Source organism: Streptomyces arenae, from assembly GCF_022343545.1.
GTDB classification, from domain to species: Bacteria; Actinomycetota; Actinomycetes; order Streptomycetales; family Streptomycetaceae; genus Streptomyces; species Streptomyces humi.
Genome location: NZ_JAKQYH010000073.1, coordinates 1 through 57,671 on the forward strand (window position 1 = coordinate 1; position 57,671 = coordinate 57,671).

The 57,671-nt window shown below is 73.0% G+C and carries 44 protein-coding genes; 24 read left to right on the forward strand and 20 right to left on the reverse strand.

The window, feature by feature from the left end; translation table 11 throughout:
- The first annotated feature begins 176 nt into the window (after positions 1-176).
- The 7 genes from MB828_RS35610 to MB828_RS35640 all read left to right on the forward strand — a co-directional run bounded on the left by MB828_RS35610 (position 177) and on the right by MB828_RS35640 (position 8,215).
- A complete protein-coding gene (locus tag MB828_RS35610) occupies positions 177-614 on the forward strand; it encodes a MarR family winged helix-turn-helix transcriptional regulator (RefSeq protein ID WP_133022804.1) in 438 nt (145 codons plus the stop codon).
- Positions 611-2,023, forward strand: coding sequence for an MFS transporter (locus MB828_RS35615; protein ID WP_301651792.1), 1,413 nt, complete (start codon positions 611-613; stop codon positions 2,021-2,023). The genes MB828_RS35610 and MB828_RS35615 overlap by 4 nt, the downstream gene beginning before the upstream one ends.
- 8 nt (positions 2,024-2,031) lie before the next feature.
- Positions 2,032-2,616 (forward strand): hydrolase, encoded by a 585-nt coding sequence (locus MB828_RS35620; RefSeq protein WP_301651793.1) that lies wholly within the window; start codon positions 2,032-2,034, stop codon positions 2,614-2,616.
- A gap of 150 nt (positions 2,617-2,766) precedes the next feature.
- Positions 2,767-4,800, forward strand: a complete 2,034-nt coding sequence (locus MB828_RS35625; RefSeq protein WP_301651794.1) for a glycosyltransferase family 2 protein — start codon at positions 2,767-2,769, stop codon at positions 4,798-4,800.
- Positions 4,801-4,805: 5 nt separating this feature from the next.
- Positions 4,806-5,405, forward strand: a complete 600-nt coding sequence (gene rfbC / locus MB828_RS35630) for a dTDP-4-dehydrorhamnose 3,5-epimerase (protein ID WP_133022800.1) — start codon at positions 4,806-4,808, stop codon at positions 5,403-5,405.
- A gap of 216 nt (positions 5,406-5,621) precedes the next feature.
- Positions 5,622-7,487: a serine/threonine-protein kinase gene (locus tag MB828_RS35635; RefSeq protein WP_301651795.1), complete on the forward strand. Its 1,866-nt coding sequence runs from the start codon at positions 5,622-5,624 to the stop codon at positions 7,485-7,487.
- A gap of 38 nt (positions 7,488-7,525) precedes the next feature.
- The gene (locus MB828_RS35640; protein WP_301651796.1) at positions 7,526-8,215 is read left to right on the forward strand and encodes a hypothetical protein; all 690 of its coding nucleotides are present in this window, start codon (positions 7,526-7,528) and stop codon (positions 8,213-8,215) included.
- Between the two features lie 112 nt (positions 8,216-8,327).
- Here the strand turns inward: MB828_RS35640 and MB828_RS35645 are convergent, their stop codons facing one another.
- The 6 genes from MB828_RS35645 to MB828_RS35670 form a co-directional block, all read right to left on the reverse strand.
- Positions 8,328-9,128, reverse strand: a complete 801-nt coding sequence (locus tag MB828_RS35645; protein WP_133022798.1) for a class I SAM-dependent methyltransferase — start codon at positions 9,126-9,128, stop codon at positions 8,328-8,330.
- Positions 9,125-10,006 (reverse strand): dTDP-4-dehydrorhamnose reductase, encoded by an 882-nt coding sequence (rfbD, locus tag MB828_RS35650; RefSeq protein ID WP_133022797.1) that lies wholly within the window; start codon positions 10,004-10,006, stop codon positions 9,125-9,127. Before rfbD ends, MB828_RS35645 begins: the two co-directional genes overlap by 4 nt.
- Positions 10,006-11,004: a dTDP-glucose 4,6-dehydratase gene (gene rfbB, locus MB828_RS35655; RefSeq protein WP_133022796.1), complete on the reverse strand. Its 999-nt coding sequence runs from the start codon at positions 11,002-11,004 to the stop codon at positions 10,006-10,008. Before rfbB ends, rfbD begins: the two co-directional genes overlap by 1 nt.
- Positions 11,001-12,068 carry a glucose-1-phosphate thymidylyltransferase gene (locus MB828_RS35660; protein ID WP_133022795.1) on the reverse strand — a complete coding sequence of 356 codons (1,068 nt, stop codon included), beginning with the start codon at positions 12,066-12,068 and terminating at the stop codon, positions 11,001-11,003. Before MB828_RS35660 ends, rfbB begins: the two co-directional genes overlap by 4 nt.
- Positions 12,069-12,208: 140 nt before the next feature.
- Positions 12,209-12,481, reverse strand: coding sequence for a hypothetical protein (locus tag MB828_RS35665; protein ID WP_301651797.1), 273 nt, complete (start codon positions 12,479-12,481; stop codon positions 12,209-12,211).
- Positions 12,482-12,544: 63 nt separating this feature from the next.
- Positions 12,545-15,007, reverse strand: a complete 2,463-nt coding sequence (locus tag MB828_RS35670; RefSeq protein WP_301651798.1) for a SpoIIE family protein phosphatase — start codon at positions 15,005-15,007, stop codon at positions 12,545-12,547.
- A gap of 196 nt (positions 15,008-15,203) precedes the next feature.
- On the opposite strand from MB828_RS35670, the gene lanKC reads away from it, so the two are divergent.
- The 4 genes from lanKC to MB828_RS35690 all read left to right on the forward strand — a co-directional run bounded on the left by lanKC (position 15,204) and on the right by MB828_RS35690 (position 21,931).
- Complete coding sequence (lanKC, locus tag MB828_RS35675) at positions 15,204-17,783, forward strand: class III lanthionine synthetase LanKC (RefSeq protein ID WP_301651799.1); 2,580 nt, start codon at positions 15,204-15,206, stop codon at positions 17,781-17,783.
- A gap of 68 nt (positions 17,784-17,851) precedes the next feature.
- Positions 17,852-17,968, forward strand: coding sequence for a SapB/AmfS family lanthipeptide (locus MB828_RS35680; RefSeq protein WP_046732101.1), 117 nt, complete (start codon positions 17,852-17,854; stop codon positions 17,966-17,968).
- A 169-nt stretch (positions 17,969-18,137) separates the two neighbouring features.
- On the forward strand, positions 18,138-19,937 hold the full coding sequence (locus tag MB828_RS35685) for an ATP-binding cassette domain-containing protein (protein WP_301651800.1): 1,800 nt from the start codon (positions 18,138-18,140) through the stop codon (positions 19,935-19,937).
- Positions 19,934-21,931: an ATP-binding cassette domain-containing protein gene (locus MB828_RS35690; RefSeq protein WP_301651801.1), complete on the forward strand. Its 1,998-nt coding sequence runs from the start codon at positions 19,934-19,936 to the stop codon at positions 21,929-21,931. Before MB828_RS35685 ends, MB828_RS35690 begins: the two co-directional genes overlap by 4 nt.
- On the opposite strand, the gene MB828_RS35695 is transcribed toward MB828_RS35690, so the two are convergent.
- A complete protein-coding gene (locus MB828_RS35695; RefSeq protein ID WP_133022789.1) occupies positions 21,908-22,516 on the reverse strand; it encodes a response regulator transcription factor in 609 nt (202 codons plus the stop codon). The two genes, MB828_RS35690 and MB828_RS35695, sit on opposite strands and share 24 nt — an antisense overlap.
- A 320-nt stretch (positions 22,517-22,836) precedes the next feature.
- On the opposite strand from MB828_RS35695, the gene MB828_RS35700 reads away from it, so the two are divergent.
- Positions 22,837-24,993 carry a SpoIIE family protein phosphatase gene (locus tag MB828_RS35700; RefSeq protein WP_301651945.1) on the forward strand — a complete coding sequence of 719 codons (2,157 nt, stop codon included), beginning with the start codon at positions 22,837-22,839 and terminating at the stop codon, positions 24,991-24,993.
- A 117-nt stretch (positions 24,994-25,110) separates the two neighbouring features.
- On the opposite strand, the gene MB828_RS35705 is transcribed toward MB828_RS35700, so the two are convergent.
- Positions 25,111-26,553 (reverse strand): S1 family peptidase, encoded by a 1,443-nt coding sequence (locus tag MB828_RS35705; protein WP_301651802.1) that lies wholly within the window; start codon positions 26,551-26,553, stop codon positions 25,111-25,113.
- A gap of 207 nt (positions 26,554-26,760) precedes the next feature.
- Between MB828_RS35705 and MB828_RS35710 the strand changes: the two genes are divergently transcribed.
- The 5 genes from MB828_RS35710 to MB828_RS35730 all read left to right on the forward strand — a co-directional run bounded on the left by MB828_RS35710 (position 26,761) and on the right by MB828_RS35730 (position 33,838).
- Positions 26,761-27,174: a PaaI family thioesterase gene (locus MB828_RS35710; protein ID WP_133022788.1), complete on the forward strand. Its 414-nt coding sequence runs from the start codon at positions 26,761-26,763 to the stop codon at positions 27,172-27,174.
- A gap of 485 nt (positions 27,175-27,659) precedes the next feature.
- The gene (locus MB828_RS35715; protein WP_046732105.1) at positions 27,660-27,875 is read left to right on the forward strand and encodes a hypothetical protein; all 216 of its coding nucleotides are present in this window, start codon (positions 27,660-27,662) and stop codon (positions 27,873-27,875) included.
- A gap of 110 nt (positions 27,876-27,985) precedes the next feature.
- A complete protein-coding gene (locus tag MB828_RS35720) occupies positions 27,986-28,792 on the forward strand; it encodes an HlyD family efflux transporter periplasmic adaptor subunit (RefSeq protein WP_133022787.1) in 807 nt (268 codons plus the stop codon).
- Positions 28,789-31,011, forward strand: a complete 2,223-nt coding sequence (locus MB828_RS35725) for an NHLP family bacteriocin export ABC transporter peptidase/permease/ATPase subunit (protein WP_301651803.1) — start codon at positions 28,789-28,791, stop codon at positions 31,009-31,011. The genes MB828_RS35720 and MB828_RS35725 overlap by 4 nt, the downstream gene beginning before the upstream one ends.
- Before the next feature lies 1 nt (position 31,012).
- Positions 31,013-33,838, forward strand: a complete 2,826-nt coding sequence (locus MB828_RS35730; RefSeq protein WP_301651804.1) for an NHLP bacteriocin export ABC transporter permease/ATPase subunit — start codon at positions 31,013-31,015, stop codon at positions 33,836-33,838.
- Positions 33,839-33,889: 51 nt separating this feature from the next.
- On the opposite strand, the gene MB828_RS35735 is transcribed toward MB828_RS35730, so the two are convergent.
- Both MB828_RS35735 and MB828_RS35740 read right to left on the reverse strand, forming a co-directional pair.
- Positions 33,890-34,420 carry an SRPBCC family protein gene (locus tag MB828_RS35735; protein WP_301651805.1) on the reverse strand — a complete coding sequence of 177 codons (531 nt, stop codon included), beginning with the start codon at positions 34,418-34,420 and terminating at the stop codon, positions 33,890-33,892.
- 5 nt (positions 34,421-34,425) lie between these two features.
- Positions 34,426-34,767 carry an ArsR/SmtB family transcription factor gene (locus MB828_RS35740; protein WP_133022783.1) on the reverse strand — a complete coding sequence of 114 codons (342 nt, stop codon included), beginning with the start codon at positions 34,765-34,767 and terminating at the stop codon, positions 34,426-34,428.
- Between the two features lie 247 nt (positions 34,768-35,014).
- On the opposite strand from MB828_RS35740, the gene MB828_RS35745 reads away from it, so the two are divergent.
- Entirely contained in the window at positions 35,015-36,517 is a 1,503-nt protein-coding gene (locus MB828_RS35745; RefSeq protein WP_133022782.1) for an MFS transporter, read from the forward strand.
- 256 nt (positions 36,518-36,773) lie between these two features.
- Here the strand turns inward: MB828_RS35745 and MB828_RS35750 are convergent, their stop codons facing one another.
- Positions 36,774-37,196 (reverse strand): subtilase-type protease inhibitor, encoded by a 423-nt coding sequence (locus MB828_RS35750; RefSeq protein WP_301651806.1) that lies wholly within the window; start codon positions 37,194-37,196, stop codon positions 36,774-36,776.
- 325 nt (positions 37,197-37,521) lie between these two features.
- On the opposite strand from MB828_RS35750, the gene MB828_RS35755 reads away from it, so the two are divergent.
- Both MB828_RS35755 and MB828_RS35760 read left to right on the forward strand, forming a co-directional pair.
- Entirely contained in the window at positions 37,522-38,052 is a 531-nt protein-coding gene (locus tag MB828_RS35755; RefSeq protein ID WP_301651807.1) for a hypothetical protein, read from the forward strand.
- Positions 38,053-38,174: 122 nt separating this feature from the next.
- A complete protein-coding gene (locus MB828_RS35760) occupies positions 38,175-39,344 on the forward strand; it encodes a lactate 2-monooxygenase (protein ID WP_301651808.1) in 1,170 nt (389 codons plus the stop codon).
- Positions 39,345-39,427: 83 nt separating this feature from the next.
- Here the strand turns inward: MB828_RS35760 and MB828_RS35765 are convergent, their stop codons facing one another.
- The 4 genes from MB828_RS35765 to MB828_RS35780 all read right to left on the reverse strand — a co-directional run bounded on the left by MB828_RS35765 (position 39,428) and on the right by MB828_RS35780 (position 45,328).
- A complete protein-coding gene (locus MB828_RS35765) occupies positions 39,428-41,065 on the reverse strand; it encodes an RICIN domain-containing protein (RefSeq protein WP_301651809.1) in 1,638 nt (545 codons plus the stop codon).
- 467 nt (positions 41,066-41,532) lie between these two features.
- A complete protein-coding gene (locus MB828_RS35770) occupies positions 41,533-41,910 on the reverse strand; it encodes a toxin Doc (RefSeq protein ID WP_301651810.1) in 378 nt (125 codons plus the stop codon).
- A gap of 4 nt (positions 41,911-41,914) precedes the next feature.
- A complete protein-coding gene (locus tag MB828_RS35775) occupies positions 41,915-42,154 on the reverse strand; it encodes a hypothetical protein (RefSeq protein WP_301651811.1) in 240 nt (79 codons plus the stop codon).
- A gap of 72 nt (positions 42,155-42,226) precedes the next feature.
- The gene (locus MB828_RS35780; protein ID WP_301651812.1) at positions 42,227-45,328 is read right to left on the reverse strand and encodes a glycoside hydrolase family 2 TIM barrel-domain containing protein; all 3,102 of its coding nucleotides are present in this window, start codon (positions 45,326-45,328) and stop codon (positions 42,227-42,229) included.
- Between the two features lie 271 nt (positions 45,329-45,599).
- On the opposite strand from MB828_RS35780, the gene MB828_RS35785 reads away from it, so the two are divergent.
- Complete coding sequence (locus tag MB828_RS35785) at positions 45,600-47,981, forward strand: SpoIIE family protein phosphatase (protein ID WP_301651813.1); 2,382 nt, start codon at positions 45,600-45,602, stop codon at positions 47,979-47,981.
- 125 nt (positions 47,982-48,106) lie between these two features.
- On the opposite strand, the gene helR is transcribed toward MB828_RS35785, so the two are convergent.
- The 3 genes from helR to MB828_RS35800 form a co-directional block, all read right to left on the reverse strand.
- Entirely contained in the window at positions 48,107-50,314 is a 2,208-nt protein-coding gene (helR, locus tag MB828_RS35790; protein ID WP_301651814.1) for an RNA polymerase recycling motor ATPase HelR, read from the reverse strand.
- A 351-nt stretch (positions 50,315-50,665) separates the two neighbouring features.
- Entirely contained in the window at positions 50,666-51,868 is a 1,203-nt protein-coding gene (locus MB828_RS35795; RefSeq protein ID WP_301651815.1) for a glycosyltransferase, read from the reverse strand.
- 138 nt (positions 51,869-52,006) lie between these two features.
- Positions 52,007-52,555 carry an RNA polymerase sigma factor gene (locus tag MB828_RS35800; RefSeq protein ID WP_301651816.1) on the reverse strand — a complete coding sequence of 183 codons (549 nt, stop codon included), beginning with the start codon at positions 52,553-52,555 and terminating at the stop codon, positions 52,007-52,009.
- 46 nt (positions 52,556-52,601) lie between these two features.
- Here MB828_RS35800 and MB828_RS35805 point away from each other — a divergent pair, with 46 nt between their 5' ends.
- Positions 52,602-53,999, forward strand: coding sequence for a serine/threonine-protein kinase (locus MB828_RS35805; RefSeq protein WP_301651817.1), 1,398 nt, complete (start codon positions 52,602-52,604; stop codon positions 53,997-53,999).
- A 126-nt stretch (positions 54,000-54,125) separates the two neighbouring features.
- Positions 54,126-54,851 (forward strand): DUF4232 domain-containing protein, encoded by a 726-nt coding sequence (locus MB828_RS35810; RefSeq protein ID WP_301651818.1) that lies wholly within the window; start codon positions 54,126-54,128, stop codon positions 54,849-54,851.
- An 18-nt stretch (positions 54,852-54,869) separates the two neighbouring features.
- Here the strand turns inward: MB828_RS35810 and MB828_RS35815 are convergent, their stop codons facing one another.
- Together MB828_RS35815 and MB828_RS35820 are read right to left on the reverse strand one after the other, a co-directional pair.
- Positions 54,870-55,904: an SDR family oxidoreductase gene (locus MB828_RS35815; RefSeq protein ID WP_301651819.1), complete on the reverse strand. Its 1,035-nt coding sequence runs from the start codon at positions 55,902-55,904 to the stop codon at positions 54,870-54,872.
- A complete protein-coding gene (locus tag MB828_RS35820; protein WP_301651820.1) occupies positions 55,901-56,950 on the reverse strand; it encodes an aldo/keto reductase in 1,050 nt (349 codons plus the stop codon). The genes MB828_RS35815 and MB828_RS35820 overlap by 4 nt, the downstream gene beginning before the upstream one ends.
- Before the next feature lie 76 nt (positions 56,951-57,026).
- Here MB828_RS35820 and MB828_RS35825 point away from each other — a divergent pair, with 76 nt between their 5' ends.
- Entirely contained in the window at positions 57,027-57,563 is a 537-nt protein-coding gene (locus MB828_RS35825; protein ID WP_133022766.1) for a TetR/AcrR family transcriptional regulator, read from the forward strand.
- Positions 57,564-57,671 lie beyond the last annotated feature (108 nt).

The following is a 57,671-nucleotide window of genomic DNA, read 5'->3' on the forward strand; positions in this document are numbered from 1 at the left end:
CCGCAGCCCCCAGTCCTCGCAGCCCCCACTCCTCGCCGCCCCCACTCCTCGCCGCCCCCACTCCTCGCAGCCCCCACTCCTCGCCGCCCCCACTCCTCGCCGCCCCCGACGAATCTTCAGGCCGGACTGAACAGTTTCGGCTGGACAGTTTGGGCTGTCGGTTTTAGGGTGGGCGTATGGCAGAGATCTCCGATTCCGCGAGCCGGGCCGCGCGCGATCTGCGCGTGATGTTCAGCCGGTTGCGCCGTCGCATCCGCGAGGTCGCGCAGGACGCGGACCTCACCCCCTCACAGGAGTCGGCGCTCACCCTCGTGTCGAAGCACGGCGCGGCCACCGCCAGCGCGCTGGCCTCCGCCGAGGGCGTGCGGCCGCAGTCGATGGCCGCCACGCTGGCCGCGCTCGACCAGCAGGGGCTGATCCGGCGCAGCCCCGACCCGACCGACGGCCGCCGCCAGCTCGTCACCCTCACCGAGGCCGGACTGGCCCGGGTCGAGGGCAACCGGCAGGCGCGCGACGAGTGGCTGGCCCGCGCCTTCCAGGACCGGTACACCGACGACGAGCGCCGGACCCTGCTCACCGCCATCGAGCTGCTGGAACGGCTGTCGCGCCCGTGATACCGAGGCTCACCGCGCGCAACGGCACGGACGCCCGGCCGGCACCCGCCGGCTTCGACCGGCGGCTGATCGCTCCGATGGTCCTGGGTTCCGTGCTGAACCCGATCAACTCCTCGATGATCGCCGTGGCGCTGGTGCCGATCGGCATCGCCTTCGGGGCCCCGCCCGCCGAGACGGTGTGGCTGGTCACCGCGCTGTATCTGGCGACCGCCGTGGGTCAGCCGGTGATCGGGCGGCTCGTGGACATGTACGGGCCGCGCCGGCTCTACCTCGCCGGGACCGGCCTGGTGGGCGTCGCCGGACTGCTGGGCGCGCTGGCCCCCTCGCTTGGCGTGCTGATCGCGGCCCGGGTGCTGCTCGGGTTCGGCACGTCGGCGGCGTATCCGGCGGCGATGCGGCTGACCCGCAGCGAGGCCGAGCGCACCGGCCAGGACAGCCCGGCCGGGGTGCTGACCGCGCTCGCCGTGTCCGCCCAGACCGTCGCCGTGATCGGCCCGACGCTGGGCGGGGTGCTCATCGGCGCCGCCGGCTGGCACATGGTGTTCACCGTCAACGTGCCGCTGTCCGCGGCCTGTCTGGTGCTCGGCGTGAAGTGGCTGCCGAAGACCGGACCGGCCGCGCGCCGCCAGGCCATGGACCTGCCCGGCATGGCGCTGTTCGCGGTCCTGCTGGTCTCGCTGATGCTGTTCCTGATGGGTCCGCGGCCCGACCGCTGGTACCTGCCGGTGCTGACCCTCCTGGCGGCCGCCGCCTTCGCGGTCCGGGAGCTGCGGGTGCCGGACCCCTTCGTCGACCTGCGCGTCCTCGGCGGCAACGGGCCGCTCGTCGTCACCTATCTGCGCCAGCTCCTCGCGTACACCACCTCGTACGCCTTCCTGTACGGCTACACGCAGTGGCTGGAGCAGGGCCGCGGCCTCGACGCCTCCGCCGCCGGGCTCGTACTGCTGCCGCTGTCCGCCTCCGCGCTGGTCACGGCCACCGTCACCGGCCGCCGGGAGGCCGTCCGCGGCAAGCTGGTCGTCGGGTCCGTGCTGCAGATCGCGGGCTGCGCGGCCCTGCTGGCGGTCGGCGCCGGCAGCCCGGTGTGGCTGCTGCTCGCGGTCGGCGCGCTGCTCGGCGTCCCGCAGGGGCTGCTCGGGCTCGCCGCGCAGACCGCCCTGTACCGGCAGGCCGACCCGGAACGGATCGGCTCCGCCGCCGGACTGCTGCGCACCTTCATGTACCTCGGCGCACTGGGTGCCTCCGCGGCCACCGCGGCGTTCTACCCGGACCACGCCGACACGACCGGGCTGCACGGCCTGGCCCTGTTCATGCTCGCCGGCTCCGTACTGCTGCTGGCGATCACACTGCCGGACCGCTCGCTGGCCCGGCTCACCCCGCAAGCCCCTCAAGCCACCCGAAAGGCCTGATCCACCCCATGTCTCTGAGCACCCTCGACCCGCGCACCGCCCTCGTCGTCATCGACCTCCAGCAGGGCATCGTGGGCATGCCCACCCAGCCGCACACCGGCGCCGAGGTGGTGGCCCGCACCGCCCAGCTCGCCGACGCCTTCCGCGCCAAGGGCCTCCCCGTGGTCCTGGTCCGGGTCTCCTTCGCGGCCGACTTCGCGGACGCCGTCCCGGGCCGCACCGAGCGCCAGGCGCGCGGCCTCGCCTTCCCGGAGGGCTGGGACACCGTCGTCGACGAGCTGTCCGGCCACGCCGGCGACATCCACGTCACCAAGCACAACTGGAGCGCCTTCCACGGCACCGACCTGGACGTCCAGCTGCGCCGCCGGGGCGTCACCCAGATCGTGCTGACCGGCATCGCCACCAGCATCGGCGTGGAGTCCACCGCGCGTGACGGCTACGCGCACGGCTACCACGTGACGCTCGCCACCGACGCGATGGCCGACGCCGACCCCGAGGCGCACCGCGGCAGCGTGGAGCGGATCTTCCCCCGGCTCGGTGAGTCCGGCAGCACGGCGGAAATCCTGGAACTGCTGGCCAAGACCCACGACTGAGCAGGACATTTGACGCACAGCTGACACTTCACGACCCGGTCTTGACCAAGGGGTGAGACACACCCGAGGTCAGGGCCGGGTTAGCATTCGCCCACGTGTACGTGCCGTCCAGGGAAACGGACGGCTTTATCCAGGGGGCTAGGAAGCCGGATGCCGGTCAAGGTCAGTGTTGTCGTCCCTGTTTACAATCCGGGACCCTATATCGAGGACTGCGTGGCCTCGATGCTCCGGCAGTCGCTGCCGCGCGACGAGTACGAAGTGATCTTCGTGGACGACGGCTCCAGCGACGAGACCCCGGCCCGGCTCGACGCGCTCGCCGCCGAGCACCCGCACATCCACGTCATCCACCAGGAGCCCTCCGGCTGGTCCGGCAAGCCCCGCAACGTCGGCATCGCCGCCTCCAAGGGCGAGTTCGTGATGTTCGTCGACAACGACGACTTCCTCGGCGACGAGGCCCTGGAGCGGATGTACGACTACGGCGTCGAGAACGAGGCCGACCTGATCATCGGCAAGATGGCCGGCAAGGGCCGCCCGGTGCCGGTGGAGCTGTTCCGCCGCAACCACCCGCGGGCCACCGTCGAGAACGCCCCCCTGATGAGCAGCCTGACCCCGCACAAGATGCTGCGCCGGTCCTTCCTGGACCGCATCGGACTGCGCTTCCCCGAGGGCCGCCGGCGCCTCGAGGACCATGTCTTCGTCGCCGAGGCGTACCTGCGCGCGTCGAACATCTCGGTGCTCAGCGACTACGTCTGCTACTACCACCTCAAGCGCGAGGACGCCTCCAACGCCGGTTTCCAGCGCTTCGACCCGGTCGGCTACTTCGGCAACCTCCGCGAGGCCCTCGACGTCGTCGAGCGCTACACCGAGCCCGGTGCCAAGCGCGACAAGATGTTCCAGCGCTGGCTGAACAACGAGATGACCGAGCGGCTGCGCGGCAAGCGGTTCCTCAAGCTGCCGGACGACTACCGCAAGGAGCTCTTCGACGAGATCCACAAGGTGATCGCCGAGCGCATGGGCCCCTCCGTGTTCGCGCTCCTCGCCCCGGCCCAGCGGGTGGTCGCCGAACTGGCCGCCGCCGGCCGCTACGAGGACGTGCTCGCCGTCGCCGAGTGGGAGGCGGCCGTCAACCCCTCGACGGCCCTGGAGAGCGTCCGCTGGGACGGCGGCGCCCTGAAGATCGACTTCGCCGCCGAGTACACCGCCGGCGGCGCGCCGAAGACCTACCCGGCCGACACCGCCGCCGCCCCGGCCGACGGGCCGGCGGCGACCGCCGCCGAGGCCATCGCCCGGCTGGAGCTCGGCACCGCGGCCCGTTTCGGCAAGGCCAACGTCGACCTGGTCGTGCGCGAACGCGAGACCCACGCGCAGTTCTTCCAGCCGGTCGAGCTCACCCGCGAGACCGTGCCCGTGGAGGGCGAGCCGGACCGCGTCCGCCTGATCGTGAAGGCCACCGCCACCGTGGACCCGGGCACCGCCGCCAGCGGCACCCCGCTGGCCGCCGGGCTGTGGGACGCCTTCGTCCGGCTGACGATCGGCGGCTGGACCCGGGAGCACCGGCTGTTCCCGGCCTCCCCGACGTCCGGGGCCCCCTTCCCCGCGATGCCGGTACCGGGCGTCGTCGGCGGCCGGCGCGTGCTGCCGTACTGGACGGTCAAGGACAACTTCGCGCTCGACGTCGACATGGCGAGCAAGCGGCTCGGCTTCGGCGAGTTCAAGCCGGAGGACTTCACGGTCGCCGGGGACCGGCTGCGCGCGGAGCTGCCCTTCCACGTCGACGGTGACGTCAAGGCCTCGGTCCGGCTGACCGGCCCCAAGCCCGCCGCCGAGGTGCTGGAGGTGCCCGCCACGCTGTCGCCCGCCGAGGGCGGCGGCGCCGTGCTGGACGCTCCGCTGCCGGTCCGCTCGCTCCAGGAGGGCAGCTGGCGGCTCGCCCTGTGCCTGCTCGCGGACGTCGCCGAACCGCGCTTCTTCACGCTGCCGCTCGTCGTCCGCGACTCCCCCGCGGGCCTGAAGGTCGCCAAGCCGGCCCAGAAGAAGCCCGCCGCACAGAAGCCCGCCCCGGCGCCCAAGCCGAGGCCGGGCGCCGCCCGCCGGCTGGCCCGCAAGCTCCCGCTGCCGGTGCGCCGCGCGCTGGTCAGGGCACTCGGCAGGGGCAGGAAGCCCGCACGACAGGAAGGCAAGTAAGAACCGTGCGACCGCTGAGCATCGAAGGCGCCTGGGTCCAGGAGCCCAAGGCCTTCCCCGACGACCGGGGCAGCTTCCACGAGTGGTTCAAGGCGGAGGAGTTCCGCGAGGCCCTCGGCTACGACCTCGACCTCGTCCAGGCCAACTGCTCGGTCTCCCGGCGGGGCGTCCTGCGGGGCGTCCACTTCGCCGACGTGCCGCCGAGCCAGTCCAAGTACGTCAAGTGCGTACGCGGCGCGGTGCTGGACGTGATCGTGGACATCCGGGTCGGCTCCCCCACGTTCGGGCGCTGGGAGGCGGTCCGGCTCGACGAGGAGAACCGCCACGCCGTGTTCCTCTCGGAGGGCCTGGGTCACGCGTTCATGGCGCTGACCGACGACGCCACGGTGGTGTACCTGTGCTCGGCCGGGTACGCCCCCGGCCGTGAGCACGGCATCAACCCGCTCGACCCCGAGCTGGGCATCGAGTGGCCCGAGGGCTTCGAGCCGGTGCTCTCGGAGAAGGACGCGCAGGCACCGTCGCTGGCCGAGGCCGGGAAGGCGGGGCTGCTGCCGTCGTACGAGGACTGCGTGGCGTTCTACGAGAGCCTGCGGTCCGGCGGCTGAGCAGGGCACCGAAATGCCGTGGCCGGTCCGCGACCGGCCACGGCATTCGCTTTCCTGCGGTCCGGCAACTCGCACCTCTGCTCTTTGAATTCCCGTCAGAACAGCGGTTGCAGAACTGTGAAATACCCAGCCGTTCTGGATCTTTTCACACTGGAAGAATTCCCCCGGGCACGGTTTTCGGCGGCCCAAGGAAAACCTGGATCTCAGGGGGGAAATGTGACGGGAGTTTCTCATCACGCCTGGCGGGAAAACGAACCGGACGCGGATGTCTGGAGCGTTCCCGGTTGTACCGACATCGCGGAACTGGGCAAGGGGGGCACCGGTCGGGTGGTGATCGCCCACCACACCGCGACCGGCCGGTACGTCGCGATCAAGTATCTCGACGGAGAACTGCGCTGGGAATCGGAATTCCGCACTTCCATGCGTGCCGAGGCCGTACTTCTCAACGACCTGGCATCTCCGCACGTGACCCGGCTGTACGAGTACGTCGAAGCCCGTAAGGGCGCGGCCATCGTCATGGAATTGGTGTTCGGCGCCGCACTCCGCGCACTGCTCAGGTCCGGCCCCACCAGCCCCGAGGCCGCGCTCGTCGTCCTCAAGGGCTCCCTCCTCGGTCTGGCCGCCGCGCACGGCGCGGGCGTGGTGCACCGTGACTACAAACCCGAGAACGTGCTGGTGAGCTGGGACGGCCGGTCCAAGCTCGTGGACTTCGGCATTTCCGCGCGCACCGGCGACCGCCACGGCCGCAGCGGCACCTGGGCGTACAAGCCGCCCGAGCACTGGAGGCTGGAGGACGCCACACCGGCCGGTGACGTCTACGCGGCCACGGCCACCTTCTACGAGTGCGTGACCGGCGTACGTCCCTTCCAGGGATGGACCGAGTGGGATTTCCAGTACCGGCACGTGTACGAGCCGGTACCGGTGGCCCAGGTGCCGTCAGGGGTGCGCGAACTGGTCCTGCACGGGATGGCCAAGGACCCGGCCCTGCGCCCGCAGAGCGCCCTCGGTTTCCTGGCGGAGCTGGAACGGGTCGCCGGGAGCTCGTTCGGCCCCGACTGGGAGGAGCGCGGGCAGAGCCGGCTGGCCGCGCTGGCGGCGGCCCTCGTCCCGCCGGCGATGACACGCCTCGGCATCCGTCCCGTGGGCTCGGCCACCGCACTGGCCCGCACCGAACTGACGTCCAGGCGGCACGCCCGGCCGCGCCTCCGGGGCGAGCTGCTGGCAGGCGCGGCCGCCGCGGTGGCGGTGGCGGGTCTGCTCGGCGTGCTGCCGGGCGGCTGGGCCGGGGCGGACGAATCCTCCGCCGGTGCGCATGCCCGAGCCGTCACCAGCCTCGCGCCGGAACCGGCCCGCCGGACTCCCGCACCGAAGGTCACGAAGGGCGACGCCACAGCAGGGGACGACAGCACGGCGTCCGGACCGGCCGACCGTCACCGCGCCGCGAGCCCGGCGCCGCACGACGGCGCCACGACCGGCCGCACTGCCCCCGGCACGGACCCGAGCCGGGACACCGGCACCAGGAAGAACGACCGGGACACGGGGACCCGCGACGACGACCCCGGGACCACGACGGACCGCACTCCGGACAAGGCCCCCGACACGAACACCGGATCAGCGACCCCGACCGACCCGGACACGGCTCCCGGCACGCACGGGACCACCTCGGCCGGCCCGACCTCGGACTCCACCGCCGACACGGACCCCACCCCGACCTCCGGCACGCCGTCCGGCCCGAGCGAGACCCCGACGACCGGCTCCACGACCGGCACAGACGCTACCCCCACGACCGGCACGACGTCGGGCTCCCCAGCCGGCTCAGGCACGACCCCTGGCTCCGGACACCCCTCCCACTCGCACACCGGACACAGCTCACACCCCGACTCCGGCACCACCGCCGGCTCCGGCTCCACATCTGGCACCGGCACCGGCACCGGCACCGGCACCGGCTCAGCATCCGGCTCCAGCTCCGGCACCGGTACGGCCTCCGGTGGTTCCACGGCCGGTGGTGATCCCGCCGGGTCGTCGGTGACGTCGTCGCAGGGAGCCGAGACCGAGCCCGCCGTGCCGGGTGAGCCCGGCTGATCGCGGTGGATCGAGCTCTACGGCAGAGGGGGCCGAAGATGACGAACCACGAGGACCGCTCCGAACCGCAGTGGCGATGCCCGGATCCCGGCGTGCGGCCGACCCTCCCGGACCCGGACCTGCAACCGACCATCAGGCAGCTCGACGACGCGACCACCTACGTGCCCACCGTCCTGGACGCCCGGTGGACGAGCACGGCGCCCGGACCCGAGCCGGACGTCCTCCGCTTCGGCCCGGGTGTCCCGCCCCTGGGGGCCCCGGACACCGCGGCCGACGCGTGGCGTGACCCACCGCGGCAGCCCCCGGAGCAGCCCCGCGGGCGCCTGCGCCGGCTCGGCAGGTACCGGCTGGCGGCGGTGGTCCTGGCCGTCGTGCTGGTCTGGTGGCTGTGGCCACGGCAGCCGGCCGAGCTGCGGGTCACCGGTGTGACGGCGCGAACGGACGCGGTTCCCGGATGCGACGCGGCCGCCGAGGTGGTCGCGGTGGTGCGCACGAACGGTGCGGCCGGCACGCTCACCTACGAGTGGGACCGCTACGAGCGGGACCGCAGTGACCGCACCTCTTCTGGCCCGCTGACGGAACGGCTCGGCAAGGGGCAGCACGAGACGCGTCTGCGGCTGTCCTGGACGTTCCACGGCAGGGGCAGCCGACACGCGACGGCACGACTGGTCGTCCGCTCCCCCGGGTCGCACACGGTGTCCGCGTCCTTCACGTACACCTGCCGCTGAGCGCGCAGCTGGGCGGGAATCCGCAGGCAGGAAGCGGGAAAAGGGGAACGGCGAGGCGTCACGACCCCGCGGTCGTGACGCCTCGCCGTCCTGTGGAACGCCTGCGGAACGCTCAGCCTGCCGTGAGCTGGCGCAGGGCGCGGCTCAGGGGCTCCCAGCCCCGCGCCCGCTTGGTGCCCCGGTTGCGGGAGGCCACCAGGGGCTTCCAGAAGGACGCGCCGACCAGCTGTTCCGGGGTCACCGCCGTAGTCCTGCCGAGGATCGACTCGGGGACCTTCTGCGGGTCCGGGACCTCGAACTCCGCGATGATCTCGTCGTACTTGTCCTTGAGGACCGTGTTCGACGGGTCGGCGCCGAAGACGACGAGCTGGCCGGTGGGGGCCGTGTCGACCAGGACGGTCACCAGCTCGGGGCGGTACCGGTTGAGGATCTCGACCAGCTTGTAGACGTCACCCGTCCACGCGTCGGTGTGGCGGTCACGGGCCGCCTCGTCGACGTTGCGTGGCAGCATGTCGTCGAAGACGATCACACTCGCCCAGTCGGAGTGCTGCTCGATGTTGATGAAGTCCCGCAGCGCGTACTCGAACAGGTGCATGCCGTCGATGAACGCCAGGTCGAGCGTGGTCCGCTGCCAGTAGCCGAACGGGCTGCGGTTGCGTGCGATGTTGCGCAGCGGGTGACGGCCTCCCCTGAGGTGCGCCAGGGGGTTCTCCCTGGCGAAGAAGTCGTCACTGGTCGCCTTGGCGAGGTGCACGTCGCAGCGGATCTCCGAGACCACCTTGAAGGCGGGGTCGATCGCGATGCTGGGAACTCTGGACAGCGTCAGACTACGGCCGTCGTTGACGCCGATCTCCAGGTAGTTGCGGTTCGCGCTGACCTGGTGGAGTTCCCGGAGGAACTCGTGCCTTTTCACTGGGACATCTCCTTGCGGATCTGGGGCAGTGCATCCTGCAGTGCTGACCTCCAGTCCCGGGACGGCTCCAGACCGATCTCCTGCCATCGGGCATGCCCCAGCGCGCTGTACGCCGGTCGGGGCGCGGGCCGGACGAAGGCCCGGCTGTCGGTGGGGCGCACCCGCTCGGGATCCGCCCCGGCAAGCCGGAACACCTCCCGGGCCAGGTCGTACCAGCTGGCCTCACCGGAACTGGTTCCGTGGAACATACCGTGAACACCGGTGTCTGGGGAGATCCTTGGTCCAAGCTGTGCAATACGTATGGCAAGGTCCGCGGTCCAGGTGGGCTGCCCACGCTGGTCGTCGACGACGTCCACGGTGTCCAGCTTCTGCTCCAGTTCGAGCATGGTGCGGACGAAACTGCGGCCGTGCACGCCGTACAGCCAGGCCGTGCGGACCACCGCGGAGGCGCCCGGGAGCTCCTCCAGGACGGCGCGCTCACCGGCCAGCTTGGTGCGGCCGTAGGCGGTCCTGGGGGCCGTGGGGTGGTCCTCCGGGTACGGCGTGCTGCGGGCCTCGCCGTCGAAGACGTAGTCGGTGGAGACGTGCACGAGGCGGGCGCCGTGCCGGGCGGCGGCGCGCGCCAGCAGGCGCGGGCCCGTGCCGTTGATCAGCAGGGCCCGCTCCTCGTCGGTCTCGGCGTCGTCGACGGCGGTGTACGCGGCGCAGTTCACCACCAGGTCGGGCGTGTGCCCGGCGAGGGCCGACTCCACCGAGTCGGCGCTGGTGATGTCGAGGCCGTCCCGGCCTAGCGGCACGACCTCCTCACCCCGGCGCCGGAGTTCCTCGACCACGTCCTGGCCGAGCATCCCGGCCGCGCCGGCGACGAGCCACTTCATCAGTGCTTCTCCTGCTCCTTACGGGACTCCAGGGCGGCGCGCTCCTTCAGCGGCTCCCACCAGTCGCGGTTGTCGCGGTACCAGGCGACGGTGTCGGCGAGGCCGGAGGTGAAGTCGTGCTTCGGGGTGTAGCCCAGCTCGTCGTGGATCTTGCTCCAGTCGACCGAGTAGCGCTGGTCGTGGCCCTTGCGGTCGGCGACGCGGTCGACGCGCTCCCAGTCGGCGCCGCACGCCTCCAGGAGCAGGCCGGTGAGCTCCTTGTTGCTGAGCTCGGTGCCGCCGCCGATGTTGTAGACCTCGCCGGCCCGGCCGCCGGTGCGGACCAGGTCGATGCCCTGGCAGTGGTCCTCGACGTGCAGCCAGTCGCGGACGTTGCTGCCGTCGCCGTACAGGGGCACGTTCTTGCCGTCGAGGAGGTTGCTCACGAAGAGCGGGATGACCTTCTCGGGGAACTGGTGCGGCCCGTAGTTGTTGGAGCAGCGGGTGACGCGGACGTCCATGCCGTGGGTGCGGTGGAAGGCCAGCGCCAGCAGGTCCGAGGATGCCTTGGAGGCGGAGTACGGCGAGTTCGGCTGGAGCGGGTGGCTCTCGGGCCAGGAGCCGGTCTCGATGGAGCCGTAGACCTCGTCGGTGGAGACGTGCACGAACGGGCCGACGCCGTGGCGCAGGGCCGCGTCCAGCAGGGTCTGGGTACCGACCACGTTGGTGCGGACGAACGCGCCCGCGCCGTCGATGGAGCGGTCGACGTGCGACTCGGCGGCGAAGTGCACGACCTGGTCGGCGTCGGCCATGAGCTTGTCGACCAGCTCGGCGTCGCAGATGTCGCCCTGGACGAAGGTCAGCCGCGGGTGCGACTCCGGCAGGTTCGTGAGGGTGCCCGCGTAGGTGAGCTTGTCCAGCACGGTGATGTGCGGCGCGTCGGGGCCGTCGGCGGCGAGCAGGCCGCGGACGTACGTGGAACCGATGAAGCCGGCCGCGCCGGTGACGAGGAGATTCATGAACGGATCTGCACCTTGCTGTGGTCTCCGAGAACGAGGCGGTGGGCGCTGGGGGTGCCGGGTGCCGGGGTCACCTCGACGTGCCGGCCGATCAGCGAGGACTCGATCCTGCCCACCCCGTCGATGGAGGAGTCCCGCAGCACTATGGAGAACTCCAGCTCACTCTCGGTGATCCGGCAGTTCTCGGCGACCGACGTGAAGGGGCCCACGTAGGAGTCGCTGACGACGGTGCCGGCACCGATCACGACGGGGCCGACGATCCGGGAGCCGGTGACGCGCGCGCCCGCCTCGACGACCACGCGGCCGACGATCTGGCTGGCCTCGTCGACCTCGCCGTCGATGCGCGGCTCCTGGGCCTCCAGGACGGTCCGGTTGACCTCCAGCATGTCGACGACGTTGCCGGTGTCCTTCCAGTAGCCCTTGATCACCGTGGAGCGCACGTCGGCGCGCTGGTCGATGAGGTGCTGGATGGCGTGGGTGATCTCCAGCTCGCCGCGCCAGGACGGCTTGATGGCGCGCACCGCGTCGTGGATGGCGGGCGTGAACAGGTACACGCCGACCAGCGCGAGGTCGCTCTTGGGCTCCTGGGGCTTCTCCTCCAGGCCGACCACCTGGCCGTCGGCGTCGAGCTCGGCGACACCGAAGGCCCGCGGGTTGGGCACGTGGGTGAGGAGGATCTGGGCGTCGGGGCGGGTCTCGCGGAACTCGTCGACGAGTCCGCTGATGCCGCCGACGATGAAGTTGTCGCCGAGGTACATCACGAAGTCGTCGTCGCCGAGGAACTCGCGCGCGATGAGTACCGCGTGGGCCAGGCCCAGGGGGCGTTCCTGGGGGATGTAGGTGACGTTCAGGCCGAACTTCGACCCGTCGCCGACCGCTTCCTCGATCTCGGCGGCGGTGTCGCCGACGATCATCCCGACCTCGGTGACGCCCGCGGCCGCGAGGGATTCGAGCCCGTAGAACAGCACGGGTTTGTTCGCCACCGGTACGAGCTGTTTCGCCGATGTGTGGGTGATCGGCCGCAGCCGGGTTCCGGCACCGCCGGAGAGCACCAAAGCCTTCATTCGCTACACCTTATAGGTGAACATCTGATTGAGACGTTCTTCTGTTTTCCTGAGTGGTTACGACAGTATGGCCCTGGTGCGGATGTCATGTGACCACGAGGTGCCGCTAACCGGCATCCCGCCCGTTTTGTACGGTGTTTTCAGGCCTCCGGCCAGCCCGCCGCGCGTTCCACCTCCGCCTCGACCTCGGCGCGCGAGCGGCCCTCGTCACGGGCGTACTCGCTGACCGCGGTCTGCTCGTCGCGGGCCAGGTCGCGCCAGGCCCGCAGGGCGGTCTCGTAGGTCTCCGACTGGGCGCCGCCGGGCCCCTGCCGGGCCGGCGGCCCGTAGGCGTCCCGCAGTTCCAGGACCTTGTTGTGGGCCGTGTCGGCCGCGCGGTGCTTCGCCACCAGCTCTTCGAAGGTGTGTGCCACGACAAGACACTAAGAACGCTCGGCCCGCGCCGCCTCCCGAGACGTCCGGACAGGCGGCGGTGGTCAGCCGTCGAGGCCGTCGGCGTCGGCGAGAACCAGGTCCGCCCACACCTGCTTGCCGCCGCTGACCGGTACCGTCCCCCAGGCGGCCGACACGGCCTCCACGAGGAGGATGCCGCGCCCGCCGGTCGCCTCCCAGCCGATGTTGGTGGGTTTCACCGGGCTGCGCGGCGAGGCGTCGGCGACGGCGATGCGCAGCCGGTGGTCGAGCATGGTCAGGTCGAGCCGGACCGGGCCGTCGGTGTGGATGAGGGCGTTGGTGACGAGTTCGGAGACGACCAGCAGGGCCGCGTCCATCGCGTCGTCGGTGACCCCCCAGGTGCGCAGGCTGCGCTTGCTGAAGCGGCGGGCGTGCCGGGCGGCCTCCGGGACCCGCCACACCGTCCAGCTCTCCCGCAGCGGGCGCACGGCCATGCCGTCGTAGCGCAACAGCAGCAGGGCGACGTCGTCGGCGCGGGGGGCGTTGCCGAGCAGGGCGTCGGCGGCCAGGCCTAGGTGGGCGGGGTCGGAACCGGCGAGGTCGCGGGCGAAGCGCGCCATGCCGTCGTCGATGTCGGCGTCGGGGGTCTCGACCAGGCCGTCGGTGGTGAGCGCGAGCACGGTGCCGGGGCCCAGACTGAGCTGGGTCATGGGGAAGTCGGCCTGGGTGAGGACGCCGAGCGGCAGGCCGCCCTCGGTCTCGGTGATCTCCGTTGCGCCGTCCGGGTGACGCAGCACGGGCGGCAGGTGTCCGGCGCGCACGCACCAGGCGGTGCCGTCCTCCATGTCGACGTCGACGTAGCAGCAGGTGGCGAAGAGGTCGCTCTCCATGTCCATCAGCAGCCGGTTGGCGTGCGAGACGACCACGTCGGGGGTGTGGCCCTCGACCGCGTAGGCCCGCAGCGCGGTGCGCAGCTGGCCCATCAGCGTGGCGGCGGCCGCGCTGTGGCCCTGGACGTCGCCGATGACGAGGGCCACGTGGTTCTCGGGCAGCGGGATCACGTCGTACCAGTCGCCGCCCACCTCGAGGCCCGCGGTGGTGGGCAGGTAGCGGGCGACGGCGACCGCGCCGGGCAGGGTGGGCAGCCGGCGGGGCAGCAGGGTGCGCTGGAGCATGCCGACCAGTTCGTGCTCGGCGTCGAAGGCGTGGGCGCGCATCAGGGCCTCGCCGGCCAGGCCCGCGGAGGCGGTGAGCAGGGCGCGTTCGTCGGGACCGAAGTCGTGCGGGCTGTCCCAGCCGATCAGGCAGGCGCCGGCCATCCGGCCGCCGGCCGGCAGCGGCAGGACGGCGAGTCCGCCGGGGCCGACCTCGGCGAGGGCGGGTTCCAGGGTGGTCGGGACGGGCCAGATCCGGGCCCGTCCCTCGCGCAGGGCCGCGGCCAGGGTGGGCATGGAGCGGACGGGCGCGTCGGGCCATTCGGTGCGCCACTCGCTGCGCCACAGCTCGGGCCAGGACTCGGCGTCGGGCGGGTCGAGAACGGTGACGACCAGGCGGTCGTTCTCCAGCTCGGCCAGGGCGATCCGGTCCGCCTTGAGCGGTCCGCGCAGGGCGGTGACGACGGCCTGGCTGACGTCCTTGACGGTGCCGGCGGTGGCCAGGGCGGCGGCGAGCCGCTGCACCCGGGCCACGTCGGTGACGTCGGAACGCAGGGTGGAGGCGTCGGCGACGGTCCCGGCCAGCCGGGCCGGGCGGCCCTCCCCGCCGGGCACCAGCCGGCCGCGCAGCCGGAGCCACCTGGGCGACCCCGAGGGCTGGAGGACGCGGAACTCCAGCTCGCGGTCGCCGATGGACATGTGGTCGGCCTCGACGACCGACATCAGGGCCGGCACGTCCTCGGGCACGGTGCGGGCCAGCAGCGTCTCGACCTTGCCGTCGAACTCGTCGCGCGCCATCCGGAAGAGGTCCAGGATGCCGTCGCCGACCTCGATGCGGCCGGTGTCCATGGCGAGGCTGAACGCGTCGGCGGCCAGTTCGCCGCTGTCGGCGGTGGTGGGAAGCGGCGCGGGCAGGTTGATCGCGCCGGCGACCAGGTCCAGGCAGGCGCGGTCCTCGGGGCCGAATCCGTCGTCCCGTTCGCTGACGGCCACCAGGATTCCGGCGCCGGCGGGCACCGGCAGGACGGCCAGGGAGAACTCCTGGGACGGGGTCCGGCGGGCCTCGGGGCAGTCGGCCAGTTCCTCGGGGCCGAGCCACAGGGGGCGCCCGCTGCGGTACACCTCGGCGGGCGGGGACTGCCCGACGGCCGGGTAGGCGTCGCGCAGTCCGTACAGGGTGCGGGGCAGGCCGGCCGACTCCGCGAGGCGGAGCACGGTGCCGTCGTCGCCGAGCGTGTACACCCCGGCGAACGCCGCGCCGGAGAACACCAGGGCCTGTTCGAGCACACGACGGAGCCGCTCGGGTGCGCCGCGATCGCCGATGAGCGTTTCGAGGGCGATTTCGGCGCGATCCGTTCTCGTTCCGCGTACCGCAGCGCCCTCACTGACCACGCCGCCATTACAGCGCTTATGAGCCGTCTGCGCAGCCCCTGTGACCGTTCCGTGGAGATCAGGGGGCGGGCGCGGTCGAAACCCACCGAACATGTCTTGACCCGTGCGTTCCGCACGGTGACCTCATGACAGACGTGACTGTCCGCGACCGTACCGCGCCTGAAAGTGTCATGGCCGGGCCACGGAAGGGATGCGGATGGACAGGCGCTACGAGGTGTACGCGCTCGCCGACGGGCACTTCTACGACACACCCGACCGGCTCGGGAGCACCGGGCCGCAGGCGGAGCCGCTGTTCGCGACAGCGCGTCGCGCGGTGCCGGAGGGCTGGCGCGCGGCGCGGTCCGGGGACTGGCTGACCATGACCCCGCTCGGCGCGGACGGCGAGGCGCTGCCGTCGCCGGCGCAGGGCTGGAAGATCCACTCCTCGGCCACCCGGACGAACGCGGACCGGATCGCGGCGATCGTGTGGGACTACTGCGTTCCGCGCCGCATCCCGTTCAAGTTCGTGCCGGGACCGCACCTGCTGCACCTGCGCAACGCCAAGTACGCGGGCCGCGACACCAGCGGCAAGTTCGTCACGGTCTACCCGGACGGCGAGGAACGGCTCCACGACGTGCTGCGCGAGCTGGGCGCCCTCCTGGAGGGCTTCGAGGGACCGTACATCCTCACCGACCTGCGCTGGAACGACGGGCCGCTGTACGTGCGCTACGGCGCGTTCGCGCGCTCGTACGTGGTGGACGAGCGGGGTTCGCTGGTGACGGCGGTCCGGGACGGCGCGGGGAAGCCGGTGCCGGACCGGCGCGCGCCCTCCTTCCAGGTCCCGGAGTGGGTGACGCTGCCGGAGTTCCTGCGGCCGCAGCTGGCGGCGCGCGACGCCACCACGGTGGGCGACCTGCCGTACCGGATCGAGAAGGCGCTGCACTTCTCCAACGGCGGCGGGGTGTACGCCGGGACCGACACCCGGGACGGACGGCGGGTGGTGCTCAAGGAGGCCCGGCCGCACGCGGGGCTCGCGGCGGACGGCGCGGACGCCGTCGCCCGGCTGGCACGGGAGAAGGACGCGCTGGAGGCCGTGGCCGGCACCGGGGTGGTGCCCGAGGTGCGGGACTGGTTCACGCTGGGCGAGCACCGGTTCCTGGTGATGGACCTGCTGGCGGGCCGCCCGCTCAACGCCTGCTTCGCCGAACGGCATCCGCTGCTCGTGGCGGACCCGGAGCCGCGGGCCGTACGCGACTACACCGAGTGGGCGCTGCGCATCCACCGGAAGGTGGAGGAGGCGGTCGCGGCGGTGCACGAGCGCGGGATCGTCTTCAACGACCTGCACGTCTTCAACATCATGGTCGCTCCCGACGACGAGTCGGTGTTCCTCATCGACTTCGAGGCGGCCGCCCCCGTCGAGGAGAACGGCCGTCAGGTCGTCGCCCACCCCGGCTTCTTCGCGCCGCAGGACCGCCGGGGCGTCGAGGTGGACCGCTATGCGCTGGCCTGTCTGCGGCTGGCCCTCTTCCTGCCGGTGACCTCGCTCTTCGTCGTCGACCGGGGCAAGGCGGCGCATCTCGCGGACGTGATATCCGGTCAGTTCCCCGATGTGCCGCGCGCGTTCCTGGACGAGGCGGTCAGGGAGATCACCCGGGGCGCCCCGGCCGCGCGTCCCGTCGTACCGGCCGAGTGGCCGCACAGCCGGGACTCCATGGTCAAGGCGATCCTGGCCGCCGCCACGCCGGAGCGCGACGACCGGCTCTTCCCCGGCGACATCGCCCAGTTCGGCGACGGCGGGGGGCTCGGCCTCGCACACGGCGCGGCCGGGGTGCTGTACGCCCTGGACCAGGCCGGCGCCGAACGCTACGACGAGGGCGAACGCTGGCTGCTCGACCGCACGGCACCGCCGCCGCCCGGCACCCCGCTCGGCCTGTACGACGGTCTCGCCGGCGTCGCCCACGTCCTCGCCGGGCTCGGCCACCGGCAGCGTGCCCTCGACCTCATCGAGGGCGTCCTCCGGGAGAACTGGCGCAAGCTCTCCTCCGACCTGCACGGCGGCCTGGCCGGTCTCGGCCTGGTCCTCGACTCGCTCGCCGACTCGACCGGCGAGAAGGAGCTGCGGGAACGGGCCGCGGAGGCCGCCGAGATCGTCGTACGACGGCTCGCCGAACCTCTCCAGGACACGCCACGGCGGCGCGCCGGGCTGCTGCGGGGCGCGACCGGACCCGCCCTGTTCCTGCTGCGGCGGTACGAACGCACCGGCGAGCCCCGGCTGCTGGCGGCGGCCGGCGAGGCGCTGCGCCGGGACCTGGACCGCTGTGTGGTGCAGAAGGGCGGCGGCCTCGATGTCGACGAGGGCTGGCGGACCCTGCCGTACCTCGGCGACGGCAGCGTGGGGATCGGCATGGTCCTGGACGACTGGCTCGCCCACGGCACCGACGAGGACGGCGCCTTCACCGCCGCCCGTGCCGCCGTCCTGATCGCCGCCACCTCCCGTTTCTACGCCCAGCCGGGCCTGTTCCAGGGCCGGGCCGGGATGGTCCTGCACCTCGCCCGCACCGGTGCCGACCCGGCGCGGCTCGCCGCCCAGGTCGACGGGCTCGGCTGGTTCGCGATGGCCTACCAGGGCCAACTCGCCTTCCCCGGGCACCAGATGATGCGGCTCTCCATGGACCTCGGCACCGGAACCGCCGGGTGCCTGCTGGCGCTGACGGCCGCCCTGGACGGCGCCCGCGCCGCCCACCTGCCGTTCCTCCCGCCGCCACCGGCGGCCCTCACACGCGGCTCCGCGCACTGACGGAGTCGTGACACAACCCCGTCCCCAACAACACCGGGGGGCCGCTCGGTCCCCGGAAAGGACACACCATGGCACTTCTCGACCTGCAGACGATGGAGTCCGAAGAGCGTCACGACGGCGGCGGCGCGAGCACGGTGAGCCTCCTGTCGTGCGTCTCGGCGGCGAGCGTCCTGCTCTGTCTCTGACCGGCACGGCGAACCGGGCTCCGGGTGGTCCCCTCCGCAGCGAGGGGGCCGTCCGGGGCCTTCGCCGCTACCGGTACCTGACCGGGGACCGCGAACCGGGGCCGGTACGAAGGCCGACACGAAGGCCGACACGAGGGCCGATACGAAGGCCGATACGGGGACTGCCGCGATGACCCGACCTGCGCACCGTGATCCGCTGCGCACCGCCCTGCGCCACACCGGGGTGCGCTGTGCGGCCCTGTGCGCCGTGAGTACGGCGGCCACGGCGGCGGGGCTGCTGCTGCCCGCCGTACTGGGCCGCGCCCTGGACCTGCTGCTGGCCGGCGCCCCGGCGGCCGGCTGGGTCGGGCGGGCCGCCGCCCTGGCGCTGCTGCTCGCCCTGCTGGACGGCGCCGCGAGCGTGCTCGCCGGAACCGTCGACGCGCGGGCCACGGCCCGGCTGCGGAAGCTGCTCGCCGGACAGGTGCTGGCGCTCGGACCGCGGGGGCCGGCCCGGTTCGGATCCGGGGACCTGGTGGCGCGGCTGGTCGGGAACGCGGCGCAGGCCGGTACGGGACCCGCCGCCCTCGCCGCGCTCCTCGCCGCGCTGGCGGGACCGCTCGGGGGCGTGGTCGCGCTCGGGCTCCTCGACCCCTGGCTGGCGGTGGTGTTCCTGGCCGGGGCGCCCGTACTGGCCCTGCTGCTGCGCGCGTTCACCCGGGACACCTCGGCGTGCGTGACGGAGTACCAGCAGGTGCAGGGCCGGATCGCGGCCGCGCTCGCGGAGGCGGTCGACGGTCACCGGACGATCGCGGCGGCCGGCCTCCAGGACCGGGAGACGGCCCGGGTGCTGCGTCCGCTGCCCGAACTCGCCCGCGCCGGGCACCGCATGTGGCGGGTGCAGGGCCGGGCCGCCGCACAGGCGGTCACCGTGGGCCCGCTGCTCCAGCTGGCCGTCGTGGCGGTGGCCGGCCTGCTGCTCGCCCGGCACCGGATCTCGGTCGGCGAGGTGCTCGCCGCGTCCCGTTACGCCGTCCTCGCGACCGGCGTCGGCGTGCTGGTCGGACAGCTCGCCGCGGTCACCCGGGCCCGGGCCTCCGCGGTACGCCTCGGCGAGGTGACCGCGTGCCCGGCGCCCACTCACGGCACCCGTCGCCTCCCGCCGGGCCCCGGGCGCCTGGAGCTGCGCGGGGTGACGGCCCGCCGGGACGGCCGCACCGTGCTGGACGGCGTCGACCTGACCGTTCCCGGCGGCTCCGTGCTCGCGGTGGTCGGCCGCTCCGGCACCGGCAAGTCCCTGCTGGCCGGGCTCGCCGGCCGGCTCACCGACCCGGACGCCGGGGAGGTCCTCCTCGACGGCGTGCCGCTGGCCGCCCTCACCCACGACGACCTGCGCCGGGCCGTCACCTACGCCTTCGCCCGCCCGGCCCTGCTCGGTACGACCGTGGAGGACACCATCGCCTTCGGACTCACCGCCCCCTCCCCCGCCGCGATCCGCGCGGCCGCCCGCAAGGCCCAGGCCGACGCGTACATCCGCCGGCTGTCCGACGGCTACCCCACCCGGCTCGCCGACGCCCCGCGCTCCGGCGGTGAGTCGCAGCGCCTCGGCCTCGCCCGCGCCTTCGCGCACCCCGGGCGGCTGTTCGTCCTCGACGACGCCCTCTCCAGCCTCGACACCGTCACCGAACTCCGCGTCACCCGGGCCCTGCTGGCCCCCGGCCCGACCCGCCTGATCGTCGCCCGCCGCACGACGACCGCGGCCCGCGCGGACACGGTGGCGTGGCTGGACGGAGGACGGCTGCGGGCGGTGGGGACACACGCGGAGCTGTGGCGCGACCCGGAGTACCGGGCGGTGTTCGGGGACGCGGGCGACGGGGCCGCGGCGGACGCGGCACCGCCGCGGGCCACGGACGCGTCCGGTGCCCCGGCGGGTCCGGAGCGGGCGGCCGACGTGCCACGCGCAGCGGCGGCGGACAGGGGGTCGGAGTGACGACGGCTGAGCAGTGGCGGGACCCCGTCGCCGTTCGCGCGCTTGCCCGGCGGCGCGGCGGGGGGCTGCTGCGCGTGCGGAAGCGGGTGCTGCTGCGGCTCGCGTTCTGGTCGGTCCTGGAGGCCGGGCAGACCTTTCTGCTCGGGTACGCCCTGGCGCGGGCGCTGGACGCCGGGTTCCTGGCCGGGGACGTCCGGACCGGGCTGGCGTGGCTCGCGGCGGCCGGGGGCGGGGTGGGGGTCGGGGCGTACGGGACCCGGCGGGTGTACGGGGTGGCCGCCGACCTGGTCGAGCCGGTGCGGGACCGGTTGGTGGCGGGTGTGGTCGCGCGCGGGGTGCGGGAGGCGGACCGGGGGGCGCTGTCCGGACTGACCCAGCAGGCGGAGATCGCCCGGGACGCTCTCGCCGGGCTGGTGATGGTCTCCCGTTCGTTCGTGTTCACGGTCGCCGGCGCCCTCGCCGGGCTGTGCGCCCTGGCTCTGCCGCTGCTGCTGGTGGTCGGGCCTCCGCTCCTCGCCGGCCTGGTCCTGTTCGCGGCGACGCTGCGCCCGCTGGCCCGCCGGCAGGAGGCCTTCCTGGTCGCCGACGAGGCTCTCGCGGGCGGACTGGGCGAGGTGTGCCAGGGGTTGCGGGACGTCACGGCCGCGGGGGCCGAGAAGCGGGTGGCCGCGGATGTCGGGGAGCGCGTCGACGCCGAGTACCGGGCCGCCCGGGCGCTGGCCCGCTGGAGTGTCGTACGGGTGGCGGCCCTCGCGGTCGGCGGACAGCTGCCGTCGGTGCTGCTGCTCGCCGCCGCGCCCTGGCTGCTCCGCCACGGCGTGACCGCGGGTGCCCTGGTCGGCGCGCTCGCCTATGTCACCCAGTCCCTGCTGCCGGCCCTGCAGAACCTGGTGCACGGCCTGGGCACCGGCGGAACCCGCCTCACGGTCGTCCTGCGCAGGCTCCAGCCACCTGGGAAGATCGCCCCGCCATCGCAGCACCGGCTCGCCACCACCCCGGCCGCACCGCCGGGGTCCGCGCACGGCACCGGCCGCCACACCGCGCCCGCCGCGCCGCCGGACGGTCCGCACGTCACCTCCGGCACTGCCGCTCCGGCCGCACCGCCGGGGTCCGCGCTCGGCACCGGCCGCCACACCGCGCCCGCCCCGCCGGACGGTCCGCACCTCACCTCCGGCCCCACCACCCCGGCCCCGCAGACGGCGGCCTTCGGCTCGGGGGTGGCGGCCGGTGCCGGTGTGCCCGCTCTCGTGCTCCGACACGTCACCTTCGCCTACGGTCCGGCGAGCGCGGCTGTCCTGGACCGCCTCGATCTGCGGGTGCCGCAGGGCGGTCATCTCGCCGTGGTGGGGCCCAGCGGGATCGGCAAGTCGACGTTGACCGCGGTGGTGGCCGGGCTGCTCGAACCGGCGCACGGCGAGGTCCGGGTGTGCGGGCACCCCGTGCCGGGGGCGCGGGCGGCCGCCCTGCGGGTGCTGATCCCGCAGGAGGCGTACGTCTGCACGGGCACCCTCGCCGAGAACCTCGGGCTGCTGCGTGCGGACCCGGTCCCCGAGCCGGAGCTGCTGGCCGCGGCCGAGGCGGTCGGGCTCGCCCCGCTGCTGGAGCGGCTCGGCGGACCGGACGCGCCGGTGCGTCCGGCGGTGCTGTCGGCCGGTGAGCGGCAGCTGATCGCACTCGCCCGCGCGTATCTCTCACCGGCCCCGCTCGCTCTCCTCGACGAGGCAACCTGCCATCTGGACCCGGCGGCCGAGGCCCGCGCCGAACAGGCTTTCGCGGCCCGGCCGGGCGGCACGCTGGTGGTGGTCGCGCACCGGATCGACTCGGCCCGGCGCGCCGGGCGGATCCTGGTGATGGACGGCCCGCGCACGTCGTACGGCACCCACGGGGAACTCCTGCGCACCTGCCCGCTCTACCGGGAACTGGTGGCACCGTCCGCCCGTCCGCTCACGCTCCACGACGGACCGGCGGCCTCAGAGCCACCCCTCGCCCTGTGAGATCCGGATCGCGTCGACGCGGTTGCGGGCGCCGGTCTTGCGGGTGATGGCCGCCATGTAGTTGCGCACCGTCCCGTGGGACAGGTGCAGGCTCCCGGCGATCTCGGCGACGGACGCCCCGTCGGCCGCCAGCTCCAGCACGCTCAGCTCGCGTCTGGTGAGCGGGATCTCGGCGGCCCTGAGGAATCCGAAACCCAGCGAGTTGTCGACGAAACGTTCCCCCTCGGCGGCCCGCCGGATCGCCCGCACCAGCCGTTCCGGCGCGCCCTCCTTGTCGACGTAGCCGAGCGCCCCCGCCTCGGCCGCCCGTTTGAGCAGGCCAGGCCGGTTCGCCCCGGCGAGCACGACCAGCCTCGGTACCGCCGTGCCCGCCTCCGCCGGACGCAGGTCGGCGAGTGGCGGCACGCCGTGGGTGCCGGAGCTGTCCAGGTCCGCCGCGCACACGTCGGGGCGCTCCGTCCGTACAAGCCGGCGGGCGCCGTGCCACGGCGTGTCGTCCACGCGGAGCCCGGGTTCCCTGCGTAACCACTCCGCCAGGACCGATCTCACCAGACAGGTGTCGTGCACGAGAAGTACCCGGATCATCGCCGCCCCCTCAGCCCGCCGTCACTTCGGTTGGTCCTTCCAAGGTCTTGGAACGCGTGCCCCATTGTTGGCGCCCTCCACCGACCGTGGGCGCGGAGTTCCGGCCAACGGGGTGCGCGGGGGCGCACACCCGGCGCCCGGAACCCGCCGCGCGCTTCGACTGCGGGGGAATGTGACGGGGCCAACGGGGTACGCCGGGACGCCCCGCCGCGCCGGCCCGGGCCGCTCTCGCCGTGCGCCGCCCGCCGCCAGGAGGGAGCCTTGATCCCGAGGACGCGACGCGCGGCCGGACGAGGAGGTGGTCGGGCGTGTCCGACGGGATGGGGGCGCCTCCCGCACGGCCGGAGCCGGAGGTGGGAGGGGCGGCGGCCGACGGCACCGAGGCCGGCCGGCCGCTGCTGTCGTTCGCACTGGCCACGACGATGGAGCAGGTCCAGGCGCATTCCGGCGCGGTCTACCTGATGGCGGCCGACGAGCCGGTGCTGGAGATGGCGGTGATGGCGGGTCTGCCGCGGGCCTTCGCGGCGCCCTGGGAGCGGATCGGGCTGAGCGCGCCGATCCCGGTCGCGGAGGCGGTGCGCGAACGGCGGCTGGTGTGGGTGGGCGGGGAGGAGGAGATGGCGCGCCGGTACCCGCGCATCGCGGTGGTGCTGCCGTATCCGTTCGCGCTGGCCGCGGTGCCGGTGGCGACGGCCGACACCGTCTACGGGGCGATGTACGTGACCTGGCCCGGTGCGCATCCCACGGTCCTGTCCGACCGGGAGCGGGAGGCGCTGACGTCCGCGGGCGACCGGCTGGCGATCCGGCTGGCCCGGGCCGCGCGGCAGAACCGGTCGCCGCGGAGCGAGCCGGATCTGCTGGCGACGCCGCCGTCGGGGCTGGCCGGCACGCTGGGCACGGTGGAGGCGGCGCGCATGGTGGGGCGGCTGCCGTACGGGCTCGTCTCACTCGATCTGAACGGGCGGGTCACCTTCGCCAACGCGGCGGCGGCCGAGCTGCTGGACGTCGCGGTGGACGAGCTGCTGGGCGCCCAGCCCTGGGTGTCGGTGCCGTGGCTGAACGACCCGATGTACGAGGACCGTTACCGGGCGGCGCTGCTCAGCCAGCATGTGACGTCGTTCGTGGCGCTGAAGCCGCCGGGCGACTGGCTGTCGTTCCGGATGTACCCGAGCACCAGCGGGCTGACCACCCGGATCAGCCGGGCGCGGGCGGTCGCCGAGATCGTGGGGGCGGCGCCGCGTGCCGACAGCGCGGCTGCCCCGCGGCTGGTCACCATCTCGCAGGTGCTGAGTCTGGCCGGGGCGCTCACCGAGGCGGTCGGGGTGCAGGACGTGGTGCAGCTGGTCGCGGACGAGGTCGCCCCGGCCGTCGGCAGTCAGGCCCTGGTGGTCCTCGGCTCGCGGGGCGGGCGGCTGCACGTGCTGGGGCACCGCGGGTACGCGGATCCGCACGTCGTGGAGCAGTTCGACGGTCTTCCGCTGTCGGAACGCACCCCCGGCACCCATGTCCTGAACACCGGTGTGCCCGCGTTCTTCGAGTCGCGGCAGCAGCTGGAGCGGCTGTATCCGGACCGGCCGGGGACCCCGGACTCCTTCGCGGCGTGGGCGTATCTGCCGTTGATCGCGTCGGGCCGGCCGGTGGGCACCTGTGTGCTCGCCTACGCGGATCCGCACGTCTTTCCCGCCGACGAGCGCGCCGTGCTCACCAGTCTCGGCGGCATGGTCGCGCAGGCGCTGGAGCGGGCCCTGCTGTACGACGCGAAGAACCAGCTGGCGCACGGCCTCCAGGCGGCCCTGCTGCCGCACTCGCTGACGCCGCCGCCGGGCGTGGAGGCGGCGGCCCGTTATCTGCCGGCCATGCACGGCATGGAGATCGGCGGCGACTTCTACGACCTGGTGCCGACCAGGCCGCTGGCGGCGGCGGTGATCGGGGACGTGCAGGGGCACAACGTGACGGCGGCCGGGCTGATGGGCCAGATCCGGACCGGGGTACGGGCGTTCACGACGGTCGGGCAGGCACCGGAGGAGGTCATGCGCAGCACCAACCGGCTGTTGATCGACTCCGGTGCGGACCTCTTCGCCAGCTGTCTCTACCTGCGGCTGGATCCGGAGCGGGGCCGGGCCGTGATGTCCCGGGCGGGGCATCCGCCGCCGCTGCTGAGGCGTCCGGACGGCCGGGTCAAGGTGCTCGACCTGGCCGGGGGGCCGCTGCTGGGCATCGACGCGGACGCGACGTACCCGACGACCGAGGTGTCGCTGGCACCGGGCTCGGTGCTCGCCCTGTACACCGACGGCCTGGTGGAGTCGCCCGGGGTGGACATCGAGGACGCGCTGGTCGACCTCGGGGAACTGCTCGCGGAGAACGGCGACCAGCCCCTGGACCGGCTCGCCGACACGCTCGTGCGGCACAGTGCGGCGGCGCAGGAGCGTGTCGACGATGTCGCGGTGCTGTTGCTCAGGGCGCGGCCCGACGGCTGAGCTCTCGGAGCGCGGGGCGTGCTCCGGCCGCCGGGCCACGCCCGACACGGCACGGTCCGGCCCTCCCGCCGGAGGGCCGGACCGTCCACTGTCGACCGGAACCGCTGGTGGGGCCGATCAGCGGTTCTTGTGGTGCTTGCCCGACGTGCTCTGGTCCGCGGCGGTCCCCGACTGGTCGTTCGCACCGGACTGGTCGTTCGCACCCGTGCCGGTCTGGTCGCCGGTACCCGTCTCGTCGCCCGTGCCGCTCACGTCACCCGTGCCGCTCTGGTCGCCCGCGGTCGCGGAGGGGTCGGCGGTGCCGCCGATCTGGTCGCCGCCTGCCTGGTCGCCGGCGGAGGCGGACGGGTCGGCCGCGGTGGCGGAGGGGTCCGCCGAGGCACCGGCGTCACCGGCACCGGCGGCGCCGCCGTCGCCGAGGGTCGCGCCGGTCGCCTGGAGGGCGGTGGTCACCGGCTGGAAGAAGGTCTCGCCGCCGGAGGTGCAGTCGCCGCTGCCGCCGGAGGTGAGGCCGACCGCGCCGCCGTCCTGGGTGAACAGCGAGCCGCCGCTGTCGCCGGCCTCCGCGCAGACGTTGGTCTGGATGAGCCCGGTGACGGTGTCGACCCCGTTCGGGTCGGTCTCGCTCTGGAAGTTGACGGTGGCGTCGAGGCCGGTGACCTGGCCGTCGTGCAGTCCGGTGGTGGAACCCATCCGGAACACGGTGGTGCCGACGGTCGCGTCCTCGGCCTGGTTGATGGCGACGGTCTGGCCGTTGCCTATGTTGACCTCGCTCGGCGCCTGGGTGGTGGCGTCGTTGTACTTCACGAGCGAGAAGTCGCCGTTGCCGGGGAACTGGGCCTGGTCGACGGTGGCGACGGGCTGGCCGCCCTCGGTGTCGGACCAGTCCTTGGCCGCGACCCCGCAGTGACCGGCCGTCAGGAAGGCGGGGCTGCCGTCCGAGGCGGTGACGTTGAAGCCGAGGGAGCAGCGGACCTCGCCGTTCTGCACCTGGGAGAAGATCGCGTCGCCGCCGGAGACGAAGGTCTTGAAGGACCCGGAGGTCTTCTTCAAGGTGGCCATGTCGGAGCCGAGGCCCTGGACCGTGGACTCCAGCGTGTCCCACTTGGAGCCGGTGACGGTGCTGTCGGCGGTGACCACGACCTTGTTGGTCTTCGGGTCGACGGCCCAGGCGGTGCCCGGGATGGTCGCCTTGGTCTTCAGGGTCTGGGCGGCCGTCTCCAGGGCCTTGCTGCTGTTGGCGACCTGCCGTACGACCGCGCCGGCCTTCTGCGCCTGCACGATCACGTTGTTGTCGCCGCTGACGACGTTGACGACGAGCTGCTGCTTGCCGCTGTCGTAGTAGGACCCGGCGAAGGCCTGGCCGAGCAGCTCCTGGAGCTGCGCGGCGAGATCCGAGGCGCCCGTCGCCTTCAGGGTCTTGGGAGCGGCGGTGGTGGCACCGGAGGCGTCGTCCTGGGACGCGTTGGCCATCGGGATCAGGAAGGCCGCAGCTCCGAGCGCCGCGACACCGCCCACCGCGATAGCGGCCTTGCGCTTCGGAATTCGCTTGTGACTCAAACTTCTCGACCTCCAAGGGACGGAGTGTCTGCCGTAGTAGGGCAGTTGTTCGTGAGCGGCGCCTGGATGGCCATAGGTACGGGCGGGTCACGTGGTGCGTTCAATTCCGTTTGCCAACTTCCTTGGGCCGCAGGCGAATCAGCCACGCCCGCGGGTGCCGCGGCACGCTGCGCGTGGTGCGGAACGGACTCGGGAACAATCCCCCATATGACGATGACCACCGCCGAGGCCGACACGATCCTCTCCGTCAACTTCGCCCCCTGGGTGCTCGATCTCGGGCTGACCGTCCAGGCGGTCGGCGAGGACCGGGCGGTGCTGCGTCTGCCCTGGTCGGACCGGTTGTCCCGGGAGGGCGGCGGGCTGTCGGGGCAGGCGCTGATGGCGGCGGCGGACACGGCGACGGTGATCGCGGTGTCGGCGGCGCGGGGCGGCTTCGTACCGATGACGACGGTGCAGCAGTCGACGTCGTTCCAGCGGGCGGTGACCGGTTCGGATGTCCTGATCGAAGCGGTGCTCACCAAGCTGGGCCGCCGGACGGCGTTCGCCGACATCACGATGAGCGACGAGCGGTCGGGGGCGCTCGCGGCTCGGGCGAGCACGGTCTATGCGCTCCTGGGCTGAGAACCCGCCCGCCCGAACCGACACGGTCAGCAATCGATCACTGACGCTCTGTCGTGGTCACCGACCGGAATCCTTGCTTCAGGGAATCTGCACATCCACCACCCATGCGGGTCACCGGGCACAGCGGATCTGCACATTCACGCGCCCCTCGCCGTGCCCTTGGCCCGGAGTGCCGGATTCCCCGCCCGGGGGCAAGTGGTGCGGCCGCGGTGAAGTCGTGCGGCTTGTGAAGGAGTCGCCGACAAGGCGTGCCCACGCCTGCACGTATGAGTGCTCCTGAGGCCCAAGTGCCCAGGTGAGACGCCTGGTTGATTGGAAGCGCGGAGCGTGGGCGTGCTTTGATCCATCGCACCGCGGGAGCCGCCAAGGGCTTCTGGAAACGGGCGCCCGGCGCCCGCGGTCGCGGCCGTACCAGTCCGTCCCCGCCAGGGCCGTTGGGGAGCCGCTCCCCCCTTGTGAATATCCATATGAAGGGAAGTTCCACCATGAACTCCACCCCCCAGGTCGAGACCGTCGAGATCTCGGACGCCGAGCTGGACAACGTCTCCGGCGGCCTCTCCCTGAACGCCCTGAACACCGTGACCGGCACGGTCAACGGCGTTCTCCCGGTCAGCGGCCTGGTCGACACCGCCGTCGGCACCGTCGAGGGCGTCACCGGCCTGAACACCCAGCCGGCCCTGAACCTGGTCGCCGGTCTCTGATCGCACCTCGTCAGCGCTGAGTCCCGGAGCCGTACCCCGGCTCCGGGGCTCTCGGGCGTTCCGAAACACCTTCGTTCCCCAGCGTCTCTCCCACAGGTGAGGGAAGTTCCGTGCAGTTCCGCCAACAGGCCCTCGCCAAGCTCCAGTCGCCGGAGGAGCTCGATCTCCCGGTGCGCTTCGCCCGCCCCCAGGGCTGGCTCACGCTCTCCGTCTCGGTCGTCGTGATGGCGGCGGCGTCGGTGTGGGCGGTGACCGGCTCGGTCGCCTCCACGGTGAGCGCGCAGGCGATCCTCACCCACGGGCAGGGCAGCTACGTCCTGCAGAGCCCGGTCGCCGGTCAGGTCACGGCCGTCCTCGCCGAGCAGGGCGAACGGCTGCCGGCGAACTCCCCGGTCCTGAAGGTCCGTACCGCTCAGGGCGAGTCGGTCGTCCGGACGGTCGCCGCGGGCCGGATCAGCGCGCTCGCCGCCACCATCGGGCAGATCATCCAGACCGGCGCGAACGTCGCCGCGGTGGAGAAGGTCGCCCACGCCTCGGACCCGCTGTACGCGACGGTCTACGTCCCCGCCGAGAACGCCTCCGCCATTCCGGCGGACGCCCGGGTCGACCTGACCGTGTCGTCGGTGTCGACCCAGGAGTACGGGGTGCTGCGGGGCCATGTGAAGTCGGTGGACCGCGCCGCCCAGTCGGCCCAGTCCATCTCGGCGTTCCTCGGGGACAGCCAGCTCGGCGAGCAGTTCACGAAGAAGGGCCGGCCGGTGGCCGTCCTGGTCCGGCTGGACCGGTCGACGTCGACGAAGAGCGGCTACCGGTGGTCCTCGGCCGACGGGCCGCCCTTCCGGCTCGACTCCATGACCCTGGCCTCCGGCTCGATCCGGCTGGCCGACCAGCACCCCGTCGATTGGCTGCTCCCGTGACCACCGCCCAGGAAACCCGGAGCCGCCGGCGCCCCGCCCCGCCCAAGCGGCCGGTGCCCAAGGGCCGCGGCGGTACGGTCCGCACCCCGACCGTGCTCCAGATGGAGGCCGTCGAGTGCGGTGCCGCCTCCCTGTCCATGATCCTCGGCCACTACGGCCGGCATGTCCCGCTGGAGGAACTGCGCATCGCCTGCGGTGTCTCCCGCGACGGCTCCCGCGCGAGCAACCTCCTGAAGGCGGCCCGCAGTTACGGCCTCACGGCCAAGGGCATGCAGATGGACCTGGCCGCCCTCGCCGACGTGCCGGCCCCGGCCATCCTGTTCTGGGAGTTCAACCACTACGTCGTCTACGACGGCATGGGCCGGCGCCTCGGCCGCCGGGGCGTCTACGTCAACGACCCCGCCAAGGGCCGCCGGTTCGTGCCCATGGAGGAGTTCGACGGCAGCTTCACCGGTGTCGTCCTGGTGCTGGAACCCGGCGACGGCTTCGAGAAGGGCGGCCGGCGTCCGGGCGTCCTCGGTGCGATGCCGGCCCGGCTGCGCGGCACCGCGGGCACCATGCCGGCGGCGGTGCTGGCCAGCCTGCTGCTGGTGGCCGTGGGCGCGGCGGTGCCCGCGCTGAGCCGGCAGTACATCGACCTGTTCCTGATCGGCGGCCAGACCTCGCTGCTCACCGTTCTGTTCGCGGCGATGGGCACCTGTGTGCTGCTCACCCTGGTGCTGACCTGGCTCCAGCAGGCGAACCTGCTGCACGGCCGGATCGTCTCCTCCACCCTCTCCAGCGCCCGCTTCCTGCGCCATCTGCTGCGGCTGCCGGTGACCTTCTTCTCCCAGCGCAGCCCGGCCGACCTGGTCCAGCGCCTGCAGTCCAACGACCAGGTCGCCGAGACCCTGGCCCGCGACCTGGCGGCGGCCGGCGTGGACGCGGTGGTCGTCGTCCTCTACGCCGTCCTCCTCTACACCTACGACGCGCAGCTCACCTTCCTCGGCATCGGCGTGGCGCTGCTGAACATCGTGGCGATGCGGCTCGTCGTACGGCTGCGCGCGACCCGGACCGCCAAGCTGCGCGCGGACACCGCCCGTCTCACCAACACCTCCTACACCGGTCTCCAGCTGATCGAGACGATGAAGGCGACCGGCGGCGAGGACGGCTACTTCCGCAAGTGGGCCGGGCAGCACGCGACCACCCTGGAGGAACAGCAGCGCCTCGGGGTGCCGAGCGCCTGGCTCGGGGTGGTGGCGCCGACGCTGGCCACCGTCAACAGCGCGCTGATCCTGTGGATCGGCGGTATGCGGGCGGTCGAAGGGGGCATCTCGGTGGGTCTCCTGGTGGCCTTCCAGTCCCTGGTCACCCGCTTCACCGCCCCGCTGACCCGGCTGAACGGTGTCGCCGGCCGCATCCAGGACTTCGCGGCCGACGTGGCCCGGCTCAAGGACGTGGAGAACTTCCAGGCCGACCCGGTGTACGCCCGGCCCGGTGCCGGCGAGTCGACCCGGCGGCTGCAGGGCCACGTCGAGCTGGAGAACATCTCCTTCGGCTACAGCCCGCTGGACAAGCCCCTGCTCACGGGCTTCGACCTGACCGTCGGACCGGGCCGGCAGGTGGCCCTGGTGGGCGGTTCGGGCAGCGGCAAGTCGACGGTGTCCCGGCTGATCTCGGGCCTGTACGCGCCCTGGGAGGGCGTGATCCGCATCGACGGGCAGCGTCTCGAGGACATCCCGCGCGGTGCGCTCGCCGCCTCCGTCTCCTTCGTCGACCAGGACGTCTTCCTCTTCGAGGGCTCGGTGCGCGACAACGTGGCGCTGTGGGACCCGTCCATCCCGGACGAGGCGGTGGTGGAGGCGCTGCGCGACGCGGCCCTGTACGACGTGGTGACGCGCAGGCCCGGGGGCATCCACAGCAGGGTCGAGCAGGACGGCCGGAACTTCTCCGGCGGCCAGCGGCAGCGCCTGGAGATCGCGCGGGCGCTGGTGCGCCGGCCGAGCATCCTGGTCCTCGACGAGGTGACCAGCGCGCTGGACGCGGAGACCGAGCAGATCGTCATGGACAACCTGCGGCGGCGCGGCTGCGCCTGCGTGGTGATCGCGCACCGGCTGAGCACGGTCCGCGACAGCGACGAGATCGTGGTCCTCCAGCACGGCACGGTCGTGGAGCGCGGCCGGCACGACGAGTTGGTCGCACACGGCGGGGCGTACGCCGCGCTGGTCAGGGAGCGCTGAGATGACGACGGTGGACGGCGGCGACCTGGTGCTCGGCGCGCTCGGCTCCCTGGGCTCCCGGATCGACTGCGCGGGCTTCAACCGCCTGGACCTGGAGGGTCCGCAGACGCTGTGGCTGGTGGCCTCCGGCGCCCTGGACCTGTTCGCGGTGGACGCCGGCCAGCAGGGCCACTGGCACCACCTGGGTCGGCTGGAGGCGGGCGCGCTGCTGCTCGGTCCGGTCGCCGGCCCCCAGCACACGCTGGTGGCCCGCCCGCTGCGCGACTGCGTGGTGCACCGCATCGGCCTGCGCGAGCTCTACCAGGGCTCCGGCACCCAGACCTGGTCGTACGACGAGTACGGCAACCCCCAGTACGTGCCGCCGACCACCAGCCCTCTGGAGTACGCCCTCGCGCTGGGCGTCGGCCGTGGTCTGTCCGTCCTCTTCCAGGCGCCGATGACCGCGGGCGAGCGCGCCGCCGCCCCCACCGACGACGACGTCTTCTGGATGCAGGTGCCGCCGGGCAGCGTGCAGTACGGCTCGCTGTACGGCGCGGAGGCCGCGTCCGACCTGCTGATGGACCCGGCGCTGTGGCAGGGCATGGTCGACCAGCAGTACCGGCTGCTCACCACGCTGGACCGGTGGATCGAGCAGCTGGAGCGCACCCACGAGTCCCGTACGGCCGCCGGCATCAAGGCCGGTGAGGCGGTGCGCGCCCAGGCCGACCGGACCCTGCTCGCCGCCATCGGCAAGGGGGCCAAGCGCCCCACGGCCGCCGACGCCGACGCCTCCTACGCGGCCTGCCGGCTGGTCGCCGAGGCGGCGGGCATCACGCTCGCCGAGCCCGCGCAGGGCGGCACCGACTCGACCGGGAGCGACCGGCTCGACCCGGTCGAACGGGTGGCGCTGGCCTCCCGGGTGCGGACCCGGGCGGTACGGCTGGACGGCGGCTGGTGGCGGGACGACGTGGGTCCGCTGGTCGGGCACCGCGCGCTGTCCGGGGCTCCGGTCGCGCTGCTGTGGCGGCGCGGCGGCTATGTGGCCGTCCATCCGGCGACCGGTCGGGAGACCCCGGTCGAGAAGGCGAACGCCGGGGAGTTCGAGCCGCGCGCGGTGATGTTCTACCGTCCGTTGCCGGACCGGGCCCTCAGCCCGCTCGGCCTGCTCCGCTTCAGTCTGCGCGGCACCCGCGGCGACCTGGGCAACCTGGCGCTGGCCGGGCTGGTGACGGTGGCCATCGGCGCGCTGGTGCCGATCGCCACCGGCAAGGTGCTCGGCGAGTACGTGCCGACGGCGCAGACGAACCTGATCGCGCAGGTGTGTCTGGCGGTGATGCTCAGCGCCGTGGTGGCGGCCGCGTTCACACTGCTGGAGAACCTGACGATCCTGCGGCTGGAGGGCCGGATCGAGGCGACCCTCCAGCCGGCCGTCTGGGACCGGCTGCTGCGGCTGCCGACCAGGTTCTTCACCCAGCGCTCGACCGGTGAGCTGGCGAGTGCGGCCATGGGCGTCAGCGCGATCCGCCGGCTGCTGGCGGGGGTCGGCCCGGTGGTCGCCCAGTCGGTGACCGTCGGGGCGATGAACCTGGGTCTGCTGTTCTGGTACAGCGTGCCGATGGCGCTGGCGGCGCTGGGCATGCTGGTCGTCATCGCCGGTCTGTTCCTGGGTCTCGGCCTGTGGCAGGTCCGCTGGCAGCGCCGCCTCGTGGTGCTGAGCAACAAGCTGAACAACCAGGCCTTCCAGACCCTGCGGGGCCTGCCGAAACTGCGGGTGGCGGCGGCCGAGAACTACGCGTACGCGGCCTGGGCGGGCGAGTTCGCGCGCAGCCGGGAACTCCAGCAGAAGGTCGGCCGGATCAAGAACCTCACCAGCGTGCTGGGCTCGGTCTACCTGCCGGTCTGCACCCTGCTGATGTTCATGCTGCTCGCGGGCCCGGCGCGGGGCGTCATGGGCGCGGCGGCCTTCCTCACCTTCAACACCTCGGTGACGATGCTGCTCACCTCGGTCACCCAGCTGACCGGTTCCTTCGTGTCGGCGGTGGCCGCGCTGCCGCTGTTCGAGGAGATCAAGCCGGTCCTGGAGGCGGCCCCCGAGGTGCGGACCGCCAGCACCCGCCCCGGCCCGCTGTCCGGTGCGATCGAGGCCCGCAGGCTCTCCTTCCGGTACGCGGACGACGGTCCCCTGGTCCTGGACGACGTCTCCTTCGACATCCGGCCGGGCGAGTTCGTGGCGGTCGTGGGCCCCAGCGGCTGCGGCAAGTCGACGCTGCTGCGGCTGCTGATCGGCTTCGACAGACCGGTGTCGGGCAGTGTCCTGTACGACGGTCAGGACCTCGGCGCGCTCGACCAGTCCGCCGTGCGCCGGCAGTGCGGTGTGGTGCTCCAGCACGCGCAGCCGTTCACCGGCTCGATCCTGGACGTCATCTGCGGCACCGAGCCGTACACCCCGGAGGAGGCGATGGCGGCGGCCGAGATGGCGGGGCTCGCGGAGGACATCAAGCGGATGCCGATGGGGCTGCACACCATCGTCGCCGGGAGCGGCGCGATCTCGGGCGGTCAGCGGCAGCGGCTGATGATCGCCCAGGCGCTGATCCGGCGGCCCCGCATCCTCTTCTTCGACGAGGCGACGAGCGCGCTCGACAACGACACGCAGCGCACGGTCATCGAGAGCACCCGCAAGCTGAACGCCACCCGGATCGTGATCGCGCACCGGCTGTCGACAGTCATGGACGCCGACCGGGTGATCGTGATGGAGGACGGCAAGGTCGCCCAGCAGGGCCCGCCGGCCCAGTTGCTCGCCGACACCGGGGGCCGGCTGCACGAGCTGGTGCGGCGGCAGCTGGCGTGACCGGTCAGGCCGGCTGCGGCTGACCGGTCAGGCGTCCGCGCCGGGGACGGGTCAGGCGTCCGCGCCGGGGACGGGCGCGCCGGAGGGCAGGCCCGCGTCGAGGTAGCGCCGGTAGTACTCCCGCCAGGGTGCGGTGACGCCGGCGTGCGGACCTTGGAAGCGTTCGCCGCGGGCCTTGGCGTCGAGGGCGGTGAGGCAGACCTCCCAGCCGGCGCTGTTGCGGGCGGCGGTGTCCACCTCGCCCAGGACGTGGGTGAGGGTGAAGCGGGTGCGGTCCGGGCCCTCCGGCGCCAGGTCGAAGCGGATCTCGTCGCCGCCCCAGTCGAAGGCGAGGGTGCGGGGCGGGTCGACGGCGAGGACGGTGCCGTACGACTCGGGCATGTTCGGGTCGCCGGTGAACCGCACGGTGCCGCCGGGGCGCAGGTCGATCTCGGCACGGGAGGGAAACCACCCGGCGAGTTCGTCGGGGTCGGTGACGAAGTGCCACACCCGGTGGACGGGGTGGTCGTAGACACGGCTGAAGCGGACGGCTGGGCGGCCGTCGTCGAGGGTCAGGTAGGTGCCGGTGAGTTCGGCGGGCATGGGGGTCAGTCCTTCGGGGAGGGTTCTCTCGGGTCGTCCGCGGTCTCGTCGAGGCGCCGGCCCAGGGTGTCCAGGCTGCGGTTCCACAGCCGGCGGTACGGGGTGAGCCAGGCGTCGAGTTCGGCGATCGGGGCCGGGTCGAGGGCGTAGACCCTGCGCTGGGCGTCCTGCCGGACCCGCACCAGGCCGGCCTCCCGCAACACCTTGAGGTGCTTCGACGTGCTCGGCTGGCTGAGACCGCAGGCGTCCACGATCTCGCCGACGGGCATCGGCCGGGTCAGGAGCAGGCCGACCATGGCCCGTCGGTGGGGATCGGCGAGGGCGGCCCAGAGGGTGTCGGCGGACATGGGACCACTATGTCCCCACGGTTATATTCCCGTCAAGGAATACACCCAGTACACAGCCGCCGCACCCGTCGGCCACTGCCCCTGCGGGCAGACCCGCCACCCCCTCAAGCGAAACGTTGCCGTTTCGCTGAAAGTGGTCTACTCTCGATGTGTACGAAACCGTTTCGTTCGCGGCGGCCGTGTGGGCCCGCCCGTACCGAAGCGCCTTCCGAAATCTCCCGAACGACTTCCCTGGAGTGGTTCCCCCATGTCCGAGAAGACCCTGACCGACGACGTCAGCGTCGGTGCCACGGAGGCACCAGCGGCCGCCTCCTCCAAGCGATGGTGGATCCTCGCGGTCATCGCCATCGCCCAGCTGATGGTGGTGCTCGACGCCACCATCGTGAACATCGCCCTGCCCTCCGCCCAGGCCGACCTCGGATTCTCCGACGGCAACCGGCAGTGGATCGTCACCGCGTACGCCCTCAGCTTCGCCTCCCTGCTGCTGCTCGGCGGGCGGATCGCCGACCTGTTCGGCCGCAAGACCGCCTTCCTCATAGGTGTCGTCGGCTTCGCCGCCGTGTCCGCGCTGGGCGGTGCCGCCAACGGCTTCGGGATGCTGGTCACCGCACGCGCCCTCCAGGGTGCCTTCGGCGCGCTGCTCGCCCCGACCGCGCTCTCGCTGCTCAACACCACGTTCACCGACGCCCGTGAGCGGGCCCGCGCGTTCAGCGTCTACGGTGCCATCGCCGGCGCCGGCGGCGCGGTGGGCCTGCTTCTCGGCGGTGTCCTCACCGACACGTTCGACTGGCGCTCGACCCTGTACGTGAACGTCGCGATCGCCTTCGTCGCCTTCGCGGGTGGCATGGCCCTGCTGCACAACCACCGGGACGCGGGCAACTCCAAGCTGGACGTGCTCGGCACGGTCCTGGTCGCGGCCGGTCTGTTCTCGCTGGTCTACGGCTTCTCCAACGCCGAGACGCACGACTGGGGCTCGCCGCTGACCTGGGGCTTCCTGCTCGCGGGTGTCGTACTGCTCGCGGCCTTCGCGTGGTGGCAGACCAAGGCCAGGCATCCGCTGCTGCCGCTGGGCATCCTGATGGACCGCAACCGGGCGGCCTCACTCCTCACCGTGCTGATCTCCGCCGGCGGCATGTTCGGCGTGTTCCTCTTCCTCACGTACTACCTCCAGCTGAACCTCGGCTTCAGCCCGACCAAGACCGGCGTGGCGTTCCTGCCGATGATCGGCGGCCTGATGGTGACGGCGCAGATCGGCACCCAGGTCCTGGTACCGAAGTTCGGACCGAAGGTCGTGATCCCGCTGGGCTTCGCGGTCTCCGCGGCCGGCATGGCCTGGCTGACCGGGATCGGCGTCGGCTCCAGCTACGTCAGCGCGGTGCTCCCGCAGCTGATCATCACCGGCCTCGGCCTGGGCCTGGTCATGCCGGCGGCCATGCAGCTGGGCACCGGCGGAGTGACGGCCGACGAGGCGGGCGTCGCCTCCGCGACGGTCAACGCCATGCAGCAGGTGGGCGGTTCGATCGGTACGGCGCTGCTCAACACGCTCGCGGCGAGCGCGGCGACGAGCTACCTGACCGGGCGGGACGCGACCAGCAAGCTGGTGCAGGCCCAGGCGACGATCGAGAGCTACACCACGGCGTTCTGGTGGTCCGCCGGGATGTTCGCGGCGGGCGCGGTGATCGCCTTCCTGCTCTTCCGGCGCGGGGTGCCGGTCCAGGACCCGGACGCGGCGCCGGTCGTCCACATGTGACGCCCACGGGAGCCGCAGGGACCGAGGGGCCGCCGTCAGCAGGGAGACGGCGGCCTCTCGCCGTTCGTTCACCGCCGCTTCCCGGAGCCCTCCGGGACGGGGGCGCCGGGAAGCGGCGGTGATGCCGAGGGCCGGCGGGCGGCCCCACTCCGCCCGCCGGCCCCCGTTGCGAGATCGCAGGTTCCCCGCTCCAGAGGGCCGCACTCCCCAGTCACGGACCTGTTCGGCAGGCACGAGCACCGTGCGATCCCGGGTCTCAGAACGCGAAGACGCTCGCTCCGTAGGCGTCCCGCATGCAGGCGTTGCCGAAGCTGCGCTCGTAGGAGACGCGCTTTCCTTGCCAGACACCCTCGACCGTGACCACGACGGGGTCGTAGAGCTTGGTGCACCACACGTCGTTCCCGGCCGCGAGAGCGTCGAAGTCGCCCCCGGCGCCGCGCAGTTCGGCGCAGGCCTGGGCGGCGGCCGGGTGGGTGCCGGAGGCGGCCGGCGCGCAGGTGAGGGTCACCGCTCGCTCGGGCGTGGCGGTGGCCGCGTCGCTGCCGTGGCCGGTGGTGAGCACCAGGGCCGAGGGGGCGTAGAGCGAGCTCGGGGCGGCGACGGCGGCTCCGGTCAGGGGTCCGCAGACGGCGACGGCCGTGAGGCCGAGGGTCGCTGCCCAGCGCGCGGTGGTTCGCATTGTGTGCATCCTTCCGCTCGATTTCGACGGGTGCCGCACCCGGCCCGGTGGGTGCCGGGGGCGGCGGGCGCCACTCTGCCGACTCCGCCGTCGAAACACACATCGAACCCACAGGTTTCAGTAACCTTGCGTATTTAATCAGTGGCGTGAAGTCACAGAAATCGAACGCGTCGACCGCTCAACGGAGCGGTTCTTGATCGCTCGATGCGGCCAGATGGCCGGTTTCCATCGCTTCGTTAATCGTCCTGAAACATTCCGCTTCCGCTCTCGGCGCATTTCACGGCAAGCCCTTGCCAGGAGGCTGTAACGGAGTAATCGTGATTACATGATTACTCAAGAGCAACGAGACAAGCTGCGCGGCTGGTTCGCCGGCCGGCTGCCGGACGACCTCTTCGAGGAGCTGGTCGAGGTGACGGCCGACCGCGAGGAGGTCACCGTCATCGGGCGCATCCCCGGGCCCAAGGTGGCGGACGGCGCGTCGGACGCCGAGCGGACGTCCGCCGTGCAGGGCCGGATCCAGGAGTTCCGGGAGCGCACCCGGGAGAGCCGGATGGCCGTGGCCCGGGAGGCCGAGCACCGGTTCGGGCACAAGGTGTCCTGGGGCGTGGAGTGTGCCGGAAAGCGGGCCCTGTTCACCCATGTGGCCGCGCCGGTGATGACCCGGCTGCGGCAGCCGGAGCGGCAGGTGCTGGACACCCTGATCGCCGGAGGTGTGGCCCGCAGCCGCAGCGAGGCGCTGGCCTGGTGCGTGCGGCTGGTGCAGAAGCACACCGACGACTGGCTGACCGAACTGCGCGACTCGCTGGAGCACGTCGAGCGGGTCCGGGCCCAGGGACCGGACACCGAACAGGACTGAGCCCGCCCCCGGGACACCCGCCGGCCGGGGTGGGCCGGGGCGAAGGGCGGTGTACGGCCCCGCACATACCGGCGAGTATGGTCGCCACGGCGCGAACTCGACGTGGAGAGGCGGACGTACGGATGGCGAAGCACTGGGCGGACTTCCAGTACGAGATCTATCTCAACGGGATGACGGGGGCGGTGCCGCGGCTGCCGACCGACCTGACCCGCCTGGAGGAGCTGACCGAGCGGCGGCTCGGGCCGGGCCCGGTCGGCTACGTGTCCGGCGGCGCGGGCGACGGCTCCACGATGCGCGCCAACCGGGCCGCCCTGGCACGGCACCGCATAGTGCCGCGGATGCTGCGGGACGTCGGTGAGCGGGACCTCGCGGTGGAGGTGCTGGGCCGTTCGCTGCCCGCGCCGCTGGCCCTGGCGCCCGTCGGCGTGCTGTCGATCATGCATCCGGACGCCGAGCCGGCCGCCGCCCGGGCCGCCGCCGCGCAGGGCGTGCCGTTCATCCTGTCCTCGGCCTCCAGCACGCCGCTGGAGCAGGTCGCGGAGGCGATGGGGGACGCCGAGCGGTGGTTCCAGCTGTACTGGGGCAGGGACCGCGAGGTGACCCGGAGCTTCCTCCAGCGGGCCCGCGCCCACGGGTTCTCGGTGCTGGTCGTCACCCTCGACACGCCGTTGCTGTCCTGGCGCCCGCGCGATCTCGACCAGGCGTACCTGCCGTTCCTGAACGGGGTGGGCACCGCCAACTACTTCACCGACCCGGCGTTCCTGGCGGGGCTCGCCAAGCCGGTGCACGAGGACCCGAACGCGGCCGTACTGCACTTCCTCGGGCTGTTCGGCGACCCCAGCCACACCTGGCCCGACCTCGCCTTCCTCCGGGAGCACTGGGACGGGCCGATCGTCCTCAAGGGCGTGCTGCACCCGGACGACGCCCGGCTCGCCGCCGACGCCGGGATGGACGGGGTGGTGGTCTCCAACCACGGCGGCCGGCAGGTGGCCGGTTCGGTGGCCGCGGCCGACGCGCTGCCGCGGGTCGTGGCGGCGGCGGGCGACCGGCTGACCGTGCTCTTCGACAGCGGGGTGCGCACCGGGGACGACGTGTTCAAGGCGCTCGCGCTCGGCGCCCGGGCGGTGCTGCTGGGACGGCCGTACGTCTACGGGCTGGGCCTGGACGGACAGGCCGGGGTGGACCACGTGATCCGTTCGCTGCTCGCGGAGTTCGACCTCACCCTCGCCCTGTCCGGGCACGCCACCCCGGCCGCGATCACCGCGGCCGACCTGGCCGAGAAGCCCGCGTGAGCGCCCCCGGCGACGCCCTCGCCGTCGGCCGGGGCGGGTCTGGATGTCCTCGACCCCGAACCGCCCATCCCGGACGTCGTCGGCTAGTTCCCGGTCAGCTCCGCGGGGTGGGCCGAGTGGCCGCCGGTTCCGGCGACGGAGAGGGAGCCGGGGCTCTGTGACGGGACCGGGGCGTCGGTCAGCCAGTGCTGGCCGCTGGTGTGGTCGCGGACCTTGACCACGATGTCGTCGCCGGGGTTCACACCGCCCGTGGCGAGGGCCAGGGACTCGTCCCAGTGGGGCAGCAACTCGCCCTGGACGGTGAGGTCGTAGCGGACGTCCTTGGCGCGCCCGGTGTGCTCCTCGGCGCAGGTGCCGAGGATGACCACCCCGGCGTCCGCGTGCGAGTCCAGGCACAGGCCGTCGCCGGCCACGCTGCGCAGCTCGCCGTCGCTCTCGAACGTCCACTGCTGGGTGTTGGCCGTGGAGCACACCGCGAGCACGACGCCGGCCCCGGCCTTCGGCGCGCCGTTGATGTCGAGGCAGAGCTGGGCGGCCGCGTTGCGCAGCCGGGTCGCCTGGTCGGCGGCCGGCAGCCCGGCCGTGCCGGAGGTGGGCGTGGCGTCGGGAGTCGTCTCGGGGTCGGTGCCGCCAGGGACCAGGCCGGCGGTCGCGACGGCGTCGCTGCCGTCGCCGCCGCCCGACAGGGCGCTGACGGCGAGGACCGAGGCGAGCAGTCCGGCGCCGGCCACGCCGACACTGGTCAGCAGCGTCTTGGACGACCAGGAGCCGGGCGGGCGGCGTACCGGGATACGGGCCAGGATCCGGGTCCGGGCCGCGGCGCGGCGGCGACCGCCGCCGCCTCCGGCACGCCGGGCGGCGCGGGTCGGCGACTCCGCCTCGCCGCCCTTGCGTCCCGGGCGTGAGTCGAGGTAGCGGCGGGCGCCCCAGCCGAGTACCGCCTCGACGAGCAGCACTCCCAAACCGCCCTCGACATGGCCGAGTTGCTCCGCGGCGGCCCGGCAGTACGGGCACTGGGCGAGATGCTCCTGGACGTCCGGCAGCAGGCCGCCGCCGCGCCGGATCGGAACGTCGAGCAGCCGGTTGTAGTAGCGGCACTCCTGGGACGGCGCGAGGTCCCGGTGGGCGCGGACACAGCCCTCCCGGAATTTCTCCCGGGCGTCCTCCAGAGCGGCGGACGCGGTTGTCGTGTCCATGCCCAACAGACCGGCGGGTACGGTTATCGGCTCGGCCTCGACCTCGCTGTGCCAGAGCAGGCTCTGGGCGAGCGCCGGAAGGCCCAGGAATGAACGCTCGGCGAGGGCGCGGTTTTCCGGCGCCATGGGCTTCGCGGCACGCATACCGCGGCCGCCGGCCGGTTTCCCGAGGTCGGGGAGAACCTCCGCTATTCGGTCCTCGTCGGACCAGTTGGCGACGGTGTCACGGACCGCGACCAGCAGCCGGGGCCGGATGGCGTCCGCCGTCTCGCCGAGGGCCACCCGGTCGAGCACCTGGTGGAAGGCGGCGGCCGCGACCATGTGCGCGACCGGCCCGGAGACGGCCAGGCAGATGACCGCGTACTCCTGCACGGGCCGCCAGTGCCGGGCCATGAGCAGCGCGGCGGACCGGGAGGCCTCGATGTCGGAGCCGGCTCGCAGCGGGGCGGCGAGGGACTCGTCGGACTCTCCTGCACCACCGCCCGGCGGCGGATAGGGAGGGCGAGGCGGGAGGGGGGTGGGCACTGAGCGGTTTCCTTTGGTGCGGGTGGTGCGGACCTCTCCGGCGGGCGGACGGAGGGCGGGAATTGACCGGCCCCCTGTCGGCCGTGTTCCCCAACTGCCGAATTGGTCCCGGCCATTATCCCGGCGTGGATGTTTAACCCTCGCACAAGTCTCACACAAGCAACAAGGCGCCCGTACAACATCGACAGCATTGACAGAAAGTCAGAAAGGCGGCGGTGGCTATTGCCCCTGCATGGCCGTATTCACATTCCGCGCACCCCGTGTGAACCGTGCGCCCGCACCGGCCCCGCGCGCACACTCCCGGCCCGCGCGCACGAGTGGTCCACTGATGACCGGCCCTCCTCGTACGGCCCCGCGCAGAACGGCGGCTCTCCTGCGCGAAACAGGCCGCCGGCCCCGTTCCTCCCGCCCTCGGCCGGCGGCCCCGAGGAGGGGTGGCGGCGCGCCCCCCGTTTGTCCGGACGGGGTCAGAGCTGCCAGGAACGGAGCCGGTCCGCCGCGGCGTAGACGTCGGCCTTGCCGCTGATCAGGTCGCGGGCCAGGTCGACGAGGGCGCCCTGGGGCGGGTCGATGCCGGCGCCGCCGGCGGACATGTAGGCCACCGCGGTCGCGCAGGCGAACCGGGCGTTGGCCGCGGGCAGCGGCTTGAGCAGGGCGAGCGTGTGCAGCAGGGCCGCCGCCCGCCAGGCCGGGTCGGAGTCCACACCGAGCCGGGGCGGATCGACCCGGTGCCGGGCGACGGCGGCGACCAGCGCGGAGAAGTCGGTGACGGCGGGCTGCTCCGGCAGCACTTCCTCATGGCGCTGGAGCAGCCAGGGCACGTCGATGTGGAGGACCGGCGGCATGGGTTCAGGCGATCTCGCCGTTCGCCGGCGGCTCGTCGTCCGGGAAGGCTGCCGCGAACTCGGCGGCGTGGGCCGCGAAGAAGCGGCGGAACTCCTGCTCCCCCTGCCGCAGAGCCCGGTGCCGGGCGATGTCGGCGGCGGCCGCGTCACGGACGAGGGCCTTCATGGACGTACCCCGCTCCTTGGCGGTCTGCCGGAGGTCCTCGAGTTCGCGGTCACTGAACTCCACATTCAGAGCTGGCATGTTCGTTACGCTACCGCGAGGGTACTTACCCGTAAATACCAGCAGGTGAAGGGCGGATCCTCGCGGTACCCGTCAGAGGTCGAGCCTGCTGATCCGTACCGCGCCCGAGGGCTGTCCCGGGTGGGCGCTGGTGAGGGTCAGCCGGAGCCGGGAACCGCGCGCCGCGGTGAACGTGACGACGGTCGGGGTGTCCGAGGCCGTGGCCCACTCCACCGCCGTGCCGTCCACGGGCCGGTAGGTCCGTCCGTCCCAGACCGCCACCTCGACCGCCGCGGGCAGCGCATGGGTGGCGTCCACGGTGAAGGAGACCTCCACCCGGTCGAAGGTGCGGGTGCGGCCGAAGTCGACCGACACCCAGTCCCCGGTCCGGGCGCCGCTGAACGCGGGCAGCAGGGCGGTGGCCGACTTGGTGAACGCGTTGGACCAGCCGGTCGTCGGGTCGCCGTCGAGCATGGCGGCCGGCAGGGTGTCCGCGCGACCGGAGTAACTGGCATCCGCGAGGGGGTGGTTCGGCGGCGCCGGGTAGTCGGGGCCGAAGTCCGGCGCGGGGGTGCGGGCCGCCGCACGGGCCGGGTCGGTGCACAGGGTGACGGTGTCGCCGCGCAGGCCGTCCACCCGCGCGCGGACCCTGAGGACACCCCGCCCGGTGCCGGAGCGGACCACGGCGAGCGCCTTGCCGTGGAAGGCGGTCCGGGTGCTCGCCTGGTAGCGCTCGGCGCTCTCCTCACGGCCGTTGTCGAGGCCGGCGATCGAGCCGCCGGTCACGTCGAAGGAGATGAGGTGCTCGGCGTCGGGCACCGGCACGCCGTGCGCGTCGACGATCTCGGCGGTCACGAAGGCGAGCGAACGGCCGTCGCCGGGAAGGGACCGGCGGTCGGCGGTGAGGCGTACGGCGGCCGGGTCGCCGGCGGTGCGCAGCACGTCGGTGGCGACCACCCTGCCGTCGCGCCGGGCCACCGCCTTCAGTTCGCCGGGCCGGTACGGCACCCGCCAGGTCAGGTGCAGCTTGCCGGCGCTGCCGTTCGGGCTGGTGTAACTGCCCGGATAGGGGCCGGTGGTGAAGGTCTTGTCGTCACCGGTGGCCTCGGTGGTCTCCAGGTAGGTGCGGCCGTCGGTGGTCGTCTTGGTGTCGAACTCCCGCACGCCCAGGGACTTGCCGTTCAGGAACAGCTCGACGGAGGGCACGTTGGCGTACGCCCACACCTCGACCGTGTCCCCGGCGCCGTGGTTCCAGGTCATCGGCACCAGGTGCACCATCGGCTCGCTCGTCCACTGGCTGCGGAAGAGGTGGTACATGTCCTTCGGGAAGCCCGCGGTGTCGACGGCGCCGAAGAAGGACGACTTCACCGGGAACACGTCGTACGGCGTCGGCTCGCCGATGTAGTCGATGCCCGACCACAGGAACTGGCCCGCGAACCACCTGCGGTCCCGGTCCTTCTTGTGGCCGTACTCGCCGCTCATCGTCCAGGAGGCGAGGTTGTTGTCGTAGGACGAGGTCGCGCGGCGGCCGGGGGTGTGGTTCTCCCCCGTGTTGAGGTGCTCCGGTTCCTGGTACGCGCCGCGGGTCGAGGTCTCCGAGGAGGACTCGGACTCGAAGAGGAACAGGTGCGGGTAGGCCGCGTGCAACGCGTCCACGGACCTGGCGGTGTTGTAGTTGAGGCCGAGTCCGTCGAGTCTGGCGAGCATCAGGTCGGCGGCCGAGCCCGCCTTCGGCACGCTGCGGTACTTGTCGGAGCCGATGACCAGCGGGCGGGTGTCGTCGGCGGCCCTGATGGCGGCGATGATCCGGTCGGCCATGGCGAGGCCCGCCGTGGAGGTGGAGTCGGGGATCTCGTTGCCGATGGACCACAGCACCACGGCGGGCGAGTTGCGGGCGGCGAGCACCATCTCGGTCGCGTCGGCCTCACACCACTCGTCGAAGAACCGGCCGTAGTCGTACCTGGTCTTGCCGGTCCGCCAGCAGTCGAAGGCCTCCACCATCATCACGATGCCCAGTTCCTCGCAGACCTCGATCATCTGCGGCGAAGGCGGGTTGTGCGAGGTGCGGAACGCGTTGACGCCCATCGACTTCATGAGGGTCATCTGTCTGCGCACCGCGTCGGCGCTGACCGCCGCGCCGAGCGCGCCCTGGTCGTGGTGGAGGTCGACACCCTTGATCTTGGTGTGGGCACCGTTGAGGGAGAAGCCCTCGTCGGGGTCGAAGCGGTACTGACGGACACCGAAGACGGTCCGGTAGGTGTCGACGGTGGTGCCGGCGACGCGGAGTTCGGTGTGCAGGGTGTAGCGGTGCGGGCTCTCGATCCCCCACAACCTCGGTTTCCCGACGGTCAGTTCGTGCGTCTCGGCACTCTCGCCCGAGCCGCCGACGGTGACCGTGGTGGCGGTCCGGGCCACGGTACGGCCGTCCGCGTCGGCGATCCGGGAACGCACCTCCACGTCCGCGCCCCGGCCGGACGCGTCGACGACGGCCGTCCGCACCCGCACCACGGCCCGCTCGGCGGTGATGTCCGGCGTGGTGACGTACGTCCCCCAGCGCGCGACATGCACCGGCTCGGTCACCACCAGCCGGGCCTCGCGGTAGATGCCGCTGCCCGAGTACCAGCGGCTGCTGGGCAACTGGTTCTGCACCTTGACCGCGAGGACGTTCACGGTGCTGCCGTCGGTGTGCAGCAGACCGGTGAGGTCGAGGGCGAAGCCGGTGTAACCGTACGGGTGACGGCCCACCTGGGTGCCGTTGCAGTACACGTACGAGTCCATGTAGACGCCGTCGAACTCCACCGAGACGCGCTTTCCGGCACAGCCGGGCGGCAGCGTGAAGGCGAGCCGGTACCAGCCGAGGCCGCCCGGGAAGAAGCCGGTGCCGCTGGTGGTGCCGTGGTCGGTGGTGGGGGTCTGCTCGATGCTCCAGTCGTGCGGTACGGCGACCTGCCGCCAGGCCGAGTCGTCGTACCCGGGGTCCGCCGCGCCCGCGTAGGCGCCGGTCGGGTCGGTGATGCCACCCGGATCGACCAGCGCGAACCGCCAGCCGTCCCGCAAGGCGACCGTGTGCCGGCCGGTGGCCTGCGTGGACGTCTCCGGCCCCGGGACCGCCCAGGCGCCCGGCGCGCCCAGCAGGGCGCCTGCCGTCGGGGCTGCCGTGGCGGCTGCCAGAACCGATCTGCGCGTGACCGTCATGGTACGGCTCTCCCTCATCAGGGCCCAGAACTACTCACAACTGATCGTGACCAAACAGATTCTGACGGTGTGGCACTTGTGGCCGTCAAGGGTCGGGAGGCGGTCCGCTCCGCCTTTCGTCCCGTCGGCCGGTTCCCGTTCGGCACCCCGGACGGGGGGCCGAACCGGCCGGACGGCCGCCGCCGCTTGTCGGTCGCGGGCGGGTCAGACGCACTACCCTGAACACGAGTGGTGCACCTGTTGACTGTGAGTGTGCCTTGGGAGTGGCGAGATGAGCCGGGTCTATCCGTTCGACGATGCGGCGACGGCCCGGGCTGTCATCGACGAGAACGGCACGCTGGTCGAGTGGAACGAGGGCGCGCGGCGGCTCCTCGGCCACCCGGCCGACGAGGTCGTGGGCCGGCCCGCGGCGCGCCTGCTCGCCGGCGACGCCACCGTGACCGTGCCCTCCGGCGCCCGCTGGGACGGCGTCCTGGGACTGCGCCACCGGGACGGCCGTACGCTGCCGGTCTGGCTGCTCGCCCACCACCGGACCGCGAGCGACGAGCGCCCCGGCCAGTGGCTGGTGGTCTCCCCGCTGGACGGCGGCGGTCCCAGCGGCCCGGACGACCCGCTGGGCACGGCGGTGCTGATGCAGTCGCCGTGCGCCGTCGCCGTCTACGACGAGCAACTGCGGCTGCGCCGGGTGAACGAGGCGATGGCCGAGGTCATCGGGCTGCCCGAGGCTCACATCCGGGGCCTGCGGATCGAGGAGATCGGCGGCCGGCCGCAGAGCGAGGAACTGGAGCTGAGCATGCTCCGGGTGCTGACCTCGGGCCGCCCGCTGGACGTCCAGACGTACATGCGCACCGGCGGCGAGGACGTGGCACACGCCTGGCTGGCCCGGATGGCGCCGATCACCGACGCGGCGGGGCGGGTGCGCGGGGTGTGTCTGGCCGCGCACGACTTCACCGAGAACTACCTGGCCAGGGAGCGGCTCCAGCTGGTCAACGAGGCGAGCGTACGGATCGGCAGCACCCTGGACGTCGCCCGGACGGCGCAGGAGCTCGCCGACGTGTGCGTGCCCGCGCTCGCCGACTTCGTCACCGTCGACCTGCTGGACCCGCAGGAGTACGGCGGCGACCTGCCGGTGCGGCTGTGGGCACCGCTCACGCTGCGCCGCACCGCGCACCAGTCGGTGCTGCCCGGCGTCCCAGAGGCGGTGCTCAAGCCCGGACACACCGAGTCCTACCCGGCCTTCTCCCCGCAGGCCGACTCGCTCATCGCGGGGCGCACGATCGTGGCGTCCGTGCCGTCCGGCGACATGGCGAAGTGGCTCACCTGGCACCGGGCGCGCGCCGAGCGGGTCCGCGAGTTCGGCGTGCACGCCTCGATGGCGGTGCCGATCCAGGCGCGCGGGGTGACCCTGGGGGTCGCGGTGCTCACCCGGCACCGGCGGCCCGACCCGTTCACCGCGGACGACGTGCTGCTGGCGGAGGAGATCACGGCGCGGGCCGCCGTCTGCATCGACAACGCCCGCCGTTTCTCCCGCGAGCGCGAGACCGCGCTGGCCCTGCAGCGCAGTCTGCTGCCCCGGACGCTGCCGCACACCGCCGCCCTGCGGGCCGCGTCGCGTTATCTGCCGGCGGCCCGGGCCGGAGTGGGCGGCGACTGGTTCGACGTGATCCCGTTGTCCGGGCTGCGGGTCGCCATGGTGGTCGGGGACGTGGTCGGCCACGGGGTGCAGGCCTCGGCGACCATGGGCCGGCTGCGGACCGCCGTACGCACCCTGGCCGACATCGACCTGGCCCCGGACGAGCTGCTCACCCACCTCGACGACCTGGTGCTCCGGCTCTCCGAGGAACAGGGTGGCGAGGGCAGCCCCGGGGAGGTCGGCGCGACCTGCCTGTACGCCGTCTACGACCCGGTGTCCCGGCGCTGCACGCTGGCCCGGGCGGGCCACCCGCTCCCCGTCGTACTGCGCCCGGGCGGCCGGCTCCACGAGGTGGACCTGCCCGCGGGTCCGCCGCTGGGCCTGGGCGGGCTGCCCTTCGAGTCGACCGAGATCGAGCTGCCCGAGGGCACCGTGCTGGCGATGTTCACGGACGGGCTGATCACCTCCCGGCACCTGGACCCGGACACCGGTCGCCGGCTCCTGCACGACGCGCTGGCGGCCTACAGCGACTCCCTGGACGAGACCTGCGACCGGATCCTGCACGCCCTGCTGCCGTCGGGCGGCGCCGCCGACGACGTGGCCCTGCTGCTGGCCCGCACCCAGAGCCTGCCGGCGTCCCGGGTGGCGACCTGGGACGTCCCCGCCGATCCCGCCCTGGTCGGGCAGATCCGCAAGCAGGTCGTGGAGCAGCTGGAGGGATGGGACCTGAGCGCGGCCGTCTTCACCGCGGAGCTGGTGGTCAGCGAACTGGTCACCAACGCCATCCGGTACGGCGCCCACCCGATCCGGCTGCGGCTGATCCACGACACGACCACGCTGATCTGCGAGGTCTCCGACACCAACCACACGGCCCCGCACCTGCGCCGGGCCAAGACCTGGGACGAGGGCGGCCGGGGCCTGCTGCTGGTCGCCCAGCTCACCCAGCGCTGGGGCAGCAGACACACCCCCGAGGGCAAGACGATCTGGGCCGAACTGTCACTGCTCGACCAGGACGGCTGAGCGTCACCGCCGGCGGTGCGGCCGTCGGCGGTAAGGCGACCCCGCCGGCGGTGCGGCGCCCCGCCGTCGGCCCGCCGCGGCGCCGTCCCGGCAGGTCGCGCCGTTCCCCGAGCCCCTTCGGCGCGCTACTGGACCGGGGCGGACGCCGCCGGGCCCGCCGGGGCCCCGCTCGTGAGGATCACCAGTTGCCGGGTCGCGCGGGTCATCGCCACGTAGTGGTCGACGGCGCCCTCGACGCCCTCGCCGAACTCCTCCGGGTCGACCAGGACCACCAGGTCGAACTCCAGACCCTTCGAGAGCACCGGGGGCAGCGATCCGACCCGGTCGGTGGCGGTGAAGCCGGGGGCGCCGATCACGCAGGCGGTGCCGCCGGCGTGATCGGTGAGCCAGCGGTCGAGGACCGCGTCCAGCTCGGACGCGGAGCCGTGGACCACGGGCAGGCCGCCGCGGCGGATCGAGGTCGGCACGTTGGCGTCGGGCAGCACCGCCCGGATGACCGGCTCGGCCTCCGTCATGATCTCCTCGGGCGTGCGGTAGTTGATGCTCAGCGAGGCCATGGTGATCCGGTCGAACCCGACCCGTTCCAGGCGTTCCCGCCACGACTCGGTGAATCCGTGCCGGGCCTGGGCGCGGTCGCCGACGATCGTGAAGCTCCGGGACGGACAGCGCTGCAACAGCATCTGCCACTCCGCGTCGGTGAGTTCCTGGGCCTCGTCCACGACGATGTGCGAGAACGGCCCGGCGAGCAGGTCCGGGGTGACCGTGGGCAGTTCCGACTCGTCGACCAGGCTGACCCGGGCGTCCGCGCCGCGCAGCATCCTGACCAGACCCTCGCCGTCGTCACCGTCGGCGCCCGAGTCGGCGACCGCCCCGATCAGGTTGTCCACGACCTGCGCCATCCGCTCGCGCTGCGCGGCGAGGACGGCCTGCTGACGCTGTCCGCGCCGGGCCGCCTCCGGGTCGCCGAGCCGCTGCCGGGCCGCGTCCAGGAGCGGCATGTCGGAGACGGTCCAGGCCTGTGCGTCGGCGCGCTGCAGCTTCCGCACGTCGTCCCGGCCGAGCCAGGGGGCGCACATCCGCAGGTAGGCGGGCACCGTCCAGAGGTCCCCGACCAGGTCGGCCGGCTCCAGCAGCGGCCAGGCCCGGTGGAGGGTGTCGGCCAGGTCCCGGTCCCGCCGGACGGACGCCAGGAACTGCTCGGGCGTGACGTCCGCACCGGCGCACTTGTCCAGCAGGATGGTGGCCAGTTCCTCCCAGATCTGGTCGCGGGCCTCGTTGTGCGGGGTGCCCGGCGCCGGAGCGCGGAACGCGTCGGCCCAGTCGTCGGCGGTCAGCCGCAGATCGCCCCAGTCGGTGCCGACCGTCGTCCCCTCGGCGGGCGGCTCCTCGTAGAAGCGGACCGCCGTCTCGATCGCCAGCACCATCTCCGTGGACGACTTCAGCCGCGCCACCTCGGGGTCGGCCTCGGGGGCCGCGTCGGCCCCCTCGTCGACGAGGTCGGCCAGGACGCAGGTCTGCACGCCCTCCTCGCCGAGGCTGGGCAGCACGTCGGAGACGTAGTTCAGGTAGGGCCGGTGCGGGCCGACGAACAGCACCCCGCCGCGCCGGTGGCCGAGGCGGGGGTCGGCGTACAGGAGGTGGGCGGTGCGGTGCAGGGCGACGACCGTCTTGCCGGTGCCCGGACCGCCGTCGACGACGAGGGCGCCCCGGGACCCGGCGCGGATGACGGCGTCCTGGTCGGCCTGGATGGTGGCGAGCACGTCACGCATGCGTGCGGACCGGTCGGCGCCGAGGCTCGCCACGAAGGCCGACTGGTCGTCGAGCGCCGCGTGCCCGTCGAGTCCGTCGGCGGTGAACACCTCGTCCCAGTAGTCGCTGACCCGGCCGTCCGTCCAGCGGTACCTGCGGCGGCTGCGCAGCCCCATCGGGTCGGCGTGGGTCGCCGCGAAGAACGGCTCGGCGGCCGGGGAACGCCAGTCGAGCAGCAGCCTGCGGCCCTCGCCGTCGGTGAGGCCGAGCCGGCCGATGTACACGGGCTCGGGGTCGTCGGCGGGGACGATGTGCCCGAGGCACAGGTCCAGGCCGAACCGGCGCAGGGTGCGCAGCCGTCCGGTCAGCCGGTGGATCTCGGCGTCCCGGTCCATTGCGGCGCGGCCGGTGCCGCCGGGCGCCCTGAGCTCGGCGTCGAGCCGTTCGGAGAGTTCGGCGATCGACTGCGCGAGACAGTCGGCGACGGCGGCGAAGTGCCGCTCGTCACCGGCGATCAGCACCGGATCGGCCTTGGCGGAGAGCCGTTCGGGCAGCTCGAAGGCACGGGTGGTCAGGGGGTTCACTGCATCAGCTCCAAGAGAGGGCCGCGCCGGCCCGAGGACACGGACGGCGGGGCGCCCGGCCGGACACGACGAACGAGGCCGTGGGGGTGGGGGCGCGGGAGTGGGGGGTGGACGTGCGGGACGAAGTCAGAGCGTGCCGACGAGGAAAGCGGGGCCGAGCGGGCTGACCCGGGTGGACGGCAAGGCGGCAAGGCGGCAACGCGATAAGGGAGCGTCCCGGCCGGAGACGCGACCGCTTCGACAACAGCCCCGCCATGACCGCGACGCGATCCGGACCCGGCGGCCCGGTGGGAGCGAAGCGTTGCGGGAGCCTCGCGGCCGGCGCGTGGTGCGGCCGTCTCGCCGGGTGGGTCAGCTGCCGTCGAGGAGCATCTGGGCCGCCACCGCTGCGCCGTCGGCGCGGATCGAGGGAGCCACGGCGGTGGCGCGGGCGCGGGTCTCGGGGGTGAGGGCCGTGGCGAGCGCGGCCGAGAGGGTGTCGACGGTGGGGGTCGGGCCCTCGTGGGCCGCCCCGATGCCCAGTGCGGCCACCCGGGAGGCCCAGTGCGGCTGGTCGACGATCTGGGGGACGACCACCTGCGGCGCCCCCGCGAGGGCCGCGGTCGTCGTCGTGCCGGCACCGCCGTGGTGCACGACGGCCGCCACCCGGCGGAACAGCGCCTGGTGGTTGACCTCACCGGTCACGAAGCAGTCGTCCGATGCGCCGCCCGGGTTCAGTTCCGCCCAGCCGTGCCCGACGACCACCCGGTGGCCCTGGGCGCGCACCGCCTCGACGGCCACCCGGGCGGCGTCCGGCGCGCCGCGCATGGCCATGCTGCCGAAGCCGACGTACACCGGCGGTGGGCCGGCTTCCAGGAAGGCCGCCAGCTCGGCCGGGAGCGGGCGGTCGTCCGGCAGGACCCACGCCCCGGTCTGCACGAGGTCGAGATCCGTCATGTCCTGCCAAGGGGCCAGGAACGGGTCGGCCGCCAGCCACGGCCGGTCCGTGAGGACGTGGTCGCGGACGTTGTCCACCGGGGGCAGGCCGAGCGCGGCCCGGTGCGTGTTGAGCGCCTGCCCGTACAGGGCGTTCACCCGCTCGGCGTCCACCTTCCACTGCTCCGCCAGGTCGGCGTCGGCGGGGGCCGGACGGCCCGGCCGGCCCGCCGGGGGGAACCGTGATGACGGCAGCCCGGCCGTGTGGTAGCAGGCCAGCACGTAGCGGATGCCCAGCTTCTCGGCGACCGACCGCGCACCGGCCGGCATCAGTCCCGTCGCCACCAGCGCGTCGCACCCCTCGGCCGCCGGGGCCACGGTGTCGAAGTGTGCGGCGACCAGTTCGGGAGCGAGCTTGAAGGCGTCCTGGGGCGACGGGTTCGGCCTGGTCACCAGCGCCCGCACGGACGGCCCGAACGGCACGTGCGGCACACCCGCACGGGCCAGCAGCTGGGCGAACTCCGCGTCCGGCGGCGCGCAGACCCGCACCTCGGCCCCGAGCGAGCGCAGCGCCGCCCCGAGGCCCGCCAACGGCTCGACGTCTCCGCGCGACCCGTATCCCATCAGCAAAACACGCACTCGACACATCCCCCAATGACCGCGGTTCCTGGCTTCGGCCTGCGATTTTGCGGGACGAGGGGGGCCTTGCGGCAAGCCCCCCCATGCGCTATACGTTGAGAAGGGACAGGGGCCGCGCAGTCGCGGCCCTCAGTGCTGTCAGGGCGCGCTGAGCCACGGCCGGACCTGCTTGCGCGCCTCGTGCAGCCGCGACTTCAGCGTCCCCAGCGGGATCCCCACCCGCTCCGCGACCTCCGCGTAGTCCAGCTGGCAGATGTCCCGGTAGACGAGCGGGGCGACGAGCTGCGGGTGCTCCCGCTCCAGCCGGTCCAGTGCCTCCAGCAGGTCGATCCGGGATCCCGCGATCACGCTGGTGGTGCGCGGGTCGATGTACTGGGCGGGTTCGATGGCCGCCGGCTGCTCCGCCGCCCGCCGCTTCAGGTCCCGGTACTTCTGCCGGGAGCAGTTCGCGACGACCGTGTAGAGCCAGGTGCTGAAGCGGCTGCGGCCCTCGAACGTGGAGATCTTCCGGGAGATCTGGAGCAGCACGTCCTGGGCGGCTTCCTCGGCGTCCTCACGGCACGGCAGGAACCGCCCGCAGCGCCGTACGACGTCGGGCCAGACCTCGGTCAGCAACTGGTTCAGGGCCCGCTGGTCGCCCGCGGCGGCCCGCCGGGCGAGGTCTTCGGTCAGCGCGGCGTCCGGCACGGGAGGTCCCCCTCGAAGTCGATCTCAGGCCAGGCATGATAGTCGTATGCAACCCCTGGAGCGGATCGGCCGCTATCGCCTCGAACGGCGCCTGGGCACCGGTGCCTTCGGGACGGTCTGGCTCGCCCACGACGACCAGCTGGACGCCCCGGTCGCCGTGAAGGTCCTCGCCGACAACTGGTCCCACCGGCTCGACATCCACGACCGTTTCCTGTCCGAGGCGCGACTGCTGCGCCGGGCCGACTCGAAGCGGGTGGTGCAGGTCTACGACATCGGCGAACTCCCGGACGGACGGCCGTACTTCGTGATGGAGTACGCCGACGCGGGCACCCTCGCCGACCTGCTCGCCGGCGGCCCGTTGCCGGTGCCGGACGCGTTGCGGCTGACCGCTCTGGCGGCGCGCGGCGCGGCGGACCTGCACGAGGCGGGGATCGTGCACCGGGACATCAAGCCGACCAACGTGCTGCTGCGCACCGCGCCGGACGGCACCCGGCGGGTGCTGCTGGCCGACCTGGGGCTGGCGAAGAGCCTGGCGCAGGCGTCCGGGCTCACCCTCGCCGCCGGTTCGGCGGGCTACCAGCCACCGGAGCAGGCCCAGCCCGGCGAGGGCATCGACGCCCGCGCCGACATCTACGCCCTGGGCGCGGTGGGCTACGAGTTGGTGACCGCGACGGTGCCGGGGGCGCCGGGGCAGGTGGTGCTCCCGGAGCGGCTGCGGCCGGACCTCGCGGAGGACGTGCAGCGGGCCCTGATGCGGGCCATGGAGCCGGACCGGCAGCGGCGCTGGCCCACCGCGCACGCCTTCGCGGACGAGCTGGACCGGCTGGTGGCCCGCTCCGCGGCCCGTCGGCCGAAGCGGCTGGACGGCGTCCGGCGGCGGCTCAACGCGATCACGCTCACCCTCGCCGCGGTCCTCGCGGCCGGCGGCACCGCGGTCGGCGTCACCCTGCTGCACCAGGGCGGGACGACGGACGGCGGGACGCGGGTCGCCGACTCGACCGGGCGGGTGGTGGCCGAGGTGCCGTCCGGGTGGGCGGGCGAGCTGCGGAACTCCGGCTGGAACCCGCAGGCCCTCGGGCTGGCGTCGGGTCACGAGCCGGGCCTGGAGGTCGCCGACGACGTGTCGCGGTGGCAGGACCTGACGACCGCCGTGAACGGCGTCTTCATCGGCCTGAGCGAGCACGGCGACGTCACGGCCAAGGTGAACGCGCTGTCCCACTCCGGCTGCCGGTACGACGGCAGCCGCGCCTTCACCGGTACCGCCTGGAAGGGCCGGGTACGGACCTGGAGCGGCTGTTCCGGCGCGGGCGGCTCGATCCAGGAGGCGGCCCTCGTCCCGGCCGGCGGGGACGCCCAGCCCCAGGTGTACGTGCAGGTTCGGCAGAAGGGCGCCGTGGACGGCGATACCACGGACGGCATACTCCGGTCGCTCCGGGTCACCTGACCCGATGAAATATCAGCGTGCCCCGAACTTTTCCGCCGCTCGTCGCATCGGATGGTGGTGACGGCGCACGTCGCGCCTCGGGCACGCCTCCCACGCATGCCATGACCTCCAGGAGTGTTGAGAAAGATGGCGCACACGTCCCAGTCCTCGCGGCGCGGGGCGGCCCTGCTCGTGAGCACGGTCGCCGCTCTGGGCCTCCTGACCGCCTGCGGCAACGGCGGCCAGGGCAAGACCCCGGAGTCGGTGTCGGGCACGGCCGCGCCCGCGACCGGCAACTCGCCGAGTTCGGACGGCTCCGGCACGGCTTCCGGCACGGCGGGCGCCGGTTCCCCGTCGTCGCGGACGGCCGGTTCGGCGACCGGCTCGGCGACCGGCGACTCCACGAACGGGGGCGGCTCGACGGGCGGCGGTGGCACCACCACCGCGAGCGGCACCCGCTGTCACACCTCCGATCTGAACGCCTCGGTGGGCCGCAACGACCCGGGGGCCGGCCAGGAGAACTTCCCGATCGTGCTCACCAACACCTCGTCCCGCACCTGCACCGTGCGCGGCTACCCGGGCGCCGCCTTCGTGACCGCCTCCGGCACCCAGCTCGGCCCGGACCCGCAACGGGAGACCGGCACCGCCGCCCAGACGGTCACCCTCAAGTCCGGGCAGAGCGCCTGGGCCGGGCTGACCTTCTCCAGCCCGGACATCAGCGGTGCCAAGACGGCGACCCCGGCTTCGCTGCTGATCACTCCGCCCGACGAGAAGAACTCGCTGAAGGTCACCTGGAAGGGCGGCCCGGTCCCCGTCTCCGGCAACTCCTCCGCGGTGCGCCTGAGCGTGTTCAGCGCCGGCACCGGCGCCTGATCACCCCTCTCGGTCCGGTCATCTCCCGAGGCCGTGGGCGAGGAGGCTCTCGGCGGTCTCCGCGACGGTGTCCCCGATCGGGCGCGCCCGCCAGCCGAGGAGCCGTTCCGCCTTGGCGCTCGTGGCGTCGAGGTCCCGGCCGAGCTGGTGCCTGAGCAGGCGCAGTTCCGGGTTCACGGTGCCCAGTGCGCGGGCGAGCCACACGGGCATCTCACGGGTGGGAGCGTGCGCGGCGCGCTCCCCCAGGCGGTCCCGCAGGATGCGCGCGATCTCGACGACGCGCAGGCTGGGCCCGGCGGTGGCGAGGAAGCGCTGGCCGGCGGCCGCCGGGTCGGTCATCGCCCGCAGGTGCAGATCGGCGACGTCGCGCACGTCGACGAAGCCCATCCCGAAGGGAGGGCAGGCGGGAACCCGTCCTTCGAGCATCCTGCGCACGAGCCGCAGGGACGGCGGGTCGTCCGGGCCGAGCAGTGGCCCGAGGACCCCCACGGGATGGACCGCTGCCAGTTCCATACCGCCGCCCTCGTCCTCGACGAACCGCCAGGCGGCGCGCTCGGCGAGGGTCTTGGACCGCTGGTAGGGCGGGATGTCGCTGTCGACGTCCGTCCAGTCCTCCTCGGTGAAGGGGGCCGAGCGCGGCGGATGCCCGATCCCGACGGCACCGAAGGCGCTCGTCAGGACGGTCCGGCGGACACCGGCGTCGCGGCCGGCGCGCAGCACCCGCAGGACGCCCTCCCGTGCCGGGACCACCAGCGCGTCGTCGTCCGCCGGCGTACCGCGCAGGGTCGGCGAGGCGACGTGCAGGACGTACTCGCAGCCGGCCACGGCGGTGTCCCAGCCGTCCGGGTGTTCCAGGTCGGCCCGTACGACCGTGAGGCGGTCGTCGTCGAACGGCGTGGCCGCGTGCAGCCAGGACCGCAGGGTGGGCTCCCGCCGCAGGTCGCGGACCGTGGTGCGGACGCTGTACCCGGCGTCGAGCAGTGCCAGGACGCACCAGCTCCCGATGAATCCGGTGCCTCCGGTGACCAGTACCGGTGTCGTCGGCGCCCTCATGCGAGTGCCATGCCGGGGATGCGCTTGCGGATGGCCTCCAGCTCGGCTTCGTCCGAGACGCCCTGCCAGTCGTACCGCGGGGTGTACGGGGCCTCCAGGGCGCGCACCTCGTCGTCGGTGAGTTCGACGTCGAGGGAGGCCACGGCCTCGTCGATCTGCCCGGTCGTGCCGGCGCCGACCAGCGGTGCGGTGACGACCGGCCGGCGGCGCAGCCAGGCGAGCGCGATCCCTGCGCGGCTGACGCCGTGGGCGTCCGCCACCTGCCCGACCGCGTCGATGATCGCGCGGTTGGACGCCTCCTCGCCGGGCGTGTAGAGCATGTCCGCGTACGCGCCGTCCGTCTCGGAGCGCGCCGTCGAGCGGGCGTCGTCCCAGGCGCGGGCGAGACGGCCGCGGGCCAGCGGGGACCAGATGATCGTGCCGACGCCCTCGTCGAGGCAGAGCGGGATCATCTCGCGCTCCTCCTCGCGGGCGAGGAGGTTGTAGTGGTCCTGCATGGACACGAACCGCGCCCAGCCGTGCTGCTTCTGCAGGTGCAGGGCCTTCGCGAACTCCCACGCGTGCATGGACGAGGCGCCGAGGTAGCGGACCTTGCCCGCCTTCACGAGGTCGCTGAGTGCCTCGAGGGTCTCCTCCCACGGGGTGGCCCGGTCGTTGCGGTGGATCTGGTAGAGGTCGATGTAGTCGGTGCCGAGCCGGCGCAGCGAGTGCTCGACCTCGGTCATCACCGCCTTCCGTGACAGTCCCCGTCCGTTGGCTCCCGGCCGCATCGGGTGGCGCAGCTTCGTGGCGATCACCACCTCGTCGCGGTCGGCGAAGTCCTTGAGTGCCCGGCCGAGGATCTCCTCGCTGGAGCCGTTCGAGTACATGTTCGCGGTGTCGAAGAAGTTGATCCCCGCCTCCAGTGCGTGCCGGATGAGCGGCCGGGCCTCCTCCTCGCCCTTCGACCAGACGGGGTGCCCGCGGTCGGGCTCGCCGTAGGTCATCGCGCCGACGGCGATCGGTGACACGTCAAGGCCCGTGGTGCCGAGCTTGATGTAGTGCATGGTGCCCCTCTAAAATAAGTGGAGAGCTCTCCGGATAACTTAGTGGAGAGTTCTCCACTTAGCAAGGTGAGGTCCAGTGGTCCGTTCCGACGCCCGCGAGAACCGGGCACGCATCCTCACGGCCGCCCGTGAGGCGTTCACCGAGAACAGCGGTGCCTCGATGAACCAGGTCGCCCAGCGCGCCGGCGTCGGCGCGGGCACCCTGTACCGCAACTTCCCCACCCGCGAGGCGCTGGTCCTGGCCGTCTACCAGGACGAGGTGACCCGCATCACCGGCACCGTGGCCGACCTGCTGGCCGAGCTGCCGCCGCTCGACGCGCTCCGCGAGTGGACGACCGGTCTCGTCGAGGCGATGCGCAGGAAGCACGGCCTCGGTGACGCCCTGAGCGCCGGCGCGCACCAGGCGATCGCCGAGCAGAGCTACGGCCCCGTCATCGCCGCCATCTCCCGGCTCCTCGACGCCGGCAAGGCGGACGGCACCATCCGCGCGGACGCGGATCCCGCCGACTTCCTCCAGCTCACCGGCGCGCTCTGGCGCGCCGCGGCCGGCCCCGAGGACCGGGCTCCCCACATGCTCGCGCTCATCCTCGACGGACTGCGCACGCGCCCCTAGGCCCTGTCTGACAATGCGCGTCTGCCGCGCGACGCCATGCACGCACTCTCACCGCACCGGCCCCAGACCCGAGTACGCCCAGTACGTGGGCCTGGGGCCGGCACTCCC

What these genes read in the sequence shown, in the direction of transcription:
- MB828_RS35780 (WP_301651812.1), bottom strand. Translation starts at nt 45,328, where the DNA reads ATGACGGTCACGCGCAGATCGGTTCTGGCAGCCGCCACGGCAGCCCCG.
- MB828_RS35750 (WP_301651806.1), bottom strand. Translation starts at nt 37,196, where the DNA reads ATGCGAACCACCGCGCGCTGGGCAGCGACCCTCGGCCTCACGGCCGTC.
- MB828_RS35745 (WP_133022782.1), top strand. Translation starts at nt 35,015, where the DNA reads ATGTCCGAGAAGACCCTGACCGACGACGTCAGCGTCGGTGCCACGGAG.
- MB828_RS35805 (WP_301651817.1), top strand. Translation starts at nt 52,602, where the DNA reads ATGCAACCCCTGGAGCGGATCGGCCGCTATCGCCTCGAACGGCGCCTG.
- MB828_RS35820 (WP_301651820.1), bottom strand. Translation starts at nt 56,950, where the DNA reads ATGCACTACATCAAGCTCGGCACCACGGGCCTTGACGTGTCACCGATC.
- MB828_RS35735 (WP_301651805.1), bottom strand. Translation starts at nt 34,420, where the DNA reads ATGCCCGCCGAACTCACCGGCACCTACCTGACCCTCGACGACGGCCGC.
- MB828_RS35620 (WP_301651793.1), top strand. Translation starts at nt 2,032, where the DNA reads ATGTCTCTGAGCACCCTCGACCCGCGCACCGCCCTCGTCGTCATCGAC.
- MB828_RS35685 (WP_301651800.1), top strand. Translation starts at nt 18,138, where the DNA reads ATGACCCGACCTGCGCACCGTGATCCGCTGCGCACCGCCCTGCGCCAC.
- MB828_RS35740 (WP_133022783.1), bottom strand. Translation starts at nt 34,767, where the DNA reads ATGTCCGCCGACACCCTCTGGGCCGCCCTCGCCGATCCCCACCGACGG.
- rfbB (WP_133022796.1), bottom strand. Translation starts at nt 11,004, where the DNA reads ATGAATCTCCTCGTCACCGGCGCGGCCGGCTTCATCGGTTCCACGTAC.
- MB828_RS35785 (WP_301651813.1), top strand. Translation starts at nt 45,600, where the DNA reads ATGAGCCGGGTCTATCCGTTCGACGATGCGGCGACGGCCCGGGCTGTC.
- MB828_RS35610 (WP_133022804.1), top strand. Translation starts at nt 177, where the DNA reads ATGGCAGAGATCTCCGATTCCGCGAGCCGGGCCGCGCGCGATCTGCGC.
- MB828_RS35815 (WP_301651819.1), bottom strand. Translation starts at nt 55,904, where the DNA reads ATGAGGGCGCCGACGACACCGGTACTGGTCACCGGAGGCACCGGATTC.
- MB828_RS35715 (WP_046732105.1), top strand. Translation starts at nt 27,660, where the DNA reads ATGAACTCCACCCCCCAGGTCGAGACCGTCGAGATCTCGGACGCCGAG.
- MB828_RS35755 (WP_301651807.1), top strand. Translation starts at nt 37,522, where the DNA reads ATGATTACTCAAGAGCAACGAGACAAGCTGCGCGGCTGGTTCGCCGGC.
- MB828_RS35775 (WP_301651811.1), bottom strand. Translation starts at nt 42,154, where the DNA reads ATGCCAGCTCTGAATGTGGAGTTCAGTGACCGCGAACTCGAGGACCTC.
- lanKC (WP_301651799.1), top strand. Translation starts at nt 15,204, where the DNA reads ATGGACAGGCGCTACGAGGTGTACGCGCTCGCCGACGGGCACTTCTAC.
- MB828_RS35640 (WP_301651796.1), top strand. Translation starts at nt 7,526, where the DNA reads ATGACGAACCACGAGGACCGCTCCGAACCGCAGTGGCGATGCCCGGAT.
- MB828_RS35810 (WP_301651818.1), top strand. Translation starts at nt 54,126, where the DNA reads ATGGCGCACACGTCCCAGTCCTCGCGGCGCGGGGCGGCCCTGCTCGTG.
- MB828_RS35680 (WP_046732101.1), top strand. Translation starts at nt 17,852, where the DNA reads ATGGCACTTCTCGACCTGCAGACGATGGAGTCCGAAGAGCGTCACGAC.
- MB828_RS35770 (WP_301651810.1), bottom strand. Translation starts at nt 41,910, where the DNA reads ATGCCGCCGGTCCTCCACATCGACGTGCCCTGGCTGCTCCAGCGCCAT.
- MB828_RS35625 (WP_301651794.1), top strand. Translation starts at nt 2,767, where the DNA reads ATGCCGGTCAAGGTCAGTGTTGTCGTCCCTGTTTACAATCCGGGACCC.
- rfbD (WP_133022797.1), bottom strand. Translation starts at nt 10,006, where the DNA reads ATGAAGTGGCTCGTCGCCGGCGCGGCCGGGATGCTCGGCCAGGACGTG.
- MB828_RS35760 (WP_301651808.1), top strand. Translation starts at nt 38,175, where the DNA reads ATGGCGAAGCACTGGGCGGACTTCCAGTACGAGATCTATCTCAACGGG.
- MB828_RS35730 (WP_301651804.1), top strand. Translation starts at nt 31,013, where the DNA reads ATGACGACGGTGGACGGCGGCGACCTGGTGCTCGGCGCGCTCGGCTCC.
- MB828_RS35660 (WP_133022795.1), bottom strand. Translation starts at nt 12,068, where the DNA reads ATGAAGGCTTTGGTGCTCTCCGGCGGTGCCGGAACCCGGCTGCGGCCG.
- MB828_RS35700 (WP_301651945.1), top strand. Translation starts at nt 22,837, where the DNA reads ATGGGGGCGCCTCCCGCACGGCCGGAGCCGGAGGTGGGAGGGGCGGCG.
- MB828_RS35695 (WP_133022789.1), bottom strand. Translation starts at nt 22,516, where the DNA reads ATGATCCGGGTACTTCTCGTGCACGACACCTGTCTGGTGAGATCGGTC.
- MB828_RS35710 (WP_133022788.1), top strand. Translation starts at nt 26,761, where the DNA reads ATGACGATGACCACCGCCGAGGCCGACACGATCCTCTCCGTCAACTTC.